46 protein-coding genes (2 of these 46 only partly in view) are annotated in these 57,671 nt (G+C 69.2%); 10 read left to right on the top strand and 36 right to left on the bottom strand.

Features of this window, described 5'->3' with window-relative positions; genetic code table 11:
* From OG709_RS27625 to OG709_RS27610, 4 genes are all read right to left on the bottom strand, one after another.
* Positions 1–484 carry the 5' portion of a carbohydrate ABC transporter permease gene (locus OG709_RS27625; RefSeq protein ID WP_250304798.1) on the bottom strand. It extends 392 nt beyond the left edge of the window, so only the first 484 of its 876 coding nucleotides appear in the window; the start codon lies at positions 482–484; the stop codon falls past the left edge of the window.
* A gap of 12 nt (positions 485–496) precedes the next feature.
* Positions 497–1,465, bottom strand: a complete 969-nt coding sequence (locus OG709_RS27620; RefSeq protein ID WP_250304799.1) for a carbohydrate ABC transporter permease — start codon at positions 1,463–1,465, stop codon at positions 497–499.
* A 73-nt stretch (positions 1,466–1,538) separates the two neighbouring features.
* Positions 1,539–2,954: an ABC transporter substrate-binding protein gene (locus OG709_RS27615; protein WP_266640417.1), complete on the bottom strand. Its 1,416-nt coding sequence runs from the start codon at positions 2,952–2,954 to the stop codon at positions 1,539–1,541.
* 125 nt (positions 2,955–3,079) lie between these two features.
* Entirely contained in the window at positions 3,080–4,099 is a 1,020-nt protein-coding gene (locus tag OG709_RS27610) for a LacI family DNA-binding transcriptional regulator (RefSeq protein WP_266640419.1), read from the bottom strand.
* An 88-nt stretch (positions 4,100–4,187) separates the two neighbouring features.
* Here OG709_RS27610 and OG709_RS27605 point away from each other — a divergent pair, with 88 nt between their 5' ends.
* Positions 4,188–5,822: a sensor histidine kinase gene (locus OG709_RS27605; protein WP_329167953.1), complete on the top strand. Its 1,635-nt coding sequence runs from the start codon at positions 4,188–4,190 to the stop codon at positions 5,820–5,822.
* A gap of 91 nt (positions 5,823–5,913) precedes the next feature.
* Here the strand turns inward: OG709_RS27605 and OG709_RS27600 are convergent, their stop codons facing one another.
* The 3 genes from OG709_RS27600 to OG709_RS27590 all read right to left on the bottom strand — a co-directional run bounded on the left by OG709_RS27600 (position 5,914) and on the right by OG709_RS27590 (position 8,744).
* A complete protein-coding gene (locus OG709_RS27600) occupies positions 5,914–6,945 on the bottom strand; it encodes an ABC transporter substrate-binding protein (RefSeq protein WP_266640422.1) in 1,032 nt (343 codons plus the stop codon).
* A gap of 70 nt (positions 6,946–7,015) precedes the next feature.
* Entirely contained in the window at positions 7,016–7,939 is a 924-nt protein-coding gene (locus OG709_RS27595; RefSeq protein ID WP_266640424.1) for an ABC transporter permease, read from the bottom strand.
* A complete protein-coding gene (locus tag OG709_RS27590; protein WP_250304805.1) occupies positions 7,929–8,744 on the bottom strand; it encodes an ABC transporter ATP-binding protein in 816 nt (271 codons plus the stop codon). Before OG709_RS27590 ends, OG709_RS27595 begins: the two co-directional genes overlap by 11 nt.
* Before the next feature lie 210 nt (positions 8,745–8,954).
* Between OG709_RS27590 and OG709_RS27585 the strand changes: the two genes are divergently transcribed.
* On the top strand, positions 8,955–9,677 hold the full coding sequence (locus OG709_RS27585) for a response regulator (RefSeq protein WP_329167951.1): 723 nt from the start codon (positions 8,955–8,957) through the stop codon (positions 9,675–9,677).
* Here the strand turns inward: OG709_RS27585 and OG709_RS27580 are convergent.
* From OG709_RS27580 to OG709_RS27555, 6 genes are all read right to left on the bottom strand, one after another.
* Positions 9,651–11,243: a solute symporter family protein gene (locus OG709_RS27580; protein ID WP_250304850.1), complete on the bottom strand. Its 1,593-nt coding sequence runs from the start codon at positions 11,241–11,243 to the stop codon at positions 9,651–9,653. The two genes, OG709_RS27585 and OG709_RS27580, sit on opposite strands and share 27 nt — an antisense overlap.
* 11 nt (positions 11,244–11,254) lie before the next feature.
* Positions 11,255–11,725, bottom strand: a complete 471-nt coding sequence (locus OG709_RS27575; RefSeq protein ID WP_329167949.1) for a DUF485 domain-containing protein — start codon at positions 11,723–11,725, stop codon at positions 11,255–11,257.
* Positions 11,726–11,822: 97 nt separating this feature from the next.
* Complete coding sequence (locus tag OG709_RS27570; protein ID WP_250304808.1) at positions 11,823–12,491, bottom strand: response regulator; 669 nt, start codon at positions 12,489–12,491, stop codon at positions 11,823–11,825.
* Positions 12,488–13,636 (bottom strand): sensor histidine kinase, encoded by a 1,149-nt coding sequence (locus tag OG709_RS27565; RefSeq protein ID WP_266640426.1) that lies wholly within the window; start codon positions 13,634–13,636, stop codon positions 12,488–12,490. Before OG709_RS27565 ends, OG709_RS27570 begins: the two co-directional genes overlap by 4 nt.
* Positions 13,633–14,154: a DUF1453 domain-containing protein gene (locus OG709_RS27560; RefSeq protein WP_250304810.1), complete on the bottom strand. Its 522-nt coding sequence runs from the start codon at positions 14,152–14,154 to the stop codon at positions 13,633–13,635. Before OG709_RS27560 ends, OG709_RS27565 begins: the two co-directional genes overlap by 4 nt.
* A 148-nt stretch (positions 14,155–14,302) precedes the next feature.
* Complete coding sequence (locus OG709_RS27555; protein ID WP_250304811.1) at positions 14,303–16,423, bottom strand: DNA gyrase/topoisomerase IV subunit B; 2,121 nt, start codon at positions 16,421–16,423, stop codon at positions 14,303–14,305.
* A gap of 434 nt (positions 16,424–16,857) precedes the next feature.
* On the opposite strand from OG709_RS27555, the gene OG709_RS27550 reads away from it, so the two are divergent.
* The gene (locus OG709_RS27550) at positions 16,858–17,088 is read left to right on the top strand and encodes a DUF7455 domain-containing protein (RefSeq protein ID WP_250304812.1); all 231 of its coding nucleotides are present in this window, start codon (positions 16,858–16,860) and stop codon (positions 17,086–17,088) included.
* A gap of 126 nt (positions 17,089–17,214) precedes the next feature.
* Here OG709_RS27550 and OG709_RS27545 read toward each other — a convergent pair whose 3' ends face one another.
* The 6 genes from OG709_RS27545 to OG709_RS27520 all read right to left on the bottom strand — a co-directional run bounded on the left by OG709_RS27545 (position 17,215) and on the right by OG709_RS27520 (position 25,217).
* Positions 17,215–18,033, bottom strand: a complete 819-nt coding sequence (locus tag OG709_RS27545) for a S1 family peptidase (RefSeq protein ID WP_329167946.1) — start codon at positions 18,031–18,033, stop codon at positions 17,215–17,217.
* A gap of 144 nt (positions 18,034–18,177) precedes the next feature.
* Positions 18,178–19,722: an RNA polymerase sigma factor gene (locus tag OG709_RS27540; protein WP_250304814.1), complete on the bottom strand. Its 1,545-nt coding sequence runs from the start codon at positions 19,720–19,722 to the stop codon at positions 18,178–18,180.
* A gap of 333 nt (positions 19,723–20,055) precedes the next feature.
* The gene (locus tag OG709_RS27535) at positions 20,056–20,943 is read right to left on the bottom strand and encodes a FadR/GntR family transcriptional regulator (protein WP_250304815.1); all 888 of its coding nucleotides are present in this window, start codon (positions 20,941–20,943) and stop codon (positions 20,056–20,058) included.
* Positions 20,944–21,103: 160 nt separating this feature from the next.
* On the bottom strand, positions 21,104–22,912 hold the full coding sequence (locus OG709_RS27530) for an ATP-binding cassette domain-containing protein (RefSeq protein ID WP_329167944.1): 1,809 nt from the start codon (positions 22,910–22,912) through the stop codon (positions 21,104–21,106).
* A 100-nt stretch (positions 22,913–23,012) separates the two neighbouring features.
* Complete coding sequence (locus tag OG709_RS27525; RefSeq protein ID WP_250304817.1) at positions 23,013–23,783, bottom strand: NUDIX hydrolase; 771 nt, start codon at positions 23,781–23,783, stop codon at positions 23,013–23,015.
* Between the two features lie 135 nt (positions 23,784–23,918).
* The gene (locus OG709_RS27520) at positions 23,919–25,217 is read right to left on the bottom strand and encodes a DUF4192 domain-containing protein (protein ID WP_266640435.1); all 1,299 of its coding nucleotides are present in this window, start codon (positions 25,215–25,217) and stop codon (positions 23,919–23,921) included.
* Between the two features lie 361 nt (positions 25,218–25,578).
* On the opposite strand from OG709_RS27520, the gene OG709_RS27515 reads away from it, so the two are divergent.
* Complete coding sequence (locus OG709_RS27515) at positions 25,579–26,295, top strand: 4'-phosphopantetheinyl transferase family protein (protein WP_250304818.1); 717 nt, start codon at positions 25,579–25,581, stop codon at positions 26,293–26,295.
* Positions 26,296–26,371: 76 nt separating this feature from the next.
* Here the strand turns inward: OG709_RS27515 and OG709_RS27510 are convergent, their stop codons facing one another.
* Complete coding sequence (locus tag OG709_RS27510; protein WP_250304819.1) at positions 26,372–28,531, bottom strand: RecQ family ATP-dependent DNA helicase; 2,160 nt, start codon at positions 28,529–28,531, stop codon at positions 26,372–26,374.
* Between the two features lie 137 nt (positions 28,532–28,668).
* On the opposite strand from OG709_RS27510, the gene OG709_RS27505 reads away from it, so the two are divergent.
* Together OG709_RS27505 and OG709_RS27500 are read left to right on the top strand one after the other, a co-directional pair.
* Complete coding sequence (locus OG709_RS27505) at positions 28,669–29,238, top strand: MepB family protein (protein WP_250304820.1); 570 nt, start codon at positions 28,669–28,671, stop codon at positions 29,236–29,238.
* Positions 29,239–29,470: 232 nt separating this feature from the next.
* Entirely contained in the window at positions 29,471–30,103 is a 633-nt protein-coding gene (locus OG709_RS27500) for a hypothetical protein (RefSeq protein WP_250304821.1), read from the top strand.
* A gap of 84 nt (positions 30,104–30,187) precedes the next feature.
* Here OG709_RS27500 and OG709_RS27495 read toward each other — a convergent pair whose 3' ends face one another.
* The 3 genes from OG709_RS27495 to OG709_RS27485 form a co-directional block, all read right to left on the bottom strand.
* A complete protein-coding gene (locus OG709_RS27495) occupies positions 30,188–30,859 on the bottom strand; it encodes a hypothetical protein (protein ID WP_250304851.1) in 672 nt (223 codons plus the stop codon).
* An 89-nt stretch (positions 30,860–30,948) separates the two neighbouring features.
* Entirely contained in the window at positions 30,949–31,659 is a 711-nt protein-coding gene (locus OG709_RS27490) for a ribonuclease HII (RefSeq protein WP_250304822.1), read from the bottom strand.
* Positions 31,660–31,719: 60 nt separating this feature from the next.
* Complete coding sequence (locus OG709_RS27485) at positions 31,720–32,355, bottom strand: TetR/AcrR family transcriptional regulator (RefSeq protein WP_250304823.1); 636 nt, start codon at positions 32,353–32,355, stop codon at positions 31,720–31,722.
* Between the two features lie 207 nt (positions 32,356–32,562).
* Between OG709_RS27485 and OG709_RS27480 the strand changes: the two genes are divergently transcribed.
* Positions 32,563–34,122, top strand: coding sequence for an MFS transporter (locus tag OG709_RS27480; RefSeq protein WP_250304824.1), 1,560 nt, complete (start codon positions 32,563–32,565; stop codon positions 34,120–34,122).
* Positions 34,123–34,227: 105 nt separating this feature from the next.
* On the opposite strand, the gene OG709_RS27475 is transcribed toward OG709_RS27480, so the two are convergent.
* The 5 genes from OG709_RS27475 to nrdR form a co-directional block, all read right to left on the bottom strand.
* A complete protein-coding gene (locus OG709_RS27475; RefSeq protein WP_250304825.1) occupies positions 34,228–35,157 on the bottom strand; it encodes an ADP-ribosylglycohydrolase family protein in 930 nt (309 codons plus the stop codon).
* Between the two features lie 12 nt (positions 35,158–35,169).
* A complete protein-coding gene (locus OG709_RS27470) occupies positions 35,170–35,829 on the bottom strand; it encodes a histidine phosphatase family protein (protein WP_250304826.1) in 660 nt (219 codons plus the stop codon).
* Between the two features lie 46 nt (positions 35,830–35,875).
* Positions 35,876–36,481, bottom strand: coding sequence for a YdbC family protein (locus OG709_RS27465; RefSeq protein ID WP_250304827.1), 606 nt, complete (start codon positions 36,479–36,481; stop codon positions 35,876–35,878).
* 116 nt (positions 36,482–36,597) lie between these two features.
* Positions 36,598–39,474: a vitamin B12-dependent ribonucleotide reductase gene (locus OG709_RS27460; protein ID WP_266640443.1), complete on the bottom strand. Its 2,877-nt coding sequence runs from the start codon at positions 39,472–39,474 to the stop codon at positions 36,598–36,600.
* Positions 39,475–39,601: 127 nt separating this feature from the next.
* Entirely contained in the window at positions 39,602–40,114 is a 513-nt protein-coding gene (gene nrdR, locus OG709_RS27455) for a transcriptional regulator NrdR (RefSeq protein ID WP_250304829.1), read from the bottom strand.
* Positions 40,115–40,616: 502 nt separating this feature from the next.
* Here nrdR and lexA point away from each other — a divergent pair.
* A complete protein-coding gene (lexA, locus tag OG709_RS27450; RefSeq protein WP_250304830.1) occupies positions 40,617–41,411 on the top strand; it encodes a transcriptional repressor LexA in 795 nt (264 codons plus the stop codon).
* A 187-nt stretch (positions 41,412–41,598) separates the two neighbouring features.
* Here lexA and OG709_RS27445 read toward each other — a convergent pair whose 3' ends face one another.
* The 5 genes from OG709_RS27445 to OG709_RS27425 all read right to left on the bottom strand — a co-directional run bounded on the left by OG709_RS27445 (position 41,599) and on the right by OG709_RS27425 (position 49,724).
* On the bottom strand, positions 41,599–43,569 hold the full coding sequence (locus OG709_RS27445; RefSeq protein WP_266640445.1) for an ATP-dependent DNA helicase: 1,971 nt from the start codon (positions 43,567–43,569) through the stop codon (positions 41,599–41,601).
* 38 nt (positions 43,570–43,607) lie between these two features.
* On the bottom strand, positions 43,608–45,410 hold the full coding sequence (locus tag OG709_RS27440; RefSeq protein ID WP_329167937.1) for an IucA/IucC family protein: 1,803 nt from the start codon (positions 45,408–45,410) through the stop codon (positions 43,608–43,610).
* Positions 45,411–45,586: 176 nt separating this feature from the next.
* The gene (locus OG709_RS27435) at positions 45,587–46,351 is read right to left on the bottom strand and encodes a GNAT family N-acetyltransferase (protein ID WP_374211354.1); all 765 of its coding nucleotides are present in this window, start codon (positions 46,349–46,351) and stop codon (positions 45,587–45,589) included.
* A gap of 30 nt (positions 46,352–46,381) precedes the next feature.
* Entirely contained in the window at positions 46,382–48,316 is a 1,935-nt protein-coding gene (locus OG709_RS27430; protein WP_329167936.1) for an IucA/IucC family protein, read from the bottom strand.
* Between the two features lie 28 nt (positions 48,317–48,344).
* Entirely contained in the window at positions 48,345–49,724 is a 1,380-nt protein-coding gene (locus OG709_RS27425; RefSeq protein WP_329167933.1) for a diaminobutyrate--2-oxoglutarate transaminase family protein, read from the bottom strand.
* Positions 49,725–50,027: 303 nt separating this feature from the next.
* Between OG709_RS27425 and OG709_RS27420 the strand changes: the two genes are divergently transcribed.
* Both OG709_RS27420 and OG709_RS27415 read left to right on the top strand, forming a co-directional pair.
* A complete protein-coding gene (locus OG709_RS27420) occupies positions 50,028–51,245 on the top strand; it encodes a trypsin-like serine peptidase (protein WP_329167932.1) in 1,218 nt (405 codons plus the stop codon).
* 55 nt (positions 51,246–51,300) lie between these two features.
* A complete protein-coding gene (locus OG709_RS27415; RefSeq protein ID WP_250304836.1) occupies positions 51,301–52,476 on the top strand; it encodes a trypsin-like serine peptidase in 1,176 nt (391 codons plus the stop codon).
* A gap of 102 nt (positions 52,477–52,578) precedes the next feature.
* Here the strand turns inward: OG709_RS27415 and hflX are convergent, their stop codons facing one another.
* From hflX to OG709_RS27400, 3 genes are all read right to left on the bottom strand, one after another.
* Complete coding sequence (gene hflX, locus OG709_RS27410) at positions 52,579–54,084, bottom strand: GTPase HflX (protein WP_250304837.1); 1,506 nt, start codon at positions 54,082–54,084, stop codon at positions 52,579–52,581.
* 147 nt (positions 54,085–54,231) lie between these two features.
* Positions 54,232–55,689: a M1 family metallopeptidase gene (locus OG709_RS27405; RefSeq protein ID WP_250304838.1), complete on the bottom strand. Its 1,458-nt coding sequence runs from the start codon at positions 55,687–55,689 to the stop codon at positions 54,232–54,234.
* Between the two features lie 67 nt (positions 55,690–55,756).
* Positions 55,757–57,671 carry the 3' portion of a RelA/SpoT family protein gene (locus tag OG709_RS27400; protein ID WP_250304839.1) on the bottom strand. 209 nt of this gene lie beyond the right edge of the window, so only the last 1,915 of its 2,124 coding nucleotides appear in the window; its start codon lies beyond the right edge, outside the window; it ends in the stop codon at positions 55,757–55,759.

The raw sequence follows: 57,671 nt of genomic DNA, 5'->3' as shown, positions 1-57,671 counted from the left end.
GCCAGATCACCCAGGGCGAGTTGAGCAGATTGCGCTGGAAGACCGGCACGTCCAGCACGGTCAGGTACTGCGGTACGACGAGGACGGTCGCCGGGATCATCAGCGTGGCCAGCATCATCCCGAGGATGACTTTGCCGAGTACGGGCCTGAGCTTGGAGAGCGAGTAGGCGGCGGCCACATCGAGGACCAGCTGGAAGGCGAGCGCCCCGAAGGCGTAGTAGAGCGTGTTGAGGAGCAGCTTGGACAGCTGCATCACGTTCCACGCCTTGGAGTAGTTCTCCGGGTGGAGGCTCCTGGGGAAAGGGGTGGGCGGCGACTGGGCGAATTCCTGGGCCGTCTTCAGACCGCCGGTGACCATCCAGTACAGCGGACCGAGGAAGACCAGGGTGAAGAGCAGGACGACCAGGGTGAGGACGCCCCAGTAGACGGTCTTCCCACGGGCACGGCCCAGTTGGGCGGGTGAGATCAGAGTGCGCTCTGCCATCGTCCCTCGCTCCTAGCTCTCGCTGTCGCTGTCGCTGTCGCGGCTGAGTCGGACGTACAGCGCCGAGAATCCGGCGAGGAGTACGAGCAGGACCAGGCCGAGCGCTGCCGCGCCGCCGTAGTTGTTGAAGTTGAACGCGTACTGGTAGATGAGGTAGACGACGGTGGTCGTCGACCCTTCCGGGCCTGCGCCGTTGGTCAGCAGGAACGGTTCGGTGAAGACCTGCATCGTCGAGATGATCTGCATCAGCAGAAGCAGCGAGAGGATCAGCCGGGTCTGCGGGATCGTCACGTGCCAGATCTTCCGGAAGAGCCCGGCCCCGTCGAGTTCGGCCGCCTCGTACAGCTCGCCCGGGATGCCCTGCAGGGCCGCGAGGTAGATCAGCGTCGCACCGCCCATGTTCATCCAGGTCGCGGCGACGACCACGGAGAGCATCGCCGTGCCGGTGGACTGGAGCCACTGCTGTTCCGGCAGGTGCAGGAAGTGCAGGATGCCGTTGAAGAGGCCGTACCCCGGGTCGTAGAAGTACTTGAAGAGCAGCACGGACGCGACCGGCGGCAGCATCACCGGGAGGTAGACCAGCAGCCTCAAGTACCCCTGGGCATGCCGGAATTCGTTGATCACGAGCGCGATGACGAAGGGCACGGCGAAGCCGAGGACCAGCGCCAGGGCGGAGAAGAGCAGGGTGTTCCGCCAGGCCTGCCAGAACGCCGGGTCGTGGAAGACGTACTCCAGGTTGTCCAGGCCGACCCAGGTGGTCCTGCCCGCCTCGGTCTTCTGGAAGGCCAGGAAGAATTCCCTGACCATCGGGTACCACGAGAAGAACGCGAAGCAGAGCACCGCGCCGATCAGGAAGCCGTGGGCGGAGAGGTTGCGCCGCAGACCGCGTACGAACACCGCACGGCGGGCCTGCGGTGGCGGGCCGTCGCCGTGCGGCGACCGCACCGGCTTGCCGCTCGTGGACAGGGTGGGGGCCGACATCGTCTGTCTCCTTGGCGCCGGGTCTCGGGCGGGGCGGGGGCTGGACCTCGGAGTCCGGCCCCCCGGAGTGCGGTTACCGGTTCGCCAGGACCTGGTTGACCTGCCGCTCGGCAGTGGAGAGCAACGCGTCGACATTCGCGTTCCTGTTGGTCAGGACACCCGACATCGCGTTGTCGAGCACCTTGTAGATCTCCTGCGCCTTGGCCGGCTCCGCCTTGCCCTTGACCGGGTCGACCATGAAGGGCTTGAAGTTCTCCACCGGCATGGTCGCGTTGTCCGTCCGGGACCGCAGGTCCGTCGCCTTGACGTCACCCGTCCAGAAGTTCGGCTGCGGCAGCCCGACGGGCAGTGCGTCGGACTTCGAACGCGCCCAGTCGAACTGGCCCTTGCCCGGAGTGAGCGTCTTGAAGTTCACCCAGGCGATGGCGGCCTTGATCTTGTCCGGGGAACTTCCCCGCTTGATCATGTAGTCGTTGCCGCCGAAGAGCGTGGCCCGGCCGCCGGGGATCGGCCCCATTCCGTAGTCCGCGTAGGTGGCACCGAGCTGCTGGACCATGTACGTGAGATCGTCCGGCGCCGCGAGGAACATCCCGAGCTTGTCGGTGGAGATCTGCTTCTGCAGGTCGCCCCACTTGAGCAACTGGGTCCTGCCCATGCTGTCGTCGTCCCAGCGCATGGCCTTGAGGTTGGTCAGGACCTCCTTGCCGGTGGCGTCGTTGAAGGCTGCCTTCTTGCCGTCCGGGGTGACGACGTCACCGCCCAGGCCGTACATCTCCGCCGTGAAGTGCCAGCCGCCCTGGTTGGTCGCGCTGTAGTCGCCGTAACCCGCGATGCCGTTGCCCAGGGCCGCGATGGCCTTCGCGTCCGTACGGACCTCGGCCCAGGTCTTCGGCGGCTTGTCCGGGTCCAGCCCCGCCCGCTTGAAGAGCTTGCGGTTGATCATCAGGCCCATGGTGTAGTTGCTGGTGGGCAACCCGTAGAGCTTGCCGTCCTTCTTGAGGACGTTCATCACGCCGGGGTCGACGCTGCCGATCGCCGGAACCGTCTTCTCGTTCACATACGCCGAGATGTCCGCGGCGCCGCCGTTGTCCAGCACCTGCTGGAGGTCGGTGAAGTACGTGTAGAAGACGTCGGGCTGTGACCTGCCCTTGAGCGCGGCGGTGAAGCGGGTGGGTTCCTCGCACTGGCCCGGGGTGGACTTCCCTTCGATCGTGACGTTCGGGTACTTCTGGTTGAACGTCCTGATGTCCTCCTTCCACTCGCGCAGCTCCGCCGCCTTCGCAGCCGGCGGCATGCAGTCCATGGTCAGCGTGACCCTGGTCTTCGGATCGAGCGGAGCGGACGGGTCTGAACCGCCGCTGCCGGAAGCGTTGTTGCCGTCACCGCTGCTGCTCGTGCCGCATGCGGCGAGTGCGGTCAGGGCGAGCGCGGAGACAAGGGCAGCCGCCGTCGTGCGGCGGTGGGTCGGGCGGAACCAGGTGCTTCTCATCGGTGGTCCCCTTGGGGGCAGGAGCGCGGGAGGCCCACAGCCGCGTCGCTGTGTGGCGGCGCTCACTCAACCACCGCCCCTACCGCTCCGCAAGATGTCGCGCATATTCCGCAAATTCTCGACAGCTAGCGGGTCCTGTCGCGCGAGACCTGTGCGGTCGAGCCCCGCACCACCAGTTCGGGCTCGAAGAGCAGCTCGTCCGAGGGCACCGCACGGCCTCCGATCTGCACGGACAGCAGCTCCACGGCGGCCCGCCCCATCGCCTCGATGGGCTGGCGGACGGTGGTCAGCGGGGGGTCCGTGCAGTTCATGAAGGCGGAGTCGTCATAGCCGACGATCGAGATGTCACCGGGCACCGACAGGCCGCGACGACGGGCGGCGCGCACCGCTCCGAGCGCGAGCGGGTCACTCGCGCAGATGACTCCGGTGACCCCCCGGTCCAGCAGCCGGGTGGCCGCGGCCTGGCCGCCCTCCAGCGAGAACATCGCCCGTACGACCCGCTCGTCGGGCAGTTCCGCGCCGAGTCCGGCCGCGATCACGCGCGCGGCGTCCAGCTTCCGCATCGAGGGGACGTGATCCGTGGGCCCGAGCACCAGACCGATCCGCTCGTGACCGAGCGAGGCGAGGTGGCGCCAGGCCTGGTCGAGCGCGACCGCGTCGTCGCAGGAGACGCTGGGGAAACCGAGGTGCTCGATCGCCGCATTGATCAGCACGACCGGGATCCTGCGGTCCGCGAGCACCTTGTAGTGATCGTGCGGAGCGTCGAGCTGATGGTAGAGACCACCGGCGAACACCACCCCGGAGACCTGCTGCTCCAGGAGCAGCTCCACGTAGTCGGACTCGGAGACTCCGCCCTTGGTCTGGGTGCAGAGCACGGGTGTCAGCCCCTGCTGGGCGAGGGCGCCGCCGACCACTTCGGCGAAGGCCGGGAAGATCGGGTTCTGGAGTTCGGGGAGGACGAGACCGACCAGCCGGGCCCGCTCGCCGCGCAGCTGGGTCGGGCGCTCGTACCCGAGTACGTCGAGGGCCGAGAGGACGGCCTGCCGAGTGGCCTCGGAAACACCCGGGCGGCCGTTGAGCACACGGCTGACCGTGGCCTCACTGACCCCGACCTTCTGTGCCACTTGTGCAAGTCGTCGCGTCATGCGCGCAAGATTAGCGCAGGCACCGCAAACGGCTTGCGTGATCCTGGAACTTCCGGTTGGGCCCTCCAGCCCTCTACCGTTCGTGCCCATGACCACCGGACAGCCCTGGAGACTCCGCATCGGGCTGCCCCGACGTGTCTTCTCGCAAGTACTGCTGATGCAACTGGCCGTCGCGGGCGGGGTGCTCGTCCTGGCCATCGGCCTCTTCCTGCGCCCCCTCAGTGCACAGCTCGACGCCCAGGCCATGCGTCGCGCTCTCGCGATCGCCGAGACCACCGCCTCCCCCCGGCTGGCCGAGGAACTTCTCCACACCCCACCGACGGTCGGCGGACCGGTGCAGGCCGACGCCGAACGGATCCGGAGAGCGACCCACGCCGAGTACATCGTGGTCGTGGACCGGCACTCGATCCGCTGGTCGCACACCAACCGCGCCGAGATCGGCAAACCGGTCTCCACCAGCGCCAAGGAGCCGCTCTCCGGTCACGAGGTCATGGAGATCGACAGCGGCACACTCGGCCGCTCCGCCCGGGGCAAGGTCCCGCTGCGCGACACGCACGGCACGATCGTCGGCGCGGTGTCGGTCGGTATCAGGTACGACAGCGTGCGCGCCTCGCTGCTCGCGTTGATCCCCGGCCTTCTCGCCTACGCGGGCGGGGCGCTGGCCACCGGGGCGCTGGCCGCGTACCTGATCTCCCGGCGGCTCCAGCGCCGGACGCACGATCTCGCGTTCTCCGACATCGCCGCCCTGCTCGCCGAGCGCGAGGCGATGCTCCACGGCATCCGCGAAGGCGTCGTCGCCCTGGACCGCGGGGGCAGGATACGGCTGATGAACGACGAGGCGCAGCGACTGCTGAGCCTCGGCCCGGAAGTCATCGGCCTTCCGCTCGGCGAGGCGCTGGGTGAGGGCCGAACCACCGATGTACTGGCGGGCCGCGTCACGGGCGAGGACCTGCTGGCGGTACGCGGTCAGCGCGTCCTGATCGCCAACCGTATGCCCACGGACGACGGGGGCGCCGTCGCCACCCTCCGCGACCGGACGGAGCTGGAGCAACTGGGACGTGAACTCGACTCCACCCGCGGGCTGATAGACGCCCTGCGCGCGCAGGACCACGAGCACGCCAACCGGATGCACACCCTGCTCGGTCTCCTCGAACTGGACATGCACGACGCGGCCACCGAGTTCATCACCGAGGTGGTCGGCGTGCACCGCACCACCGCCGAGAAGGTCACCGAGAAGATCCACGACCCGCTGCTGGCCGCCCTGCTCGTCGGCAAGGCGACGGTCGCCGCGGAGCGCGGGGTCTCGCTGACGCTCACACCCGGCACGCTGCTGCCCGGCCGGCTGGTGGACCCGCAGGGTCTGGTGACGATCACGGGCAATCTGGTGGACAACGCCTTGGACGCGGCGTCCGGTTCGCCCGGTGCGCAGGTGGAACTCGAACTGCGCGCCGAGGGGCACACAGCGGTCCTGCGGGTCCAGGACAACGGTCCGGGAATCCCCGATGAGCAGCGCGAGCTGATCTTCACGGAGGGCTGGTCGACCAAGAAGCCGCCCGCGCACGGCAAACGCGGCCTGGGGCTGCCGATGGTGCGCAGGCTCGCCGAGCGGCAGGGCGGGACCGCACGGGTCGGCGGGGGTGCGGACGGCGGGGCGGAGTTCACCGTCGTACTCCCGGAAGCGCTGTCCGAGCGGGATCCCGAGGAGCTGGAAGGGGCCCGCTGACCGGGCCGTCCGGGGACGGAACGACGGGGACCGGCCTCCCCGCGCGTCCGCACGCGCGGGGAGGCCGCTCCCCGTTCCGGGTGGGGTACTGCTACTGCGCCTTCTTCGCGAACTCCGTGGTGTACGTCTTGGACAGGTCCACCGTGGCGTTCTTGAGGTTGGGGTTGAAGGCCTTGAGGACCTTCTCGACCGTCTCCGGCCCGTTGGCGGGCATCACGCCGTCCGTCGTGAACATCGGCAGGGTCGACTTGATGGACCGGGCGTAGAGCTCCTTGCCGCCCTGCGCGTAGTCGGCCGGCATCTTCGCCGCGATCTCCTCGGGCGAGTGCGACGACATCCACTTCAGCGTCTTCACGAAGGCGTTGGCCAGCTTCTGGACCGTCGCCTTGTGTCCGTCGACCCAGTCGGCGTTCATGTACAGGCTGGACGAGGGGTAGGGGCCGCCGAGTGCGGCCTGTGAACCCTCCGGCGTACGCATGTCGATCAGGACCTTGCCGAGCTTCTGGTCCAGGATGTTCGTCACCGTCGGGTCGGTCGTCATACCGCCCTGGACCGAGCCCTGCTTCAGCGCGGCGATGAACGTCTGGCCCGCACCCACGGCGACCGGCGTGAACTCGCTGGTCTTCACACCGTTCTTGACCGCCAGGTACTTCGTGAGGAAGTCGGTGGACGAACCGAGACCGGTGACGCCCAGCTTCTTGCCCTTGAAGTCCGCGGGCCCGTTGACGTCCCCTGCGGCCCTGTTGGAGACCAGCTCGACCTCGCCGGGTGCGTGCGAGAACTGCACCACGGATTCGACGTGCTTGCCCTTGACCTGAAGATCGAGGGTGTGGTCGTAGAAACCGACCGCGCCCTGGACGTCTCCGGAGACCAGCGCGGTCTCGGCCTGTACGCCCGCGGGCTCGCTCAGCAGCGAGACGTCGAGGCCCTCGTCCTTGAAGTAGCCGAGTCGCTGGGTGAGCATGGCCGGCATGTAGATGACCTTGTCCAGGCCACCCACCATGATCTTGACCTTGCCGGCGTTCTTGCCCTCGCCGGCCGGATCACCGCCGCAGCCGGTGAGCGCGGTCAGCGCGAGCGCGCCCGCCACTGCGACTGCCGACACCCTGCTGATGCTGCGCATGTTCATCACGTCCCTGTGATTTGTGCCGAATTGCCAAGAAATTACGGAGAGAAAGCCGGAAGCGCAGCCGTCAGCGCTCGGCGCCGGCCTCGACGGGCCGCCACTTGAACAACCGCCGTTCGGCGAAGGTGAGCAGCCCTTCGGTGATCAGCGCCACGACCGCGAGGATCGCCATCGCCGCGTACACACCGGCCGCGTTGAAGGTGTTCTGGGAGACGGAGACCAGGAGCCCGAGGCCCTTGGTGGCGCCGATGTACTCGCCGACGATCGCGCCGATGAGGGCGAAGCCGAAGCTGACATGGAGGCTCGTGAAGATCCAGGAGGTGGCCGAGGGGATGACGACCTGGAAGGTGACACGCCGGTTGCTGGCGCCCAGGATCCGGGCGTTGGCGACCAGGTTCCGGTTGACTTCCTTGGATCCCTGGAAGGCGTTGAAGAAGACCGGGAAGAAGACCAGCACGACCGCCGAGGCGACCTTCGACGCCGGGCCGAGCCCGAACCAGATGAGGAAGATCGGCGCGAGCACGATGCGCGGAATGGCGTTGAGAACCTTGATGTACGGGCCGAGCACATCGGAGAGGAAACGGATCCGGCCGAGGGTGATACCGAGGACCACACCGGCGATCACACCGATGACCCAGCCCAGCAGCGCCTCGTACATCGTGTACCAGATCTGCTCCCAGAGGGATCCCTGGGCGGTGCCGTGCAGCGACCACTGGCGGATCTGGTCCCAGATCTTCGACGGCATCGAGAAGTTGAACGGGTCGATGATCTTGGCGCGGGCCAGGACCTCCCACAGTCCGACGATCGCGACGAGCAACAGCATCCGGCTCGCGTACACGAGGACCCGACGGTTGCGCGCGGCGCGCTGACGCTCCTGGGTCCGTCCCGTCCGCTTGTCGAGCGCGACGGCGGTTCCGGTGGCGTCGGCAGGCGTGTCCGGGGTGGTGGTACGGGCGGCGGCGTCCGTCGCCGGCTCTGTCTCAGGCGGCATCGACGGCACCTCGCTCACGGGTGATGCGGACTTCCTCGCCGAGCGAGGACCAGATCTCCCGGTAGATCTCGACGAACCGGGGCTCCAGCCGGACCGCTTCGACCTTGCGCGGCCGGGGCAGGTCGATCTCGAAGACCTGCTTGACGGTCGCCGGGCCGGCCGTCATCACGACCACCCGGTCGGCGAGCGCGATGGACTCCTCCAGGTCGTGGGTGACGAAGACGACCGAGGCGCCGGTGCCCGCCCACAGTTCGAGCAGTTCGTCGGACATCAGCGCCCGGGTCTGCACGTCGAGCGCCGAGAACGGCTCGTCCATCAGCAGGATCTCGGGGTCGTTGACGAAGGTCGCGGCCAGCGCGACCCGCTTGCGCTGGCCGCCGGAGAGCTGGTCCGGGTAACGGTCCTCGAAGGAGGCCAGCCCCACCCGGGCCAGCCACTCCCGGGCCTTCTCCTTCGCCTCGGCCTTCGGTACGCCGCGGAAGCGCGGGCCCGCCATGACGTTGGACAGGACGGTCCGCCAGGGGAAGACCGCGTCCTGCTGGAAGACGAATCCGACCTTGTCACCGATGCCGCGGACCGGCTCGCCGCCGACCAGCACCTCGCCCTCGGTGGGCTCCTCCAGACCGCTGACCAGGGTCAGCGTGGTGGACTTGCCGCAGCCCGTGGGGCCGACGACGGCGACGAACTCGCCCCGGCCGACGGTGAGATCCAGCTCCCGCACGGCGGTGTGCGGCACCCCCGACGGGGTGCGGAACACCTTGCTGGCGCCCCGCAGCTCAATGGCGGGGCTCTTGTCTGTGCTCATGAAGCGGGACCGTAGATGTGGCACACACCACAGCGGCAGTCTTGTGCGCACAAGGCAGTCTTCTGCCTGCAAGAGACTGTTGTGCTCGTTTTGCGCGCGCTACAACTACGTGGTTGCAACAACGCCTTGGACCGACCGCCCTATTGCCGGTCGGTCTTGCACCGACCGGCACACGTGGGGTGCCGACCGGTTTCAACAGAGAGCGGCCCGATGATTGATGTACTGGTGGTCGATGACGACTTCCGTGTCGCTGAGATCAACGCGGCGTACGTGGGGAAGGTTCCCGGATTCCACGTCGCCGCCCGTGCGCACAGCGCCGCCCAGGCGATGGCCACGCTGGAGCGCGAGCGGATCGACCTGGTGCTGCTCGACCACTACCTGCCGGACGAGACAGGGCTCTCGCTGGTCCGCCGTATGCGGCAGCTCGGCCACCACACCGACGTGATCATGGTGACCGCGGCCGGCGACGTGACGACCGTGCAGGCCGCCATGCGGCACGGTGCCCTGCACTACCTGGTCAAGCCGTTCACTTTTTCCGTGCTGCGCTCCCGGCTGGACAGCTACGCGGCGCTGCGCCGCACGGTGAGCCGGGTCGGCGGCAGCGGCCGGTCCGCGGGCCAGGAGCAGGTCGACCGGATCTTCAGCGCGCTGCGCACCACCGGCCCCGCCGCCTCCTCCGGGCTGCCCAGCGGGCACTCCGTGCCGACGTCCGATCTGATCCGCGAGGTCCTGACGGGCGCGCACGAACCGCTGTCGGCCCATCAGGTGGCCGCCAGAACCGGACTGAGCCGCTCCACCGCGCAGCGCTATCTGCGCCAGCTGGAACGGACCGGCCGGCTCCGGCTGACGCTCAAGTACGGCGACACGGGGCGGCCCGAGCACCGCTATGCCTGGGCCGTACCCGGATCAGACGGCCCCGGCGCCGGTCAGTGACCGCACCTCCGTCTCCGCGTGCCGGGCCGCGTCCGGCGGTTCGGACGAGGTGACCGTACCGATCCAGCCCGCGAGGAAGCCGAGCGGGATGGACACCAGACCCGGGTTCTCCAGCGGGAAGAACTGGAAGTCCGCATCCGGGAAGAGCGATGTGGGGCTGCCGGAGACAACGGGCGACAGCAGCACCAGGATCACCGCGGGGATCAGCCCGCCGTACACCGACCAGACCGCGCCGCGCGTGGTGAAGTTCCGCCAGAACAGCGAGTAGAGCAGGACGGGAAGATTGGCCGATGCGGCGACGGCGAAGGCCAGACCGACCAGGAAGGCGACGTTCAGGTCCTTCGCCAGCAGACTGAGGCCGATCGCGACGGCGCCGATACCCGCCGCCGCCACGCGTGCGACAGCGACCTCACTGCGCTGGCGGGTGCTCCGGCGCTTGAGCGTCGCGTAGAGGTCGTGGGCGACGGAGGCCGACGAGGCGAGCGTGATCCCGGCGACGACGGCGAGGATGGTGGCGAAGGCGACGGCCGCGACCACGGCGAAGAGCACGGCCCCGCCGGTGGAGCCGGATCCACCGCCGACCTCCAGCGCGAGCAGGGGTACGGCGGTGTTCCCTGCCGGATTCGACGCCCGCACCTCGTCGGAACCGACCAGTGCCGCGGCGCCGAAGCCGAGCACGATCGTCATCAGGTAGAAGCTGCCGATGAGTCCGATGGACCAGACGACCGAGCGGCGGGCGGCGCGTGCGGTGGGCACGGTGTAGAAGCGCGACAGGATGTGCGGCAGGCCGGCCGTGCCGAGGACGAGCGCGAGCCCGAGGCTGATGAAGTCGATGCGCGAGGTCCAGTCCCCGCCGTATTTCAGGCCCGGCCCCAGGAACCGCATACCGTGACCGCTGCGGTGGGCGGCGGAGTTGAGCAGCGAATTGACGTCGCCGTGGAAGCGCACCAGGACCAGCACCGTGAGCAGGATCGAACCCGCCATCAGCAGAACGGCCTTCACGATCTGGATCCAGGTGGTCGCCCGCATGCCGCCGAGGGTCACATAGACGACCATCAGCGCCCCGACGCCGATCACCGTCCAGGCCTGGGCCGCTCCGCTGTTCCCGCCGAGCAGGAGCGAGACCAGGCTTCCGGCGCCGACCATCTGCGCGACCAGATAGAGCACGGACACGGTGACGGACGAGGATCCCACCGCGATGCGGACGGGATGCTCACTCATCCGGGCCGCGACGACATCGGCAAGGGTGAATCTCCCGCAGTTCCGGACCAGTTCGGCCACCAGGAGCAGAACGACCAGCCAGGCGACCAGGAAGCCGACGGAGTAGAGCATGCCGTCGTAGCCGAAGAGCGCGATCAGTCCGGAGATGCCGAGGAAGGAGGCCGCCGACATGTAGTCACCCGCGATGGCGAAGCCGTTCTCCATGGGGGAGAACAGCCGTCCGCCGACATAGAACTCCTCGGCGGAACCGTGCCGGTTGCGGCTCACCCAGGTGGTGATCGCGAGCGTGACGGCGATGAAGGCGCTGAACAGCAGCAGCGCCAGAGTCTGGTGCTGTGTGGTGATCGAATGGCTGCTCAACGGTTGATCCCTCGCGTCAATTCCTGTGTGTCCCAACGGAGATGGAGCGCCGCCCGGTCTCTGCGAAGCCGAGCGTGACGGGCGTAGGCCCAGGTCAGTACGAACGTGGAGAGGAACTGTCCGAGTCCCGCCACCATCGCCACGTTCACCGCTCCGGCGACCGGACGCGCCATGAACCCGGGTGCGGTCGTGGCCAGGACGACATACGCCACGTACCAGACGAAGAAGCCGCACACCGCGGGAACGACGAACCTCCGGTAGCGGCTGCGTACTTCCTGGAAGGCGGCGCTGCTCTGCACGTCCAGATAGATGTCGGCCGCACTGCGGCTGCATCCGGGGGCTGCCTGCGCGGGTACGGGCGCAGGAGCGCCCGTACCGTCCAACTCGCCCCAGCCTGCGGCCAACGCGTCCTGCCAGGGGTCGTCCAACCGCACCTCAGCGGCGTCGAGCCCGTCGTCCTTCTCCACCGAACACCCTCTCCCTGTGCGCGACCGCTGCAGCCGCGTGCCCAAGGATGGGTACGTGAAGGAGTCTCCGAACCCTTATCGCCCCCTCTTCACCCCATTAGGTGATGGATGTGCCCGGTGGCAGTGCGAGTCCCTGCTGATAGGCGTACCGCATCGCCTGCGCACGGTCGCGCACCCCGGTCTTGGCGAAGAGGTTGTTGATGTGCGTCTTCACCGTGGCCGTGGAGATGTGCAGTGCACGGGAGATCTCCGGGTTGGAGAGTCCCTCCGCGATGAGCGCCAGGATCTCGGCCTCGCGCCGGGTGAGCCCGTCGGGCAGATCCACCACGGCCGGTGCGGGGGCCTGGGAGGTGACCCTCTCGACGAGCAGCCGCTGCACGCTGGGCGAGAGCCCGGCCTGGCCCGCCATCACGTCCTCGATGGCCCGCACGATCTCGTCCCCGCCGGCGTCCTTGGTCAGGAATCCACGGGCTCCGGCCTGCAGCGCGAGGAAGAGCGAGTCGTCGTCCGCGAACGTCGTGAGCACCACGACCTGGGTGGACGGGTGTTCCGCACGGATACGACGGGTCGCCTCCACTCCGTCGCAACGAGGCATCCGCAGGTCCATCAGCACCACGTCGGGGGCGAGTTCGGCCACCAGCGCGACCGCTTCCACACCGTCCTTCGCCGCACCGATCACCTCGATCCCCGGCAACAGCCCCAGCAGCATCACGATGCCCTCGCGCACAACGGACTGGTCGTCGGCGACCACCACCCGAGCCGTCATGCCGGCACCTTCAGCCGTACCAAGAAGCCCTCCTCGTCGGGTCCGGCCTCAAGAGTCCCGCCGAGCAGTTCGGCGCGCTCCCGCATTCCCACCAGACCGTAACCCGAGCCACTGACAGCGAGCTCGCCACCCAGCCCCCGGGCCCCCGAGTCCCTTATTTCCAGGGTGATTTCGTCGGCCAGATACTCCAGCCGTACGGAAACCTCGGCGCCCGGCGCATGCTTGCGCACATTCGTCATCGCCTCCTGCGCCACCCGCCGAACGGCCTGGGACGCTTCAGCGGGCAGAGGCCTGCGTCTCCCCGCAACCGCCAGCCGGGCGCCGCCTACCACCTCCTGCAGAAACTCCTCCACCGGCGTCATCTCCCCACGCAGCGCCGAGAGCGCCTGCCGGGTCTCGGCCAGCCCCTCACGCGCCATTCCGCGCGCGGCGACCACGCGCTCCAGGATCTGCTCCCGTCCGGCGTCCCGTTCGATCAGCAGTCGGGCGGCCTCCAGGTGCACCATCTGCGCGGAGAGGCTGTGGGCGAGCACGTCATGGATCTCGCGGGCGATCCGGGACCGCTCGGCCAGCGCGGCGGTCTCCGCCTCGGCGGCCAGGGCCGCCCGTTCCTGCGTGAGCAGCCGCTGGGCACTGCCCCGGGCCTCGGCGTCGAGCCGCAGGACGTATCCGGCGAGCGCCAGGCCCACCGTGGTGATCGTGATCGTCAGCCGCTGGTCGTCGCTCACCAGCGCGTAGGCGGCCAGCGCGGTCGCGGTGCAGGGCAGCGCCGCCGCGAGCGGCAGCCGCTCCAGAGCGGTGACGGCGCACCCGCACCAGAGCACCGCGGCCGGGATCGGGAACCCGGCCGCATGCCCCAGGACGGCCGCGCCCATCAGCACCACGAGGAGCCCCACAGAGGGCCACAGCCGGTGTTCCAGACTGGTCCGGAAGAAACCCCGGGCGACGACGGCGCAGCCCGCGATGGAGGCCACAGCGGCAGCCAGGACCCACCCATGGGTGCCGATCCGCGCGAAGGGGCTCCACATCAGTGCCCCCAGAACGACGAGCCGCACACCCCAGCCGAACGCACGGCGTGCGCGGGTCCGGTCGGCCCGGGTGAGCGCCTCCCGGGAGGGCCAGGTCGTCCAGACAGCGAGCGTCATACGCGGTCCTTCCATCCCTGTCCGGGCGATCCTGCGGCAGAAACACGGTACGTCGGGTGTATCTGCCCGGCCCGCCACGCCAGCACTCCGGACCGTACGAGCAGGGAGGACGCCAGCGCGAGAAGCATCGCTCCGGTGCCCAGTCGCACCCCGGCCATCGCACCGATACCCGCGACCCCGAACCGCACCAGCAGTCCCACCACCCAGACGGCGGCCGTGGCCTTGGTGCCCCTGGCCCAGACGGTGCCGTCGGCCTCGCTCCAGACCTTGGTGGTCCAGGCCCAGCCGGCCCCCATCACCAGACCTGCCAGCAGCTCTCCGGCTATCAGCGCGACGGACGCGGTGCGGTGATGCACGTCGAGCAGCCCGTGCTGGCGCAGAGAGACAAAAACCAGTACCGCGGGCAGAAGCCACCACCGCCTGTCGCGGCCGATCCTCTGCGGCCGGAACTGTCGCGCGAGCACCAGTGCGACGACCGCGACGATCACCACGACGTCGGTGAGCGTGGACGCTGACATGAATGCCTCCGGTGAGCGGGGAAGGAGTAGGCCTTCGACGCTACGGAGAAGCACGGGTCAGCAGATCGGAGCAGGGGTGGAGCGAGGGTGGATCTTGCGGCTCCACCCGTGGGTGGAGCCGCAGGAATGGAGCCGCGAGATCCCCGGCTCAGGCGTCGATGCGCGAGCGGTCCAGCGTCGCCGCGGAGCTGGTGATGAACTCCTTGCGGGGGGCCACCTCGTTGCCCATCAGCAGATCGAAGACCTGCTCCGACGAGTCGAGGTCACCGATGTTGATCCTCCGCAGCGTCCGGAACCGGGGATCCATCGTGGTCTCCGCCAGCTGGTCGGCGTCCATCTCGCCCAGCCCCTTGTACCGCTGGATGGAGTCCTTGATCCGGACGTTCTTGCGCTGGAACTCCAGGAGCTTCTGCCGGAGCTCGTTGTCCGAGTACGTGTAGACGTACTTGTCCTGCCCCTTCTTGGGCTGGACCAGCTCGATGCGGTGCAGGGGCGGCACGGCCGCGAAGACCCGTCCCGCCTCCACCATCGGCCGCATGTAGCGCTGGAAGAGCGTGAGGAGCAGACATCGGATGTGCGCGCCGTCCACGTCCGCGTCGACGAGCAGGACGATCTTTCCGTAGCGCGCCGCATCGATGTCGAAGGTCCGTCCCGACCCGGCTCCTATGACCTGGATGATGGCCCCGCACTCGGCGTTCTTCAGCATGTCCGAGACGGACGACTTCTGAACGTTGAGGATCTTGCCCCGAATCGGCAGCAGCGCCTGGAATTCGGAGTTCCGGGCGAGCTTGGCCGTACCGAGCGCGGAGTCCCCCTCCACGATGAAGAGCTCGCTCCGCCCGACGTCGTCGCTGCGGCAGTCGGCGAGCTTGGCCGGCAGCGAGGAGGACTCCAACGCGGTCTTGCGGCGCTGCGCATCCTTGTGCTGACGGGCCGCGATCCGCGTACGGGCGGCTGCGACGGCCTTCTCCAGCACCGCACGGGCCTGGGCCTTGGCGTCACGCTTGGTGGAGGTCAGGAACGCCTTGAGCTCCTTGGCCACCACGTTCGCGACGATCCGGTTGGCCGCGGAGGTGCCGAGTACCTCCTTGGTCTGCCCCTCGAACTGGGGCTCCGCGAGCCGCACGGTCACCACCGCGGTCAGCCCTTCCAGCGCGTCGTCCTTGACGACATCGTCCTCGGCGACGCGCAGGAGCTTGGCCGAGCGCAGCACCTCGTTGACGGTCTTGGTGAGGGAGCGCTCGAAGCCGGACACATGGGTGCCGCCCTTGGGCGTCGCGATGATGTTGACGAACGACTTGACGGTCGTTTCGTAGCCGGTGCCCCAGCGCAGCGCGATGTCCACGCCGAGATCGCGGGTGACCTCGGTGGGCGTCATGTGGCCCCGGTCGTCGAGGACCGGGACGGTCTCCTTGAACGTGCCATGGCCGGTCAGCCGCTGGACGTCGCAGACGGCCTTGTCCTGTGCGAGGTACTCACAGAATTCGCTGATCCCGCCGTCGAAGCGGAAGGTTTCCTCCGTCTTCCCCGCACCGTCCAGACCGCGCTCGTCCCGCACCACGAGGGTCAGCCCCGGAACGAGGAAGGCCGTCTGGCGGGCCCGCTGGTACAGGTGGTCCAGAGAGAGCTTGGCGTCCTTGAGGAAGATCTGGCGGTCGGCCCAGTAGCGGACGCGGGTGCCGGTCCTCGTCTTGGGTACCCGCTTGGCCTTGCGCAGGCCGTTGGCCGGGTCGAAGGGGCTGTCGGGGCCCGCCTCGGTGAACATGCCGGGGACGCCCCGGCGGAAGCTGATGGAGTGCGTGGCACTGTTCCGGTCGACCTCGACGTCCAGCCGGGCCGAGAGCGCGTTGACGACGGAGGCGCCGACACCGTGCAGGCCTCCGGAGGCGGCGTACGAGCCACCCCCGAACTTGCCGCCCGCATGCAGCTTGGTCATCACGACCTCGACGCCGGACAGTCCGGTCTTGGGCTCGACGTCGACCGGAATGCCGCGCCCGTTGTCCCGGACCTCGACGGAGCCGTCCTCGTGGAGAATCACATCGATGTGGTCGCAGTAGCCGCCGAGAGCTTCGTCGACCGAGTTGTCGATGATCTCCCAGAGGCAGTGCATCAGGCCGCGGCTGTCGGTGGACCCGATGTACATACCGGGCCGCTTACGGACCGCTTCGAGCCCTTCGAGTACGAGCAGGTGCCGCGCGGTGTAGTTGGAGCCATCACGGTCTGCTCCACTCAGCAGCGCAGTGGACGGCACGGACGTATCGGCGGTCACGCGGTTCGCTCCTCGCTGAATTTATTTTGGGGCCCAGTGGGTACAGGCCAGGCGTCGGTCGCCCGTCAGAGGGTACCGAGCCCTGGTAGAGGCGTTGTTACGCCACCCTAGAAGACGTCCGGACTCAAACCGGCACCGTACACCTGTTCGATCGCTCGTTGGAGTGAAGCACACATCACGTTCCCTTCCACGCATGAACCATTTAGGCTCCGGGCACGTCCTCATCAACAACCGGCAGCCAGCCGGGAGGATCAAAACGAAGACAAGCAACGCGAAACCGTAAAGCCACCGCAATACGGCCTATTCGCCGCCAACCGGCGACAGACAGCCACCTTGACAAAAATTTTCAAGGAAAAGCCACGAGCGGGAACGTTTTCGGCCTGGTTGGATGTTGACCCTGGTACGACAGCTCGTCGAGCTAGAGAAGAGGCGACGTGACTACTGTTCTGACCCCCGCGAGCCCGCTGACGGCCGCTGACCGCTGCGACCGATGCGGCGCCCAGGCATACCTGCGCGTTGTCCTCACCAGCGGCGGCGAACTGCTCTTCTGCGCCCACCACGGTCGCAAGTTCGAGCCAGAACTCAAGAAGATCGCCGCGGACATACAGGATGAGACGGACCGCCTCACGGCTGTGCCGGCACATTCCGAAGAAGAGGACCGCTGACACCTCGCAACCACGACGAGCCAGGGACCGGTCGCAGTCCGGTCGACGGGCGGCCCGGCCTGTATCCACAGGAGAGGCCGCCCGTTCTCATGCCCCGAACCGGGCTCGTTCCGGGACTTTCCCGGGTCAGCCGTGGTCGGCGACAGCTGCAGCCATGGCCGACAGCCGGGTGTAGACCCCGGGGCTCTTCGCGCGGCCACAGCCCGCCCCCCACGAGACCAGGCCGATGAGTCGCCCGCGGGCAACCAGCGGACCCCCGCTGTCGCCCTGGCAGGCGTCGTGCCCACCCCGAGTCTCCCCGGCGCACAGCATGGTCGCCGCCTGAAACGTCCCGCTCGACGACCCGGGGTACGCCGATGCGCACCGCGCGTCAGGCAGAACCGAGACCTGGGTCGCACGCAGCACCGCGGGGTAGCTCCCCGTGCCCGCCACGTCACCCCATCCGTAAACGGTGGCGTCGGTGCCCGGCCGCTCCGCGGGATCGCCCGGGTCGGCCATCCTGATCGCATCCGATCCGGGCAGCGCCCTCGACAGGGTCAGCACCGCCAGGTCACCGGCATTGCTGACCGGGTCGTGGCGGGGGTCGATCCATGTGGAGCTCACCCCGATCTCACGGCCGGCAGATGTCCGCAGATCGCTGCGGCCTGCAATGACCTTCAGATCATGCACCTGGCTCAACCGAGTGCCGAGCACTTCGCTGCTCAGACAGTGGGCGGCCGTGACCACCTCGCGCGGGGCCACCACCACTCCCCCGCAGAACTGGCCCGCCCTGTCTCCCCCGAACCGTTGACGGCTGGACACAGCCACCGCCCAGGGGCTCTCGACGACGGACACGGCGTGACCGCCGATCACAGCAGTGGCGGCAGACGCCGGCGCGGCCGACGGCACCGCTGCCGCGGCCAGCGTCACCACCCCGACCAGCGCTCGGACGATAGGACGACGCATACAGCTTCCTGACTCTCCGGTGAATTCTCCTCACCCGGAGTCAACCAGCCTGTCGCCGCCCGCATCCACTCGTGCATACACAACGGGCCCGGATCTCTCGTACCGGAGAGATCCGGGCCCGCTGCAGAACTCAGCCGTGACGGCTCAGTCGAGGTAGTCGCGCAGGACCTGCGAACGCGACGGGTGACGCAGCTTCGACATGGTCTTCGACTCGATCTGGCGGATGCGCTCACGCGTCACGCCGTAGACCTTGCCGATCTCGTCGAGCGTCTTCGGCTGACCGTCGGTGAGGCCGAACCGCATGGAGACCACGCCGGCCTCCCGCTCGGACAGCGTGTCCAGGACCGAGTGCAGCTGCTCCTGGAGGAGCGTGAAGCTGACCGCGTCGGCCGGAACGACCGCCTCGGAGTCCTCGATGAGGTCACCGAACTCGCTGTCGCCGTCCTCACCCAGAGGAGTGTGGAGCGAGATCGGCTCACGGCCGTACTTCTGGACCTCGATGACCTTCTCGGGGGTCATGTCGAGCTCCTTGGCCAGCTCCTCCGGGGTGGGCTCACGGCCCAGGTCCTGGAGCATCTGGCGCTGGACGCGCGCGAGCTTGTTGATGACCTCGACCATGTGCACCGGGATACGGATGGTGCGGGCCTGGTCAGCCATGGCGCGGGTGATCGCCTGACGGATCCACCAGGTGGCGTACGTGGAGAACTTGTAGCCCTTGGTGTAGTCGAACTTCTCGACTGCGCGGATGAGACCGAGGTTGCCCTCCTGGATCAGGTCCAGGAAGAGCATGCCGCGGCCCGTGTAGCGCTTGGCGAGCGAGACGACCAGGCGGAGGTTGGCCTCCAGGAGGTGGTTCTTGGCCCGGCGGCCGTCCTCGGCGATGATCTCCAGCTCGCGCTTCAGCTTCGGCGCGAGCTTGTCGGAGTTGGCCAGCTTGTCCTCGGCGAAGAGCCCCGCCTCGATGCGCTTGGCGAGCTCCACCTCCTGCTCCGCGTTGAGGAGCGGGACCTTGCCGATCTGCTTCAGATAGTCCTTGACCGGGTCTGCGGTGGCACCGGCGACGGCGACCTGCTGCGCGGGCGCGTCGTCCTCGTCGTCGTCGGAGAGGACGAAGCCCTTGGCCTCGCCGCCCTCTTCCTCCTCTTCGCCGGCCTTGGCCGCCGGGGTCTCCTCGGCGGCCTCGTCACCGTCGTGGAGGTCGTCGGCATCCTTCTTGGAGGCGGTCTTCTTGGCCGTCTTCTTGGCCGCCGTCTTCTTCGTGGCGGTCTTCTTGGCCGCTACCTTCTTGGCGGCAGCCTTCTTCGCGGGCTCGGCGTCGTCAGCCACGGCGTCCACGCTGTCGGCCGAAGGGGCCGCAGTGGCCGCCACGGTCTTCGCCGCGGTCGTCTTGACCGCGACGGTCCTGGTCGCGGTGCGCTTCACCGGGCTCTTCGCTGCGACGCTCTTGCGGGGGCGCTTGGGCGACTCCGCGGCACTGACCATCAGAGTCACACCCTCTTCCTCGAGGATCTGGTTGAGGCTGCGCAGAACGTTCTTCCACTGGGTGGCCGGAATCTGGTCAGCCTCGAAGGCCCGGCGCACGTCGTCGCCGGCGATCTGCCCATCAGCCTTTCCCCGCTCGATGAGCGCCATGACAGACTCGGACTCGGCGATCTCCGGCGGGAGAGTACGGGATGTGCTGGCCGACACGAACAACCTCTCGAAACGATGGAAACGGCTTCCGACTCCGCCCTTGACGGGCCTGGAGCCGACGACCGCCGGCTGGGGATGTACCGACGGCGCGGGCTGAGCCTCGGAGCTGTACAGCGCCGTCAACGACGCTCGCATTCCCTCTTCGGCTACCACCTCTTAGGTCATCGCGTGGCTTCGAGGAGTGTTACGCCCAATTCGCGTGGCCCGAGTCACACCCCATTTGCGATGCGATCCGCCATAAGGGACGTTTACCCACAATCACGTCGCCGGACTCCCCGGGATTCCGGCGGCCCGAAGCGGCGGACGCGTACCCCGGCCGACACCGCGCGGTCAGTGCACGCGCGGCGCGGGAACGACGCGCTCCACCTCCGGGTGGACGGTGAGCAGTTGACGCATGGCCGCCTCGGCGGCCTGGGGGTCGTCCGCGGCGAGCGCGTCCACGATGCGCGCGTGATGCACGAGGGAGATCTCGGTGGGACGGTCACAGCCGGTGACCGGTCCGCCGGAGACCTGAAGCGCCCCCGAGACGATGCCGGAGAGGTGCTCCAGCATGCGGTTGCCCGCGAGCTGGATGAGCAGGGCGTGAAACTCGGCGTCGGCGCGGGAGAAGGTGATCGAGTCCCCCTGGGCGAGAGCATGGCTCATGATCTCGACCATGTCCGCGAGACGCTGCTGCACGTCCTCACGTCCGTGCCCGGCGGCAAGACGGGCGGCCAGCGGCTCGATCGTCCAGCGCAGCTCACTCAGCTCACGGCGCTGGTCCTCGCGCTGCGGGCCGAAGGCCCGCCACTCGATGATGTCCGGGTCCAGCAGGTTCCAGTCACTGACCGGACGGACCCGAGTACCGACATTGGGACGGGCACTGACCAGCCCCTTGGCCTCAAGGACGCGCAGGGACTCCCGCACGACCGTGCGTGAGACCTCGAAGCGCTGCCCGATCTCCTCGGGAACCAGCGGGCGGTCGGCGCCGAGATCGCCGGAGACAATCATCTGACCGAGCTGCTGAACGAGTTGCCCGTGCAGGCCGCGGCCACGGCTGCCCGTCGTGCGCCGCCCCACCCGGCCCAGCTCGGCGTCACCGCCGCCCCAGGCCGGGGCTCCGGCACGGCCTGCGCCGGGCGTCTCTGCGTACGGAAAGCGGTCGAGTTCACCAGGGCCCGCGAGGCCGGACTCGGGGGTGCGGGAGGTGGTCATCATGGAGTGCGCAAGGGTAGTCACGCATCCTTTGTCGGCGTGCCCCAGGTCCCCCTTGAGGTCTTTGGTGAAAAGCACACGAAAGGGTGATCACCGACCTCCTCGTAATTGACGCCTTATCGGAAAGAAGCGGGCATTCTGCGAGGAGTTGCGCGCAGGTCGGCCAAGACAGGGTCCGAGATGCTCACCAACGGGCCCTGCCACGAAGGCCGGTGAACAGATACGCGCAGAGCAGGGCCGAGAGCGACAGCGTGAGGGCAGCCCCGACGGGCTGCGCCAGCAGTCGCAGAATCGCCATCAGCCAGCGGTCGACCTCGTGCGGCCACTCCAGCCATGCCAGTTCGCGCAGCCTGGCGGGGAATCCGGCGACCGAACGTGCGGCCGGTCCCGACACCGCCGCCCGCAGCAACGGCACGACGGCGACCGGGACCGACAGCACGGCGGCAAGGCCTGCGGTCGTGCTCCTGAAGACGCCGGCGCCGAGCAGCCCCGCCCAGGCGCATCCCGCGGTCAATCCGGCCCAACTCGCAGCCAGGTGAGGCCAGCCGGACGGAACATGGCTCAATTCCCCGCCGTAGACGAGGCGGAGTACTCCGGCATCGGCCACGACCGTGAGCAGAGCGAGCAGCAGAGCGGTCACCGCCGACACGGTGAGTTTGGCGACGAGCAGGCCGATACGGCGGGGCACTCCGCCCCGGCCTGCGGCGAGCGCGGGGTAGCGGTATTCGTCGCCGAAGGCGAGCGCGCCGAGCAGTCCGGCGCCGAAGGCGGTGGGGGGAAGGGGCAACTGATCGGGCCAGGCCACCAGCAGATGAGGAAGCGAGGTCTCGGTGGCGCGGGCGAGCAGCACCGCCACAGCCACCGACAGGGCAAGGGCCGCGCCCGTCACCAGCAGAGCGGTCCGCACGCCGAAGAGCCGGCGCAGTTCGTAGCGCAGGGGTCTCGACGGGCCCCGGGCGGGCCGGGGAGCGATCAGCGGCTGCGGTTCCGGTTCCACGAGCGGAGGGAGCGCTGCGAGCAGAGAGACCTCAGGGGCGGGCGTTTCGGGCAAGGAGGTCTCTGGCAGCGCTGGTTCAGGGGCAGTTGTCGCGGAACTCGGAGGCTCGGGCCGCGGCGCCGGCCCCATGTCGCCGGTCTCGTCGGCGAGCTGGTGGATCAGGACGCCGTGCCGGAATGCGGTCTCGCCGATTTCCGCACAGCTGCTGCCGTAGACGGAGAGCCGACTGCCGCTCTCGGCGACGACCTCCACGGAACGCTGCCTCTCGCGGGCTTCACGGCCCAGCAGCCCGGCCAGGCGGGCCGTGTGGGGCGTACGCACGGCGACGCGTGGGCGGAGCCGGGTACGGGCGAACTCCGCGCCGTCCTGATCCGCCACGAGTCGCCCGTCCTCGATGGTGACGACGTGATCAGCCGTCCGGGCCGCCGTTCTGGGGTCGCTGGTGGTGTACAGGACAGTTCCGCCCTGGGCGGCGTGGGCGCGGAGCAGCCCGTACATCCAGGTGCTGTCACCCGGCGAGAGCCCTTCGGCGGGTTCGTCGAGGAGAAGGGTGTGCGGATCGGCCAGCAGGGCCGCGGCGAGACCGAGCCTGCGGTCCATCCCCAGGGAGAGCGCGCCGATCCGCTGTTTGCCCAGATCGCCGAGGTCCACGATCTCCAGCAGTTCGTCGGCACGGGACGCGGGCACCCCGGCGACGGCGCAGAGCATTCGGAGCTGGCCACGGACGGTACGGGCGGGATGGCCCGGCACATCACCGAGGAGCGCCCCCACCTCGCGCGCGGGGTGGGCGATGCAGTGCAGAGGCAGACCGCGGAAGTACGTGATGCCACGCCCCTGGTCCAGTTCGAGCATGAGCCGCAGGGCCGTGGTCTTGCCGGAACCCGGGGCACCAAGGAGTGCTGTGACGTGTCCGGATCCGGCTTCGAAGGTCAGATCATCCACGGCGGGAGGCAGATCCCGACGGGGGGTGCTGGTGAGTCCGGTGGCCTGGAGCATCGCTTCTCTCGCGGGTAGCGGGACCGCCTGGCGGCAGAGGCGGCTACCGCAGCAAGATAACGCGACATTTACGACTTTTCGTGCAGGATCGCAGAGGTTCTCAGACCTCCGGACGAAGCATCGGAGGGTTGAGCAGCGTTGCGGCCCCGGCCCGGAACAGCTGCGCGGGGCGCCCGCCCTGTCGGGTCGTGGTGCCGCCGGAAGGCACCAGGAAACCGGGAGTTCCGGTCACTTTGCGATGAAAATTGCGGGGGTCGAGGACTACACCCCACACCGCCTCGTACACCCGGCGCAGCTCACCGACCGTGAATTCCTGCGGGCAGAAGGCCGTGGCCAGCGAGGAGTACTCGATCTTGGAGCGGGCCCGCTCCACCCCGTCCGCCAGGATCCGCGCATGGTCGAACGCGAGCGGGGCCGGCGGTTCGCCTGCCCCCACGATGCCGCTCTCCTGACCGAGGAGCACCTCGACCGGTGCCCACCGTGCGCTATGAGCGTCACCGCCGGCCCTGGGCGCGGGCAGATCGGGGGCGAGCGCCAGGTGAGCCACGCTGACGACCCGCATCCGGGGGTCACGGTCGGGGTCGCCGTAGGTGCCGAGCTGTTCGAGGTGGGCGCCGCTGCCAGGAACCGGGGCCGGAGTCGACGGACCAAGGGCGGACAGCCCCGTCTCCTCCGCCAGTTCACGCGCCGCCGCGGCGCCGAGATCCTCGTCCGTCTTGACGAAGCCACCGGGCAGTGCCCACCGGCCCTGGAAGGGTGCTTCTCCACGGCGTACGGCCAGCGCGCACAGCGCATGACGGCGCACCGTGAGCACGACCAGATCGACGGTGACAGCGAAGGGCGGAAAGGCCGACGGGTCGTAGGGCGACATGGCGTGATCATAGTCGTCTCCCTGACGATAAACACGCCCTTCGGTATCCGAAGTGTTCTTCGATTCCTGCCTCGTCCGCCCTGCCCGACGACCCCGACGGGAGGCGTCGGGCAGCCTTCTTCACCGTCCCCGCCGTCATTGCCTGTTCCTCGTGCCGCCGCGCTGCCCGCTACGACGCCGTGCGTCCGTGCGCGCCACGGCGGCCCCGGGGCGGTCCGTTCCGCACGGTGTGTCCTGGCGGCTGCCGGGCGGCTTCGGAGGTTTGCGCCTGCTGCCCGCAGCGGAGGGCTTCCGGGGCGCCACCCGGCTGCTCCGTTCCTGACGCAGGCAGTGCCGCAGCGCCTCCGGGTCGAGGCCTTCGTTGCACGCCTGGTGAAGCAGCCGGGCAAAGGTGTAATCCGGGTCGAGCCGCAGGGCGTGCCCGAGGGCCACCCGCGCACCGGGCTCGTCCCCTGTCGACCAGGCCACCCATCCCGCGAGGGTGAGTGGCGCCGCACCGTACTCGGCGTACGGGCCGACACAGCGCCGCGACAGAGCACGCCACAGCCGCAGCACAGATCCGGCCGCAGGTCCCTCCATCCACTCGGCGGCCCGGTCCCGGGTCGTGCGGTCCTGCAGCCCCAGAAGGATCACGGCGGCCTCCTCGTCCGTGATGAGCGCGTCGTCCGCCGCGTCGGCCTGTGGCCAGTCCGGGGCCTGTGGCGTCTGTTCGATGCGCCGGACGAGCCGCCGGGCCGCATCCAGCGTCTCGTCGCCGACCTGTTCACGATCGGCTCCGGCGAGAATCCGCGGCACGAGAGCGCCGGCCGCTTCGTCCAGGGCCTTCTCCTGCGCCCCGGTGCGCGGCGGCTGCCACGGGGACAGCCTGGCTTCCATTTCGCGCAGTGAGCCGCGCACCTGGATGCCCGCGTACGCGGCAGCCGCGGCCATCACCGAGGTCCCGGGCAGGACCAGCGGTGTCCCGTCCGGTGGGCAGCAGCGCGCGTCCGGGCAGCAGTACGAGAAGAACCTGCCGCCGGAGATGCACAGCGCTTCCGGAACGGGAACGTCCCGGGAACCGCAGGCCGTACGCAGGTGCTGGGCGAAGGGGCGCAGCCGCTCCATGACGTCCGCGGGCGTCTCCCCGGGCTCCGGGTCCTGGCACAGGAAGACGATGATGCCCTCGGGCCGGGGCCCTCGCTGCTCGCTGCCGGTGACGAGGCCGTCGGCGAGCTGCTCGGCAACGGGCTGCCACTCCTGCGGCGCGTGCGGAATACCGAGCCTGAGCCGTCCTCCGAAGCGGCCCCGGCGCCCCTGCAGCGCGACCATCACGACCGAGTCGGTCGGATGGAAACCCAGCAAGTAGGGGAGGGCGTCGGCGAGTTCGGCGGGACCACGCAGGGTGATCTGTTCCTGGGCGGCAGAGGGACCTGTGGGTTCGTGGTGCTTGTTCATGGCTCGAAGATCCCGCGATCTCCAAGGATCCGCGAGCCCTGTGGATAACTTTGTCCACAGGCTCGCGAACCTCGTGCGCGCACTGCCGGTACGGCCGTTCCCTGTGCACAGGACATAGCCCTGACGCGAGTCGGACGACATGTCACCAACCGCGAAGCCAGGCCGCCACGCCCAGGATTTTCAGATCAACACCCGTAAATCGACGGGCAGTTAGGATCCGGCACAGGTAGTGCGGCGGAGGCTGCGGAGACCCGGCCGAGGACCACGCGCCCCGTGCGGACACCCGGTACCGTCTGCTCTCCGGTGCGCCCGCAGAACACGCGGGCGACCCGACGGACCATCCGGACGGAGAACAACCGCGGTGACAACTCCTCGCCTTCTGCTGCTCGAAGCTTCCTCTGCTCACCGGGCCGCGCCAGGACGCGCCGGGGCCGCCGCGGTCTGGCTGGTGGACGCGGTCCGGCAGGGCCCGGTCGCGTTCCGGCTGGCGCCGGATGTGCTGGACGCGGAGGAGAAGGAGCGCGCGGCGGCGTTCCGCCGGGAGCAGGACCGGCGGTGCTACGTGGCGGCGCACGTGGCGCTGCGCGTGGTGCTCGGCGAGCACCTGGGAACGGAGCCGGGCGGGATTCCGCTCGTCCGGGAACCCTGCGCCGGGTGCGGGGGCCCGCACGGACGGCCCGTGATCGCGGACGTGCCCGTGCATTTCTCCCTCTCGCACAGCGGTGACCTCGCCCTGCTGGCCGTCGCCGCCGTCCCGGTCGGTGTCGACGTCGAGGCCGTGCCGTCCCCGGTGGTCGTGCGGGAGGTCGGTGAGCGTCTGCATCCCCGCGAGAGGGCGGAGCTGGCGCGGCTGCCGGAGGAACGGCGCCCGGAAGCCTTCGCCCGGGTCTGGGCGCGCAAGGAGGCCTATCTGAAGGGGCTGGGGGTCGGCCTCGTCCGCGGTATCGGGCTCGACTACGTGGGAACGGACGCGTCCGCTGTGAACCCCCGGCCGGGCTGGTCGGTGGGTGATGTGGAGGTGCCCGAGGGGTTCGCCGGAGCGGTGGCCGTGGCGAGCTCGGAGTACGCCGGTCTCTGACCTCACCGGGGTACTGCGGGCAGGGGCGCAAGCCTGCCCGTCACGTCGACGGGCAGGTGTCACGCACAGGACATACTCAGGCCGCCGTGGCGAGGACCAGCGGAAGGACCCCGTCGGCGCCCGCGCGACGCAGCAGGCGGGCGACGACCGCGAGGGTCCAGCCGGAGTCCGTGCTGTCGTCCACGAGCAGCACCGGACCGGAAGCACCGGCCAGCGTGCCGGCGAGATCCTCGGGGACGGCGAAGGCGGCGGACAGGGCCTGGAGGCGCTGGGCGGAGTTGCTGCGGTGCGCCGAGTGCGCGCCGTCGGGCCCGGTGTACGCGAGGGTGCCGAGGAAGGGGAGGCGCCCGATGGTGGCGACCTGCTCGGCGAGGGAGGCGACGAGCCGGGGACGGGTCAGGGAGGGTACGGCGACGACGCCCACCGGCCGGGCGGACGCTTCCGGGCCGTCGGACGCCCAGCCGCCGGGAGAGCGGGCCCAGTCCGCGAGGACGGTCACCGCGGCCCGCAGGACGTCATCCGGGACCGGCCCGTCGGACGCCTGCGCGGCCAGCAGCGGGCGCAGCCGGTTGCCCCAGCCGATGTCCGAGAGCCGCCCCAGGGCCCGCCCGGGGGCACACTGTTCCCTGGCCGGGATTCGACCCTTGAGATCGATGCCCAGGGCGGGCATCCCCGTCGGCCACATCCGGCGCGGCTCGACCTCCACCCCCGGACGGTCCAGTTCGCTCGTCGCGCCTGCCAGCGCCTCGGTCGACACCGCGGGGTCGAGCCACACTCCCGCGCAGTTGTCGCAGCGTCCGCAGGCGGTCGCCTTCTCGTCGTCGAGCTGGCGGCGCAGGAACTCCATCCGGCAGTCGGACATGCTGACGTAGTCGCGCATGGCCTGCTGCTCGGCCGCACGCTGCCGCGCCACCCAGGCGTAACGCTCCGAGTCGTGCGTCCAGTCGGCACCGGTGGTCGTCCAGCCGCCCTTCACCCGCCGGACCGCGCCGTCCACGTCCAGCACCTTGAGCATCATCTCCAGCCGGCTGCGCCGCAGGTCCACCAGGGCTTCCAGAGCGGGCACGGACAGCGGCCGGCCGGCGTCGGCGAGGGCCGCGAGGGTCTGGCGGACCTGCCCCTCGGGCGGGAAGGCGACCTCGGCGAAGTAACGCCAGATCGCTTCGTCCTCCTTGCCCGGCAGCAGCAGCACATCGGCGTGGGCCACCCCGCGACCGGCGCGGCCCACCTGCTGGTAGTAGGAGATGGGCGAGGACGGCGATCCGAGATGGACGACGAAGCCGAGGTCCGGCTTGTCGAATCCCATGCCCAGCGCGGAGGTCGCGACCAGCGCCTTGACCCGGTTCGCGAGCAGATCGGCCTCGGCCTGCTGGCGGTCGGCGTTCTCGGTGCGCCCGGTGTAGGAGGCCACGGCGAAGCCACGGCTCCGCAGAAAAGCGGTGACCTCCTCGGCGGCCGACACGGTCAGGGTGTAGATGATCCCGGAGCCCGGCAACTCGTCCAGGTGCTCGGCGAGCCAGGCCAGCCGGTGCGCGGCGTCCGGCAGCCGGACCACGCCCAGCCGCAGGCTCTCCCTCTCCAGGGTGCCGCGCAGCACCAGCGCCTCTCCCGCGCCCGTGCCCAGCTGATCGGCCACATCCGCGGTGACCCGGGCGTTCGCGGTCGCGGTGGTCGCCAGCACGGGCACACCCGGGGACAACTCGGCCAGCATCGTGCGCAGCCTGCGGTAGTCGGGCCGGAAGTCGTGGCCCCAGTCGGAGATGCAGTGCGCCTCGTCGACCACCAGCAGGCCGGTCGTGGCCGCCAGTTCGGGGAGCATCCGCTCGCGGAAATCAACCGAATTGAGGCGTTCCGGGCTCACCAGGAGAACATCGACCTCGCCCTGCTCGACCTCCCGGTGGATGGCATCCCACTCCTCCGGATTGGCCGAGTTGATCGTGCGTGCCTGGATACCGGCCCGCGCGGCCGACTCGACCTGGTTCCGCATCAGCGCGAGCAGCGGCGAAATGATCACGGTAGGACCCGAGCCGCGCCGCCGGAGCAGAGCGGTGGCCACGAAGTACACCGCCGACTTGCCCCAGCCGGTGCGCTGCACCACCAGAGCGCGGCGCCGGTCCACCACCAGGGCGGCCACCGCCTGCCACTGGTCCTCCCGCAGCCGCGCCGATCCGCCCGGGTCGCCGACCAGCTCAGCGAGGATGGCGTCGGCTTCGGCACGCAGCTCCTGGTTACTCATGCCCCCATGCAACCTCACGGCACTGACAAGGACCCAATCCGCCGCCGTGACAAAGAGCACGCGCCCGCTCCGTCCCGGCTGCCGGTGCGTGAGCCCCGGCCGTCGGCGACCATCGGCGTGCATGACAGGGTGGACGAATGGCGACGAATCATACACACCCACCCGATCTCCACCCCACCGGACGCGCACCGTGGTCGGACACCACCCCGGCCCACGACGATCTCCTCGCGGCGAAGGCGCGCGTCTACGACCCGTGCGGGTTCACCTGCTCGCAGCCGGTCCCCGAAGCCGAGAGCGCCGCGTACGCCGCCCACACGTTCACCCTCGACGGCCTCTCCGTCCGGTTCCGCGCGGCCAGAACGACCCCCACCAAGGCCGGTCAGTTCGTCACCGTGTGGAAGAGGTCCCCCGGCGGGCCCATCCAGCCCTTCGACGCGGCGGACGCCGTCGACCTCTTCGTCATCAGTACCCGCGACCGCCATCACTTCGGCCAGTTCGTCCTTCCCCTGGACACGCTCCGCCGGCACGGGGTCGTATCGGCGAACGGTTCGGGCGGGAAGCGGGCCTTCCGCGTCTACCCGCCCTGGGTGACCACCGCCAACCGCCAGGCCGGCAAGGCGCAGGAGTGGCAGCTGGGCCACTTCCTGCACCTGCCGCAGGACGGACCCGTCGGCTCCGCCCGCGCCCGGGAGCTGTACCACCCGTAGGACGGTGCCGCAGTGCTGGAAGGAGTCACGCCCGCTCTTCCTGGGCAGGGATAGGCGCACCGCCCCCGGAGATTTCCGACAGTCGTGCGAACCGGCCGTTGCCGCCCGTTCGTACGACGGGAAGAATTGGAGACGCTCCCCGCACGGCCCGCCCGCGGTTCGGAAGGGCCGTGATCCGGTGTGCCTCATCCGCCCGTGCCCGCATCGTGGGCGCGTATGCGAAGGGAGGACCGTGACCTTCGGATTCGCTCCGTCCGCCGCCCTGACCGCCTCGTCGACATCCAGGTCCACCGACTCCGGCAACCGGCTCGGCAGACTCCTCGAACCTGCCGAATGGGCCGCCGCGGAAATACCGCTGCTCCGCAGTCCGCGTGACGTGGTCACCGGCCTGTACTCCCGGCACCGTCCCGTTCCCTCGACCGCTGTGGTCGCGGTGCTCGAACACGACGAACGCCTCGCCGCGAGCGCCTCGTTCGCCCGGCGCACCGGCCCCGCGGACGGCTGGGACTTCCGTAACGCCCTGCTCGCGCACCTGCGCCGCGTCATCCCGCACGATCTGCGCCGCCGCACACCGGTGCGTACCGCCGTCCTGCTCTACTGCCGCGAGGGTGACGAGCGCTGGACGGAGGAGGACGGGGCCTGGATGTGGGGACTGCGCGACGCCTGCACACTGCACGGGCTGCGCTGCGGCTCGTACATCACACTCACCCGCGGCGGGTGGCAGGTCCTGGGCGAAGGCCGCGGCGGCCGTCGACCCAACTCCCTTGCCCGTCCTGCCGACAGCTCCGGGACCGGGACGGATCCGGCCCCCGTACCGCTGCGTTCGGGCACGACCGCCGCACTGCGCCGCGCCGCCGCTCGCTGAACGCAGCGGCTGCCCGACGGCCCCGGTACGCCACCGCCCGGCGCACCCCTGTCGAGGGGCGGCCGGGCGGTGGGGACGTACGGTTCAGACACCTGCTCCCAGCACGGCATTGACCCGCTGCGGGTCACCGCAGACGATCAGCAGCGCTTCGGCACGCTCCCTGGCCACGGGCAGCACCCGGGCGACGGACTCGTCGGAACCGCCGTTGAGCGCGACGACCACCACGGGCCTGGCCTTCGCACGGCCCACCGCGGCGGCGTCCGCGTAGAAGACGTCCTCACGGGCGTCGTGCTGGGCCCAGTAGGCCGCTTCACCGAAGGACAGCTCGTGCGCCGCCCACGGGTGCTGCTCGCCGGTGGTGAGCAGCAGCACGTCACCCGGCAGCCGCCCGGCGTCGAGCAGCAGGTCGACGGCCTCCTCCGCGGCATCGAGCGAACCGTCCGCCGTAGCGGGGATCAGCTGGAGCTGCGGAGTGGAGGAGTCTCCCGAAGGGGTCTCCGGGCGGGCCGCCGGACGGTTGTCCGAACGGGCCTGCGTCGGCAGGGAAGAGGATGTCCGCTGGACGGGAGGCGCGGAGGGCGCAGGCCGGGCAGCAGGACGGGGCCCCGGACGAGCGGGGCGTGGCACGGCCGCGGGACGCGGGCCGGGTACAGGACGAGGGGTCGACGCGGTGCGGCCGGCGGCCGGAGCGCTGCGGGGACCCTGGGCACTCTCGTGAATCTGAGACTCCTCGGGGATGAGAGGCGAGAAATGGATGTCTATCAAACGGCGGTGCGCCACCCACCATCGGGTTGGCACGTCAGTGCGACTCGAACGGAGAGGATCTCCGCCGGTCCACTGAAAGTTCAGAAGTCGAAGCCGAGTTGGCCCCCGCTTTCCAGTGCGACAGCCTCCGCGGAGGAACGGGTCTTCTTCAGATGCCGCCACTGGGGCAGTCCGTCCAGATAGGACCAGGAGAGCCGGTGGTACGGGGTGGGCCCCCGCTCCTCCAGCGCGGCTTTGTGCACAGGCGAGGGGTAGCCCGCGTTGGCATCGAAGGCGAAGCCCGCACACACATCGGAGTGCGTGGCCAGCTCCGCCATCATCGCGTCCCTGCGCACCTTGGCGATCACCGAGGCGGCTGCTACGGCGATACAGGACTGGTCGCCCTTGATCACCGTACGGACCCGCCAGGGCAGTCCCAGGTAGTCGTGCTTGCCGTCGAGAATCACCGCGTCCGGGCGGACCGGAAGCGCGTCGAGCGCGCGCACGGCGGCGAGCCGCAGCGCGGCTGTCATCCCGAGAGCGTCGATCTCTTCCGGGGAGGCGTCTCCGAGTCCGTAGGCGGTGACCCACGACTCCAGCAGCCCGGCCAGCGCGGTGCGGCGCTTGGGGCTGATCAACTTGGAGTCGGTGAGACCCGTCGGCGGTCGACGCAGTCCGGTGACGGCGGCGCAGACGGTGACGGGACCGGCCCAGGCCCCGCGTCCGACCTCATCGACACCGGCGACGATCTTGGCACCCGTGGTGGCGCGCAGTGAGCGCTCGACGGTGTGCGTGGGTGGTTCGTACGGCATGGCGCCAGCCAGGTTACGCCGCCGGACACCCGGTGCGACACCCCGGTGCCGCACCGGGCTTCAGCGACCGTACGGACGCAGTAGCGGCACCATCACTTCGTCGATCATCCGGGCGAGGTCACCATCCGGAAATTCACTTCCGCACACTTTTGATCGGTACATCATCAACCCCGGAATAACGTCACGAACCAGATCGCTCACCGCATCCGGACGGACGTCGCCACGCTCGATTCCGCGAGACACCACGTCATCGAAGAGCCGCGCCGAAGGTTCGATCACCTTCTGAAAGATCAGCCCGTGGAACCGCTCGGCCGCGGCGCTGTCACATTCGTGAAGCACCGAGCGCAATGCAAATCCCGGCTTGGAGAACATCGCGTCCCGGATCCTGCGGCAGAGCTGGTAGAGATCCTCGCGCACACTGCCGTGATCGACGGCCGCCCGCAGGTCGGGCAGCGCGGCCTGCAGGGCGTCGACGACCAGATCCTCCTTGGACGGCCAGCGGCGGTAGACGGCCGCCTTCCCCGTCTGCGCCCCGGCAGCGACCCGCTCCATGGTGAGGCCGTTCCAGCCGACCGTACTCAACTGCTCCAGTGCGGATCCGAGGATCGCCCGCTCCAGCACCGCCCCCCGGCGGCGTGGAGAAACGGACGGCTCCCCCGACTCCTCCGACTCCCCGGCCCAGCGCGAAGCATCCATCTGTCCCACTCCGTCGAGACCGACCCCGGCGCGGTCGGTTGATCAAGGGTTCCAGTGTCACCGACGGACGGACCCTGGTCGACTCCCCTGCCGCCGCCCGTTCTTCCACACAGCTCTTAGTGAACGCTTGCGTTCCCTAAGCCGACCTCGCTACTGTCACCGACGGGGGACGACTCGGTACACCAACTCGTCGCAGGGGGAAGCTTCATGACTGCTGATCAGATAGGCGCGCCGCCGCGCGAGGCGTCCGCGCCACCCGGTGCCGGGCGCCCGGCACACGCAGGTCTCGCGCTCATAGTGATCGCCGCCTGCCAGCTCATGGTGGTGCTCGACGCGACCATCGTGAACATCGCTCTGCCGCACATCCAGACCGCGCTCGGCTTCTCCACCAGCAACCTCACCTGGGTGATCAACGCCTATGCGCTCACCTTCGGCGGACTGCTCCTGCTCGGCGGCCGGGCCGGTGATCTGCTGGGCCGACGCCGGATGTTCATCACCGGCATCCTGCTCTTCACGCTCGCCTCGCTGCTCGGCGGATTCGCCCAGGAACCCTGGCAACTGCTCGCGGCGCGCGCTCTGCAGGGCGTCGGCGGCGCCATCGCCTCACCCACCGCCCTGGCACTGGTCGCCACCACATTCCCCGAGGGTCCCGAACGCAATCGGGCCTTCGGGGTCTTCGCCGGTGTCTCCGCGGGCGGCGGCGCGCTCGGCCTGCTGGCCGGCGGCATGCTCACCGACTGGCTCGACTGGCGCTGGGTGCTCTTCGTGAACGTGCCGATCGGCCTGTTCATCGCCTTCCTCGCCCCGCGCTACATCAACGAATCCGCACGCCACCCGGGCCGCTTCGACATCACCGGCGCCGTCACCTCCACGGCGGGCATGGCCACGCTCGTCTACGGATTCATCCGGGCCGCCAACAACGGCTGGAGCGACGCCCTCACCCTGACCTCCTTCGCCGCCGCAGTCGTGCTCCTCCTCGCGTTCGTCGCGGTGGAGCGCGGTTCGGCGCAGCCCATCACCCCGCTGCGGATGTTCGCGGACCGCAATCGCGCGGGCACGTACCTGATCATGCTCAGTCTGGCCGCCGCGATGATGGGGATGTTCTTCTTCATCGTGCTGTTCGTGCAGGACGTACTGCGCTACAGCGCCGTCAGGGCCGGCCTGGCCTTCCTGCCGGTGACCGTCGCCATCGTCACCGCCGCCGGGCTCTCCAGCCGGCTTCTGCCGAAGGTCGGCCCCAAACCCTTCATGGTGACCGGAAGCATCCTCGCCACGATCGGCACCGGCTGGCTGACGCAGATCGACCCCGGCAGCTCGTACGCGGGCGGCATCCTCGGCCCCATGGTGCTCTTCGGTCTCGGGATGGGACTGAACTTCGTCACGCTGACCCTGACAGCGGTCTCCGGCGTCGCCGACAGCGAGTCCGGCGCCGCATCCGGACTGCTCAACACCACCCAGCAGGTCGGCGGCGCTCTCGGCCTCTCCATCCTGACGACCGTCTTCGGCACGGCCAGCCGGCACGAAGGCACCGAGCAGGTCGCGAAGTTCCTCGCCGACGGAACCGCTCAGCAGAAGATGGCATTCGCGAAGTCACACACCCTGCCCGCCCCCTGGAGCGACGCGATCCTCGCGCACGGCATCGGCACGGCCTTCATCGCAGCGGGCGGTCTCGCCGCCCTGGCGGCGCTCACCGCGCTGTTCGTCATCCAGGTGCGCAAGAGCGACCTGGAGGCGCTCAGCGGCACGGCGGGCCCCGGCGCCGTCTGATTCAGGGCCTCACACGTCCGGACAGCCGCAGAGCCGCTCCAGCGGCGAGGCACACGCTCGCCGGCGATCCCGGGACTCCGCAGCGCCCGTCGTCACCTCACCGCGTCACGACGGGCGCGACGGAGTCCACGCCGGAAGATCCTCGGTCCGCGCCAGCCACTCGGCAGGAGGCGCCCCGCCCTGTCCCGCCGCGACCACTCCCCCGGCAATGGCGCAGGTCGTGTCGATGTCGCCGCCCACCTGGGCCGTCGTCCAGAACGTCCGCTCGAAGTCGCCGAGCCCGCGCGCCGCGGACCAGAGCGCGAACGGCACGGTGTCGTGCGCACTCGTACGCCGGCCGCACCCCAGGACCGCGGCGACGGTACCGGTGTCGTCGTAGTCCAGCATGTCCCTGGCCCTGCGCAGCCCGGCGCCCACGGCGCTGCGAGGGACGAGCGCGATCACGCCGTCCAGCAGCCCGGCGGGGGACGGCGGCCCCGCGGGATTCGCCGCGAGAGCGGCGGCAGCCGCGACGGCCATGCTCCCGACCACCGCTTCACGGTGCTGATGTGTGGTGTACGCGGAGATCTCCGCCTGGTGCGTGGCCTGTTCCGGGTCGTGCGCGTACCACGCGCCGAGCGGCGCGATCCGCATCGCGGCGCCGTTGCCCCACGAGCCCTGGCCGTCGAAGAGGCCGCTGGCCAGCTCACGCCAGTCGCCGCCCTCCCTGATCAGCCGCAGCATCCGGTTGACCGCGGGGCCGTAGCCGCGGTCGAAGTCGTGGTGCTCGGCGAAGGAGGCGGCGAGCACGTCCTGGTCGATCCGGCCGTGGGAGGCCAGCACGGCCAGTACCGAACAGGCCATCTCGGTGTCGTCGGTCCACTGCCAGGGAGCGGACGGCAGCTCACGGCGGGCGAGGAGCGGGTAATTGTCGGGAACGAAGAACTGGGAACCCAGGGCATCTCCCACGGAGAGCCCACGCAGGCTGGCCCAGGCACGTCCGAAAGCATCGGGAAGAGACCCGGAAACGGAGTCAGAAGCGGATTCGGCGGTCATCTCGACCCCACTCTAACCGGTGACGCCGTACGGCTCAGGAACGCGCCAGTGCTCGAACGGCTGGTCAAGCGTGTACCTGCCGTCCGCCCCCAGCAGAAGTGTCCGCGTCTCGGCGTTCCCAGGATTCGCCAGCGCCTCGAACTCTGCGACCGACCAGTGGAACCAGCGCATGCAGAAGAGCCGCATGGTCAGACCGTGCGTGACCAGCAGGACGTTCGGCGGATGATCCGGCGCCTCGAAACTGCGGTGCAGACTCTCCAGGAAGGACCCGACCCGGTCGTAGACATCGGCGCCGGACTCCCCCTGCGCGAACCGGTAGAAGAAATGGCCGTACGCGTCCCGGTACGCCTTCTGGAGGCGCACGTCGTCGCGGTCCTGCCAGTTCCCCCAGTCCTGCTCACGCAGCCGGGGCTCCTCCCTGACCCGCACCCGTTCCGGATCGAGGCCGAAGGCGCGGAATGTCTCGTGGGTGCGGCGGTACGGCGAGACATAGGTACTGACCCGTTCCTGCCCGAACAGCTCGCGCAGCCGGACGCCCGTCTCCTCCGCCTGGCTCACACCGGACGGGGTCAGCCTCAGGGCGTGGTCGGGTTCGCGTTCGTACACCGTGTCATCGGCGTTGCCCTCCGACTCGCCGTGCCGGACAAGGACGATGCGTTGTGGTCGTGCCATGCCAAGACCCTAGATCGAATCCCTGTCCGATGCGTCGGCCGCCCGTTCAGACCGTCCAGGACGGTTCCAGCTGCACGACATCGCCCGCCAGCGCCGTCACATCGGCGTCGAGCTGGGCACGCAGGGAGAGCCGCTCGATCCGCTCCGGCCGGTACTTCCCGCGCTCGGCCGCCGACTGCCACATGGACAGCACCAGGAACTCGTCCCCCGGCGCCTCCCCGAACAGCCCTCTCAGCATTCCCGGCGAGCCCGCCATCGCGGGGTTCCAGACCTTCTCCTGCATCAGCGCGAAGTGCTCGACCCGGTCCGTACGCACCCGGCTGTGAGCGACCCGGACGACGTCCGCGTCCTCGAAGCGGGGTTCGAATCCCGTCTTCACGTCGAAGCGGTGGTCGAACAGCTTGGCCTGCATGTCCTGGTACGTGCCCGCCTGAGCGGCAGCGATCCGGTCGTGCGAGCGCGCCATGAACGAGTCGTAGAAGGGACGGCTCTCCCAGAAGGCGAACACATGGGCCACACCCTGCCGACCGCGGCTCCAGCCACCCCCCTGTCCCCGGAATCCCGGCTCACCCAGCAGCCCCGCCCACCTCCGCTGCCCCTGCTCGAACCCACGAGGATCTGTCACCGTGCAGCGAATCCACTTGACCAGCACGGCGCCATCGTACGGCCAGGAGAGTGACACCGGTCATGGTCCGGCAGAGTGCGTCAGGGCGGTGACCGAATTCCGGTCACCGCCCTGTCTCACTTCACCGGCCGCTCAGCCGGAAATCAGCTGCATCCGCTGGTCGAGCCGCAGCCCTCGCACAGGTAGCAGCTGCCCGCACGGCGCATCTTCGTACCGCAGGAGAAGCACAGGGGCGCGTCGGCGTTCAGGCCGAGCGTGATCTCCATCAGCTCCGTCGAGTTGTGCGCCTGCTTGGGAGCGGGCGCCTCCGCGACGGCCTCCGGCTTCGCGGGGACAGCCTTCGGGGGCTCCACCTGGCGGGGCGCCGACTGGGACAGTCCCTCGACATCCACGTCGTCGTCACCCGGCTCGTAGGAACCGGTGTCCAGGTGCCGCTGACGCTCCGCAGCCGAGTGGATACCCAGCGCCGAACGCGTTTCGAACGGCAGGAAGTCCAGGGCCAGGCGACGGAAGATGTAGTCGACGATCGACTGCGCCATCCGTACGTCCGGGTCGTCGGTCATCCCGGCCGGCTCGAAGCGCATGTTCGTGAACTTGGAGACGTAGGTCTCCAGCGGGACGCCGTACTGCATGCCGACCGAGACGGCGATCGAGAAGGCGTCCATCATGCCCGCGAGGGTCGAGCCCTGCTTGGACATCTTCAGGAAGACCTCACCGAGACCGTCGTCCGGGTAGGAGTTGGCGGTCATGTACCCCTCGGCGCCGCCCACCGTGAACGAGGTGGTGATGCCGGGACGGCCCTTGGGCAGGCGCTTGCGGACCGGACGGTACTCGATGACCTTCTCGGTCTTCGGCTCCTCCTTGGCCTCGACATCCTTCGTCTTGGCGGAGAGGGGCTGGCCGACCTTGGAGTTCTCGACGTACACGGCGAGTGCCTTGGTGCCGAGCTTCCAGCCCTGGAGGTAGATCTCCTCGACGTCCTCGACCGTGCTGGACGCGGGCATGTTGACCGTCTTGGAGATGGCACCGGAGAGGAACGGCTGGGCCGCCGCCATCATCCGTACGTGACCCATGGGCGCGATCGAACGCTCACCCATGGCGCAGTCGAAGACCTCGTAGTGCTCCTGCTTGAGGCCCGGGGCATCGACGACATTGCCGTGGTCGGCGATGTGGGCGACGATCGCCTCGACCTGCTCGGGCTGGTAGCCGAGACGCTTGAGGGCCTTGGGGACCGTGTTGTTCACGATCTGCATCGAGCCGCCGCCGACGAGCTTCTTGAACTTGACCAGGGCCAGGTCCGGCTCGACGCCCGTGGTGTCGCAGTCCATCATCAGGCCGATGGTGCCGGTCGGCGCGAGCACGGAGGCCTGCGCGTTGCGGAATCCGTTCTGCTCACCGAGCCGCAGGACGTCCTGCCATGCCTCGGTCGCCGCGGCCCAGACCGGGTTGTCCAGGTCGTCGGTGCGGGTGGCAGCCGTGTTGGCGTCGGCGTGCTGCTTCATGACGCGCTTGTGGGCGTCCGCGTTACGGGCGTAGCCGTCGTACGGGCCGACGACCGCGGCCAGCTCGGCGGAGCGCTTGTACGAGGTGCCGGTCATCAGCGAGGTGATGGCGCCGGCGAGCGCCCGCCCGCCGTCGCTGTCGTACGCGTGGCCGGTCGCCATGAGCAGCGCGCCGAGGTTGGCGTAGCCGATGCCCAGCTGACGGAAGGCGCGAGTGGTCTCGCCGATCTTCTGGGTGGGGAAGTCCGCGAAGCAGATCGAGATGTCCATCGCGGTGATGACCAGCTCGACGACCTTCGCGAAGCGCTCGGCGTCGAACGACTGGTTGCCCTGGTCGTCGTCGCGCAGGAACTTCATGAGGTTCAGCGAGGCGAGATTGCACGACGAGTTGTCCAGGTGCATGTACTCGCTGCACGGGTTCGACGCGGTGATCCGGCCGGACTCGGGCGAGGTGTGCCACCGGTTGATGATGTCGTCGTACTGGATCCCCGGGTCGGCACAGACGTGCGCCGCCTCGGCCATCTTGCGGAAGAGCGCCTTGGCGTCGACCTCTTCGATGACCTCGCCGGTCATGCGCGAACGCAGACCGAACGTGGTCCCGGCCTCGACGGCGTTCATGAACTCGTCGTTCACCCGGACCGAGTTGTTGGCGTTCTGGTACTGGACCGACGTGATGTCGTCGCCGCCCAGGTCCATGTCGAAGCCCGCGTCACGCAGCGCGCGGATCTTCTCCTCCTCCTTCACCTTGGTCTCGATGAAGGCCTCGACGTCCGGGTGGTCGACGTCCAGGACGACCATCTTGGCCGCGCGGCGCGTCGCGCCACCGGACTTGATGGTGCCCGCGGAGGCGTCGGCGCCCCGCATGAAGGAGACCGGGCCGGAGGCGTTGCCACCGGAGGAGAGGAGCTCCTTCGAGGAGCGGATACGGGAGAGGTTCAGGCCGGCGCCGGAGCCGCCCTTGAAGATCATCCCCTCTTCCTTGTACCAGTCGAGGATGGACTCCATGGAGTCGTCGACGGAGAGGATGAAACAGGCGCTGACCTGCTGCGGCTGCGCCGTGCCCACGTTGAACCAGACCGGCGAGTTGAAGCTGAAGACCTGGTGCAGCAGCGCGTAGGTGAGCTCGTGGTCGAAGAGCTCGGCGTCCTCCGGGGAGGCGAAGTACCCGTTCTCCTCGCCGGCCTTGCGGTACGTCTTGACCACACGGTCGATGAGCTGCTTGAGGCTGTTCTCACGGTTGTCCGCGCCGACCGCACCGCGGAAGTACTTGCTGGTGACGATGTTGACCGCGTTCACCGACCAGAAGTCGGGGAACTCGACGCCACGCTGCTCGAAGTTGACCGAGCCGTCGCGCCAGTTGGTCATGACGACGTCACGGCGTTCCCAGGCAACCTCGTCGTACGGATGCACGCCGGGGGTGGTGTGGATGCGCTCGCTGCGCAGCCCCTGCCGAGTAGCAGCCGCCTTGGATCCCTTTGCGCGGGATCCACGTGCCGGGCCGCTCGCCGTCTCTGTCATGCCGCCTCCCATATGCGGGCTAAAACGCCCAAAAGTGCCCAGTTCTTCCCACGGCACTGTGTCTGTCTGACACCTGCGGCACAGGAAGCGCCGCAGGCAGGTATGTGTGGCCGCCGACCCTGACGGGTCAGTCAGCGGCAGTGGTGGGCACGGGGACCACAGGGGTCCCACCGCACTCGCATTCCACTGCGGGGGGCTGCGCGTCGCGGAGTTCCGCGATGGCCGCCTCGAAGTCTTCGAGTGAATTGAACGCCCGGTAGACGGACGCGAAGCGCAGGTACGCGACAAGGTCGAGTTCCTGCAACGGGCCGAGTATGGCCAGACCCACGTCGTGGGTGGTCAGTTCGGCACTCCCGGTGGCACGCACCGCCTCCTCGACCTGCTGGCCGAGCTTGGCGAGGGCGTCCTCAGTGACCGGCCGCCCCTGGCACGCCTTGCGCACACCCGAGATGACCTTGGTACGGCTGAAGGGTTCGGTGACCCCGCTGCGCTTGACCACCATGAGCGAGGCGCTCTCCACCGTGGTGAAACGGCGGGAGCAGTCGGGGCACTGGCGGCGCCTGCGGATCGACGTGCCGTCGTCCGTGGTGCGGCTGTCGACCACGCGACTGTCAGGGTGCCTGCAGAAGGGGCAGTGCATGATTCCGAGCCTCCTTCGCAGCGTGACTGAATGGCCTCGCCAGGCCCGGAACGAGCCCCTCGAAGCAGCCCCAAGCATAGGCGATGGCCGAGGCCGCGAGGACCACGAACCACAACCTCTGGGTGGCTGCCGCAATCCAACCACTAGATCTGGGGGTTTGGTGCCACTTCCGCCCCGGCGCGTTTCGCGCTTCCACCGACAGCGCGCGGCTCGCCCGAGGGTACGTGAACCGCGTCGGGACCCGGATTCCGGGCCCCTCGATGACAGACTGAGAATGCACTGCGACGCTCCGCAGGGAACACCCCCGCAGCGTGCGGCACCAGCAGCGAACGGTACCGTAATCGACCGAATTGCCTTTCAGCCCCCAGGTCCGCTCATACACCCGAGTGCACGCTCAGGTGAAGGATTTTTCATTTTTTCACTCGAACGTGTGTTTGGCGCAACCTTTCGAAAGCCACTACCGTTGTCCAACTAGGGAGAGAACTTCTCGAGAGGGGCCGACGTGACCACGACCGCAGACAGTGCCACCATCACTGCCCAGGACCGCTCCCAGAACCGACTACAGCCGGTGCATGCCATGAATGACGCAGCTACGGATCCCGAGGGCACGGTGCCTCCGCGACCCGCGCGCTCGCTGCCCGGTCGACCTCCCGGAATCCGGGCGGACAGTTCCGGGCTGACCGACCGGCAGCGACGGGTCATCGAGGTGATCAGGGACTCCGTGCAACGACGTGGCTATCCGCCCTCGATGCGGGAGATCGGTCAGGCGGTCGGGCTGTCGAGCACCTCGTCCGTCGCCCACCAGCTGATGGCGCTGGAGCGCAAGGGTTTCCTGCGCCGTGACCCGCACCGCCCCCGGGCGTACGAGGTCCGCGGCTCCGACCAGCCGAGCACACAGACGACCGACACCACGGGCAAGCCCGCCGCGTCGTACGTCCCCCTGGTCGGCCGGATCGCCGCCGGTGGACCGATCCTGGCCGAGGAGTCGGTGGAGGACGTCTTCCCGCTCCCCCGCCAGCTGGTCGGTGACGGCGAACTCTTCGTACTGAAGGTCGTCGGCGACTCGATGATCGAAGCCGCGATCTGCGACGGCGACTGGGTCACCGTGCGCCGCCAGCCCGTCGCGGAGAACGGCGACATCGTGGCGGCCATGCTGGAGGGCGAGGCCACGGTCAAGCGCTTCAAGCGCGAGGACGGGCATGTCTGGCTTCTCCCGCACAACGCCGCCTATCAGCCGATCGCCGGTGACGAAGCCACGATCCTCGGCAAGGTGGTGGCAGTACTCCGGCGGATGTGACTGCGCCGCCGGCCATGGACCGGGCCCCGGAACCTACTGCGCCGGTTCCGGGGCCCTGCTCTGTCCGCCTCTGTTCTGTCTGCGCTGTCTGCGCTGTCTGCGCAACATCCTGGCGCATCAGGGCACGCCGGAACCCGCTCGGCCGCGCCCGCCGCTCCGGCGCACCCGCCTCTTCCACTGACCGGCTCTACCGACCGGCTTCCTTGGCTGCGGCGTCGATGGCACTCAGTGACCTGCGGATCTGGTTACGGTCCGTCGTGAACCAGAAATCCGGCAGCGACGCCCGCAGATAGCTGCCGTAGCGCGCGGTCGCCAGCCGGGGGTCGAGCACCGCGACGACGCCCCGGTCCCCCATGGCCCGCACCAGCCGCCCGGCACCCTGCGCCATCAGGAGCGCGGCATGCGTCGCGGCGACAGCCATGAAGCCGTTTCCGCCACCCTCCTCCACAGCCTTCTGGCGTGCGCTCATCAGCGGATCGTCGGGCCGGGGGAACGGAATCCGGTCCATCACCACGAGCTGACAGCTCGGTCCTGGCACATCGACGCCCTGCCAGAGCGACAGCGTGCCGAAGAGGCAGGTCTCCGGGTCGGCGGCGAAATTCTTGATCAGCTCGCCCAGCGTCTCCTCGCCCTGGAGCAGAACCGGCTTGTCCTGCCTGCTCCGCAGCTCCTCGGCCGCGGCCTGCGCAGCGCGCATGGACGAGAAGAGCCCGAGCGTACGTCCGCCGGACGCCTCCACCAGCTCGGCGAGTTCGTCGAGCATGTCGGTGCGTGATCCCTCCCTGCCCGGAGCCGAGAGGTGCTTGGCGACATAGAGAATGCCTTGCCTGGCGTAATCGAAGGGCGAGCCGACGTCCAGGCCCTTCCACTGCGGCACGTCCTCCCCCTCGGTGCCTTCGGGCGACAGACCCAGCGAGGCACCGACGCCGTTGAAGTCGCCGCCGAACTTGAGGGTCGCGGAGGTGAGCACGACCGAGCGGTCCGTGAAGAGCTTCTCGCGGAGCAGGCCCGAAACGGAGAGCGGGGCAACTCGCAGCGACGCCCCGAACCGGTCATGGCGTTCGTACCAGACGACGTCGTACTCGGACCCCAGCGTGATCCGCTCGGCGACGTCATGGATGGACTCGACGGACGCCAGCGCCTGTTTCCGTACGACGTCCTCGTCCTGGACCGATTTGTCGCGGGTGGAGCCGAGGGCCGAGATGACGGTCCGGGCCGCGTCACGGAGCGACATCAGCGCGTACCCGAGGTCTTCGGGGATCTCTTCGAGCCGACCGGGGAGCGCCAGCTCCATGACCCGCTCGAAGGTCTCGGAGGCCGTCTGGAGGGCGTCGGCCGCCTTCTCGTTGACAAGCTTCGCGGCTCGGCGCACGGCCCGGCCGACCTGGCCGGGCGTGAGCTCACCGGTGGCCACACCGGTGACGCGGGACACCAGCTCATGTGCCTCGTCGACGATCAGCACCTCGTGCTGCGGGAGCACCGGGGCGCCTTCGATCGCGTCGATGGCGAGCAGCGCGTGGTTGGTCACCACCACGTCCGCGAGCTTGGCCCGCTCACGGGCGGCCTCGGCGAAGCACTCCGCCCCGTACGCGCACTTGCTCGCGCCCAGGCACTCCCGCGACGAGACGGAGATCTGGCCCCAGGCACGGTCGGAGACGCCAGGGGTGAGGTCGTCGCGGTCGCCGGTCTCCGTCTCGTCCGCCCAGTCCCGCATCCGGATCAGGTCCTGACCGAGTTTGCTGGTGGGAGCTGCCGCCTCGAACGGGTCGAACAGTCCGTCTTCCTCCTCCTGCGGTACCCCCTCGTGGAGGCGGTGCAGACAGAGGTAATTGGAGCGGCCCTTGAGCATGGCGAACTGGGGCTTCCGGCGCAGCAACGGGTGCAGCGCGTCGACCGTACGCGGAAGGTCGCGCTCCACCAGCTGCCGCTGGAGTGCGAGCGTCGCGGTGGCCACCACGACACGCTCCCCATGAGCAAGGGCGGGCACCAGGTAGCCCAGGGACTTTCCGGTGCCGGTGCCTGCCTGGACCAGCAGATGGGCGTTGTCGTCCACCGCGTCGGCGACAGCTTCGGCCATGGTGACCTGACCGGGGCGCTCCGTGCCGCCGACGGCGGAGACGGCAGCGTGCAGGAGCTCGGGGAGGGAGGGCTTCGTCATAGCGGGACCAGCCTACGGGGCAGCACTGACAATCGGGATCACACCTCGTGCAGAGGGTTGGGGACAGTGCCGTGCACGGCCGCGTGCGGGCGGTTCGGGCGGTCGCGGTAGCCGTCGAGGTGGAGACGGTTGCGGTTCAGACAGAGCCGCTCGATCCGAGGAGTGAGCAGGTCGAAGATCTCGTACCGCTCCTTCAGCTCCGGGAACCGGGCCTGGTGGCGCAGGATCTCGGCCCGCACCAGGAGCCAGAAATCGGCTTCGGGGACACCCAGTTGATCTTCGCAGAGCGGCGCCAGATACCGGAAGACGCCGACGAAGAGCCCGGAGTGGATGAATTGTGTGAGGAAGGCAGGCTCCTCGGTCAACAGCACCTGCCGCACGTCGTCGGGCATCGAGTCGTGCTCGGGCAGCGGCTCGGCGCTGATGTTGACGTCGTCGACGAAGTCCTTGATCGCAAGACGTACCGGCACGTCGTGGTCGTCGAAGACAACGATGGCGTTCTCCCCGTGCGGGGAGAAGACGGTTCCGTAGCAGTAGAGGAAGCGCAGCAGCGGCGGAATGAGCGCGGCGAACAACCGGCGCAGCCAGGTGGTGGGAGCCAGCCCCGACCGGGCGACGAGCTCTGCCGTGAAGGAGCGTCCCTGGAGGTCGGTGTGGAGAAGTGAGGCAAGGGTGCGGGCACCCTCCCCGGGGGCCAGCTGCGCGTCGAGCGGCTCGCGCCAGATCGCGCCGAGGAGTTCCCGGTACTGGTACGGAACTTCGGGGAGTTGGTCGTACAGGGGATGCTCGACGGAGACCGAGGCGACTTCGCCCAGCAGGATGACACCGCACTCGTCGCGCAGGAAGGCGTCACCGTCACGCAGTCCCTGGATCCAGGCGGTGACGGCGGGGGCCGCAAGAGTGCGTTCCGTGGGGAGCCCCCGCCAGACCAGTGTGTTGAGGATTGACAGCGGTAGCTTCACCGTGTGCCGGTCGGTACGGTCCAGGTTGAGGAAGGTGCGGATGGACTGCTGCGGCAGCCGTGGATCGGCGTCCGTGTGGAGCGGGACGATCTCCTGGTGGGCGATGGCCGGCGCGAAGAGCGGCAGGATCGCTTCGTCCCACTGCCAGGGATGCACGGGGAGATAGAGGTAGGCGTCCGGGTCCAGACCCCGGGCCCGTAACTCAGCGGCGAAGGACTCCCGGGTGGGGGCGTCGAGTTCACGGCGGTAGAGCCGGTCGGGGGTGGCGAGCCCGGTGACGCCGCGGTAGCGGGCGAGCTTCGTACTGACCGCGATCCAGGGCAGCCGGACCGGCCTGCGGGACTCCGGGGTCCAGCGGGCGGCGTCGGTCGCGGAGAAGCCGATGCGGCCCTTGTTGAGTACGAGCCAGGGATGGCCGGTCTGGTGGCCTTCGAGCTGCGCGTAGTCGAGGTCGGCGAGATCGGCCGCGGGGAGCGCCGTGTGGTCGAGCCGGGCGTCGGCGGCGAGCGTGGTGGTGAGTTCCCGGACCAGATGGCCGAGCGTGGCACCGTCCAGGGCGAGAAGACGGCGGGCGAGGACGAGGAAGCGGAGCGGGTCGCTGAACGGTTCGCCCTGGAGCTCGATGGTCTCCGGGTCCACGTGCCAGTTCCCGTAGGCACCGCGCCGGGCCCGGAAGGTGAGAGGCAGGTCGTCGTCGAGGGCGAGGAGGTGGCTGTCGCCGTGAACGACGGGTTCGATGATCTCTTCGTAGGCGAAGGCGCTGAGCATCTTGGCGAGGAGACGGCGCGCCGCACGGTCCCAGTCCTTCGGATTCAGCTCGGGAGGAGCGAGCAGCGTCGGTTCTGCTTCGGAGTCAGGGGTGGCAAGTGGCTTCAGCACAGGGACTCCTCGGGGTGGAACCGATACGGCACAAGCGGTGTATCAAAGGCAGCAAGTGATTCACAGCCGGTCGTTCACAAGAGATCACAACAGGTCGTTCTCGGTAGTTCTTTCGCGGAAATGGACTGGCCGAAGGCCATTCACAGGAGGTCATTGACCATGCGTGTGTGCAGGGGCTACTCAGAGGTGTCGGGGCACAGCAGCTCGCGGAGGGACCGGTCACGGACCATGAGGGCTGCCCGCTTGTCCGGAAGGTCGATCTCCGCGGAGAAGCGGAAGCCCGCGCCGAGAAACGCCGCCACGGACGGGGTGTTGCGCAGATCGGGTTCGGCGACGACCCGGGCGCACCGGGGCCGGTTGTCCAGCACGAGATCGGAGACCGTTCGTAACAGCGTGGTGCCGATACCGCGTCCGCGGTCGCGGACTCCGCCGACGAGAAGGTGAATGCCGGTGTCGTGAGGGCGAGCCGGATAGTGCCGGGCAAGGGGGTCGAGATCGGCGCGGTAGATCTCCCAGTAGCTCATCGGGGTGCCTTCGAGCACGCCCAGGCAGGGGGCGCTCCTTCCGTCACCGGCGAGCTGGGCCCGAAGATGAACGGCGGTGACGGACTCGGGTCCCTGCAGCTCCCAGAAAGCGGCGACGGCAGGGTCGTTCATCCAGCTGCTGACGACCGCCAGGTCACGCCCGACGTCCACAGGAACGAGCTGGAACTGCCCGGCAGGGGTCGGGACCGGGCCCCATGCGCCCGGGTCGTCGAGCAGATCGTCACCGGTGCAGGGGCGGGTGAGGGGCAGAGGCCCGGTCGCCGGGCCCGCATCGTGGAGGAGCGACATCAGTTCATCGGGCAGCCGCAGATCAAGGGTGTCCTCGGCTCCCCGGTCGGCCCGACAGGCAGGGCCGGTCCCGGTCACGGTGTCGGTACTCGCATCGATGGAGGGCACGACGACGCTCCTCTTCTCATGTGGGTCGGGTCATGTACCGCTGGAATAGAGCGGGTTGGTGAAGCTGACGTAGACGGACTGGGTTTCGACCGGTCCGACGAGTTCGTCGAGGCCGTGCAGTCGGGTCAGCAGATTTGCCTTGGTGCGCAGGACAGGGGTGTCCAGAAGTTTGGCGGTCAATGGGGAGCCGAGGGGGACGGTGGTGGTGAGGAATTTCCGGAGGGCAGCGATCAGCAGGCGTTCATCGCCGAGTTGCTCGGCACCGAAGGCGCCGATGAGTCCGAAGATGTTGTTGATACCGAGGTAATAGGCGAAGCGTTCATCGGTGACAGCGTCGGCGACAAAGGTGTCGCTGGTCGCTCCGATACCGGGGAGGCGCCGCTCCAGTGCGTCGCGATGGGATTCGCGGAAGTAGTAGCCCTGGTTGTCGCGGTAGTGCCCGCCGACAGGCCACCCTGCGGGGTCGAGGATGACGAGGGTGTTCTGCTGATGGGCTTCGAGGGCGATACCGGCGGTGCCGTCCAGCCAGAGCACCGGGCGTACGACATGGTCCAGATAGCGCAGGAACCACTCGGCCGCGACGGCTCCGGTGGTCCGGCCGGTGCGGTGGGCGAGCCCGGTCACGATGTCGGCGAGGCGCGAGCGCGCACCTCGCCCGTCGGCGCGGGGATGAACGGAGGTGAGACCGGCGATGCATACGGCGTCGTCACCGGGGCCGAAGGGGTTGTGGCGCAGGACGACGTCGAGCCCGGTGAGTGGTTCGCCGTCCGTCGTGTTCACCGCGAGCCAGGCCGGATCGCGCACGATGTCGAAGCCGGGGTGGACGGCCCGCCACTGCTCACCGAGCCCGCCTCTCAGTACGCGGTGGACCTCGACGCCCCGGTGGAGTTCCTTACGGAGGTTCTCCCGGCGGGAGTTGGTGATGCGAACGCCCAGGGAGAGCTTGAGCATCGCCTCTGCGCCGGGCCGGTGAACGGTGCGGACGGACGAGGTGGGATGCCAGGGGGCGCCGTACGGGCCGAGGTCACGCAGGAGCCCGGCGTCGAGGAGGGAGGCCACAGCCGGGCGATGCGCGAGGTCGCGGGCCTGCCAGGGGTGCAGCGGGAGGAGGGCGGTGTCATCGGGACGCTGGAGAACTCCGGCCAGGCGGGCGGTGAGCTGGTCCGCGGCGACAGTGCGCCCACGCTCGGTCCACGCCGAGTCCTGTGCCAGGACCGAACGGTCGACAGCCAACCAGTGCAACGGGAAGGAGCCTCGCAACTCAGGCGAGTACAGGCCGACTTCTGCGTCGGAGAGGCCTTCGCGGCTCTTCGGGGTGGGATGAAGCGGGTGCCCCAGAAGAAGGGACTGCTCCGCGGTGAGGAAGAGGTCCGCCTCGGGCGACGGCCCCGGATTGATGCGACGGTCAGCGATGAAGGAGGCGGTGCGACGTACCGAGTCGGCCACCCTGCCGACCAGTTCGGCGCCTCCGTGCCCCCCTGCTTCCCGACCGAGCAGCGCAGCGACGGTGACCGCGTCGGCGAGCGGTGCGCGCAGGGACCCGCCTTCGAGCGACGGCCTGCCGAACCGGTGCCAGCCCGTGGCGGACCAGTAGTGCACGGGGACGAGCAGTGCGGTACCGCTGGCGTACAGAGGGATACGCAGGAGAGGCCCGGCCGGCCGGGCCAGGTTGTTCTCCCGGACCCAGCAGCGGAGCAGGTTCTCGACGGTGGCACCGTCAGCCGCGGTGTTCGCGTCCGGATCGTCGAGGAAGCCGGGTGTCAGATGTCGCTCGGGGACAGTGCTCCCCGTACTCGTGCCCCCGGTCTTCTGGCGCGGAACGGTCTCCGAACCGACCGACCCGGAATCGACCGGCAGAACGCCGGACGCTCCCGAACAAACCATGAGCGGGTCGACCGCGAAAAGGCCGGGGACCGCGGGTGGGGCTGGGGCCTCGGACACATCAGATTCGGGGGTGGTGTTCACGGAGTGCTTCCTTGTGGGGGGGCCGGGATCAGAGGGGAGGGCGGGTCTCATGACGGCGGTACACGGTGCGCTCAGCGGCGGCCAGGGCATCGGCCAGCCGGTCGAGCACCGCTTCCGCCTGCTCATCGGTGAGAGTGAGTGGGGGCAGCAGGCGGACGACGCTGGAGTGGCGGCCACCGAGTTCGACGATGAGTCCTCGGGCCAGGCATTCACGCTGTACGGCGGAGGCGAGCACGGGTGCGGCGGGCGCCGGGCCCGGGACGCCGGCATCCCCGGCCTCCGGGTCGACGATCTCCACGCCGATCATGAGGCCCCGGCCACGTACGTCCCCGATGCCGGGGTGTTGACCGGCCAGTTGCCGCAGTCGGCCGATGATGCGCGTACCCAGGTCGGCCGCGCGCTCGGCGAGCCGGTTCTCGCGGACGTACGCGAGGGTCGCCGCACCTGCCGCCATGGCGAGCTGATTGCCCCGGAAGGTACCGGCGTGCGCACCGGGCTCCCAGACGTCCAGTTCCGGCCGGTAGACGATGACCGCCAGGGGGAGGGAGCCGCCGATGGCTTTGGACAGCACCATCACATCGGGCACGATCCCGCTGTGCTCGACCGCCCAGAAGGCGCCGGTGCGCCCGACGCCGGTCTGAACCTCGTCGGCGATCAACGGAATGGAGCGGTCCGCGGTGATCTCGCGCATGCGGCGGACCCAGTCGTCAGGGCCCGGGATCACACCACCCTCGCCCTGCACCGGTTCCAGGATCATCCCGGCCGGTGGGACCACGCCCCCCTTGGGATCGTCGAGCAGGTTCTCGGTCCAGCGGGCGGCGAGTTCACCGCCGCGTTCCCCTCCCACGCCGAACGGGCAGCGGTAGTCCTGGGGATACGGCAGCCGGGTCACCCGGACGTCGGTGGCGCCGCCCGACACGGCCAGGGCTCCGGCCGTCATGCCGTGGTACGCGCCCGTGAACGCGAGGATCCCGCTGCGCCCCGTAGCGGTGCGCACAAGTTTCAGGGCTGCCTCGACCGCGTCCGTACCGGCGGGTCCGCAGAACTGGATGCGGGCCTGATCGCCGAACTGGCGCGGCAGGGTCTCGAAGAGTTCCGTGGTGAAGGCGTCCTTGACCGGTGTGGCGAGATCCAGCACATGCAGGGGGGCGCCCGAATCGATGACCTTCTTGATCGCTTCGAGCACCACCGGGTGGTTGTGGCCGAGAGCCAGCGTCCCCGCTCCCGACAGACAGTCGAGATACCGCCGCCCGTCCGCGCCCTCGATGGTCAGGCCCCGCGCCCTGACCGGCACGATCGGCAGCGACCGCGCGTAGGTACGGGCGGCGGACTCACGCATCGACTGCCGGCGCAGGATCCCTTCGTGCGCCGTGGTCGGCGCCGCCGGAGCAGATTTGGTCACAGCCACAGCTGTTGGTCCTCCCGCTGTAACGGTTCGGTCGTCGCGCGTTCTTGTCGCGCCTTCTCGTGCACGTCGCGTCGTACGCCCGTCGACGCCGGGGCCGGGCGCAGCGTAAAACCCCCATACGTAACAACGACGGCAGCGGCCCGGGATCACGGGTGAGTCGCAAGATCATTGAGGCTGCGGAACCGCAGCCCTGCCGGATACCGTCCCCATCGGCACCGGCATAGTGGGGCCCGCACTTCAGTTCCACCGTGCCGAAATCACGTGCCGAATTCAGTTGTTCCGGAGTCCCAGGGGGATCACCACATGCGACCGCTCCGCCCAACCCGCACACCACGTCGCGGGAACGCCCGCCGCCGAACCCTCCCTGTCATAGCCGCAGTTGGCCTCTCAGGGATACTCGCTCTCTCCGCCACCGCCTGTGGGCCCGGCGACGACAACGCCAGTGACAAGCCGGACACCAGCGCCTCCACGCCGTCGGACGGCAAGATCACCATCCCGGACGACCTCAAGGACAAGCTGAAGAAGCACGGCGTCGATCTGAGCAAGTGGAAGAGCGGCGAATGGAAGAACTGGGACAAGGACAAGTGGCTGCGTGAGGCCCAGGACTTCTTCAACCCGATCATCTCCGGGCTCTGGGACCCGGACCGGATGCGCGGCGCGGCCAAGCCCCCGGAGAACCCTGTCGACAACGACATCTCCGGCGACAAGGGAGTCACCGACCCGACCCCGGCGCCGGTGACCGCGCAGAACGTGAAGTCGCCGTACCACGCGACTCTCCCCGAAGCAGGCAAGATCTTCTTCGACGGCCCCGAAGGATCGATGGTCTGCTCGGCGACGGTCGTGCAGGATCCGGCGCATCCCGGAAAGTCCAACATGGTCTGGACCGCGGGCCACTGCGTGCACGCGGGGAAGAAGGGCGGCTGGTACCGCAACATCGCCTTCGTCCCCTCGTACAACAACAGCGCCAAGTCCGCGGCACAGTTGCAGAACGCCAATAAGGAAGAGGTCGCACCGTACGGCGTCTTCTGGGCCGACTGGGCGCAGACCTCGGACCAGTGGATCAGCGGCGGCGGGCCCACCGGCGGTCAGGGAGCTCCGTACGACTTCGCGGTGCTGCACGTCGTGCCCGAGAAGGGCAGCACCAAGTCCCTTGAGGAGACGGTCGGCGGCGCGCTCCCGGTGAACTTCAACGCACCGGCCGTGCCGAAGATCGCGAGCCTGACGGCCACCGGTTACCCGGCTGCCCCGCCCTACGACGGCCAGAAGCTGTTCCAGTGCGCAGACCAGCCGGGCCGCCTCTCGATCGCCGCGGCCGATCCGACGATGTACCGCATCGGCTGCACGATGACCGGGGGCTCCTCCGGCGGCGGCTGGATCGCCAACGGTGCGGACGGCAAGCCCGCCCTGGTGTCCAACACCTCCATCGGCCCGGTGACAGCCGGCTGGCTGGCCGGCCCGCGCCTGGGCAAGGAAGCCAAGGGCGTCTACGACTCGGTCAGCAAGAAGTACGCGGACCGGTAAGCAGGGCGGCCGGCGCCGGCAGCAACGACCAGACACCCCCAGGGGGAACAACTCCATGCGATCCATCCGTCCGATCCTCACTGCCACCGGTATCGCCGCGGCCCTGGCGCTGACGGCGACCGCCTGTGGCGGGGGCGACGACAAGGCATCCGGCTCGGCGGCCGACAAACCCGTCGCTTCCGCGCCCGCCGGTGCCAAGGCCGGTACCGCAGCAGATCTGGCCGACACCCTGAAGAAGCACGGCCTCGACCCGGAAAAATGGCAGAACGGCGAGTGGAAGAACTGGGACAAGGACAAGTGGCTGCGTAGTGCCAAGGACTTCGTCAATCCTGTGGTCAAAGACCTGTGGAAGCCCGACCGCATGAAGCAGGCCAAGGATCCGCAGAAGACGATGGACGCTCGCGACATCTCCGGCGACCAGAACGTCACCGACCCGGAACCCGCGCCGGTGAAAGCGCAGGAGGAGAAGCACCCGTACCACCGGTACGCGGCGCCCGTGGGCAAGGTCTTCTTCGACTCCCCCGAAGGTTCCATGGTCTGCTCGGGAACCGTCGTCAAGGACCCGAAGAACCCGGGCAGGTCCAACCTCGTGTGGACCGCCGGTCACTGTGTCCACGCGGGCGGCAAGGGCGGCTGGTACCGGAACATCATGTTCGTTCCGTCGTACAACGACCAGGGCAGGTCGGTCGCCCAGCTGCGCACCGCACGACAGCAGGAGATAGCCCCGTACGGCACCTACTGGGCCGACTGGGCCATGACCTCCAATGCGTGGATCAACGACGGCGGCCCGACCGGCGGCCGGGGGGCGCCGTACGACTACGCGCTTCTGCACGTGAAGCCGGAGAACGGCGGCAAGTCGCTCGAAGAGACCGTCGGCAATGCGCTGGCAGTCGACTTCAACGCCCCGGAGGCCAAGGACATCTCGGCGATGGGCGCCTGGGGCTACCCGGCGGCTCCGCCGTTCGACGGGCAGCTGATGAACAAGTGCGTCGACCGGCCGGGACGACTGTCCATCAGCCCCGGCACACCGACGATGTGGCGCATCGGATGCACCATGACCGGCGGCTCGTCCGGCGGCGGCTGGTTCATCACCGGGAAGAACGGGAAGTCGGAGCTGGTCTCCAACACCTCGATCGGACCGGTCACTTCGGGCTGGCTCGCGGGGCCGCGTCTCGGCCAGGGCGCGGAACAGCTCTACAAGGCCATGAGCACCAGGTTCGCCGGCCGGTAGAGCGCAGCAGAGGACCACTGAACGGCTGCTGAACGGACCGAAGGCCCGCCCCCGGGAAATCGCCGGGGACGGGCCTTCGGTCCGGTGCGGTGAACCGCGATGTCAGTGCGCGACCGGAAGGTACGGCGCCAGATCGGCGGCCAGCTCCTCGTGCACCCGCGCCTTCAGCAACGTGCCCTCCGGGGTGTGCTCCTCGGAGATCACCTCGCCGTCGGTGTGCGCACGGGCGACGAGCTGTCCCTGCGTGTACGGCACGAGCACCTCCACCTCGACCTGGGGCCGGGGCAGTTGCTCGTCGATCAACGCGAGCAGCTCCGCGATGCCCTGGCCCGAACGGGCCGAGACAGCAATGGCGTGCCGCTCGATACGCAGCAGCCGCTGCAGCACCAGCGGATCGGCCGCGTCCGCCTTGTTGACCACCACGATCTCCGGCACGTCGGTCGCGCCGACGTCCCTGATCACCTCACGCACGGCGGCGAGCTGCTCCTCCGGCGCCGGGTGCGAGCCGTCCACGACATGGAGGATCAGGTCGGATTCGCCGACCTCTTCCATGGTGGAGCGGAACGCCTCGACGAGGTGGTGCGGCAGGTGCCGGACGAATCCGACCGTGTCCGCCAGGGTGTAGAGCCTGCCGCTGGGCGTCTCGGCCTTGCGGACCGTCGGGTCCAGGGTGGCGAACAGGGAGTTCTCCACCAGTACGCCCGCACCCGTGAGGCGGTTGAGCAGCGAGGACTTCCCGGCGTTCGTGTACCCGGCGATGGCGACCGACGGCACCTTGTGGCGCTTGCGCTCCTGCCGCTTGATGTCGCGGCCGGTCTTCATCTCCGCGATCTCCCGGCGCATCTTCGCCATCTTCTCGCGGATCCGTCGCCGGTCCGTCTCGATCTTGGTCTCACCGGGACCACGGGTCGCCATTCCGCCGCCCGCCGACCCCGAACCGCCACCACCCATCTGCCGGGAGAGCGACTGACCCCAGCCACGCAGACGCGGCAGCATGTACTGCATCTGTGCGAGCGCGACCTGGGCCTTGCCCTCACGGGACTTGGCGTGCTGGGCGAAGATGTCGAGGATCAGTGCCGTACGGTCGACGACCTTGACCTTGACGACATCTTCCAGATGGATCAGCTGGCCAGGGCTGAGTTCACCGTCGCACACGACGGTGTCGGCACCTGTTTCGAGCACGATGTCCCGCAGCTCCTGGGCCTTGCCCGAGCCGATGTAGGTGGCCGGGTCGGGCTTGTCGCGGCGCTGGACGACTCCGTCGAGGACCAGCGCACCGGCCGTCTCGGCGAGAGCGGCGAGCTCCGCGAGGGAGTTGTCCGCGTCCTGGGCGGTCCCTGAGGTCCAGACGCCCACCAGCACCACACGCTCCAGGCGCAGCTGCCGGTACTCGACCTCGGTGACGTCCTCCAGCTCGGTGGAGAGACCGGCCACGCGCCGCAGGGCAGCACGCTCCGAGCGGTCGTACTGATCGCCGTCCCGCTCCCCGTCGATCTTGTGGCTCCAGGCGACGTCCTCTTCCATCAGGGCATCGGCCCGAAGGCTTTCGTTGAAGCTCTGCGCGTCCTGCTCGTGCGCGTCCTGGGAAGTGGAGGAAGAGGAGGTCATTGGATCCCTACGTCGAAGCCGATGGAAGTTTCGTTCAACAGTCACAACGCGTGACCGGCGCCGATGATTCCCGAAGGTCCCACCGGGCCCGGCAGCGCCGCCGACCCGTCGATAGTGGCACGGTCCGGCACCGCCGTCACCAGGATTTCATCGCTTGCCCACCGGCTTCGGCGGCGCGCTCCGCCAGTCCGGGTGGCCGGGCATCGGCGGGGTCTTCTTCGCGTACAGCCAGCTCCGGAAGAAGCCGGACAGGTCCCGTCCGGCGATCCGCGACGCCAGCGCGGCGAAGTCGGCGCTGGTGGCCGACCTGTCGCGGTACGTACTCGCCCAGGTGCGCTCCAGCGTCCCGAAGGCTGCGGTGCCGATCTCCTTGCGCAGTGCGTAGAGCACGAGAGCACTGCCGTCGTAGACGACGGGGCGGAAGATGCTGATCTTCTGCCCCGGTACGGGCGGCTCGGGTGCGGCGGGCGGGCCGTCGGAGGCACGCCAGCCGTCGGAATCGCGGTAGGCGTCGCGCATCCGTTCATCCAGCGACTTGCCGTCGTGCTCGTCCGCGTAGAGCGCCTCGTACCAGGTGGCATGGCCCTCGTTGAGCCACAGGTCGGACCAGCGGTGCGGCGAGACGCTGTCGCCGAACCACTGGTGGGCGAGCTCATGGACCATGACCGAGTCGACGTACCACTCCGGGTAGGAGGAGCGCGTGAACAGCGACCGCTCGAAGAGCGACAGTGTCTGGGTCTCCAGCTCGAAGCCGGTGTCCGTGTCTGCGATGAGGACGCCGTACGTCTCGAAGGGGTAGGGCCCTGCCTTCGACTCCAGCCACGCCAGTTGGCCCGGCGTCTTCTTCAGCCAGGGTTCCAGCTTCTGCCGGTCCGCCGCCGGTACGACGTCGCGCACCGGCAGCCCGTGCGGCCCCGCCCGGTGGATCACGGCCGAGTCGCCGATCGAGACCTGGGCCAGCTCGGTGGCCATGGGGTGGCGCGTCCGATAGGTCCAGGTGGTGTCGGCCCCGTGGGTGGTCCGGGGTCCGGGCAGGCCGTTGGCGACGACGGTCAGCTTCTTGGGCGCGGTCACCCGGAAGGTGAAGAACGCCTTGTCGGAGGGGTGGTCGTTGCAGGGGAAGACCCGGTGGGCCGCGTCCGCCTGGTTGGCCATGGCCAGTCCGTCGGCCGTCCGCACCCAGCCGCTGTCCGACGCACCGCGCGGATCGCTGGTGTGCCGCACGGTGATCCGCAGCCGCCCGCCCGCCGGTACCGCCTCGGCCGGTGTCACGACCAGGTCCTCGCCCGCCGTGGCGAACCGGGCACGCGCACCGTTCACCTCGACGGAGCGCACGGTGCCGCGGGCGAAGTCGAGGTTGACGCGGTCCAGCGGCGCGGTGGCCCGCGCGTCGATACGGGTGACCGCCTCCAGCGGTTTGTTGTTGCTGCCCGGGTAGGTGAGACCGATGTCGTACGAGAGGACGTCGTACCCGGGGTTGCCCAGATACGGAAAGAGCGGGTCGCCGATACCGAGGGGTACGGGCGCGGGCAGGGCGGCGGCGACGAGGGCTGCCGAGGCGGCCGCCAGCATGACGGCTCGCGGGCGCCGGGAGTTGAACAGCATGAATTACGGCTACCAGCGCAGGGACCACGCACCCCGTCAGACCGTGCCGGGCCACCCGAACGGGTGGTCAGGCGGTGGCCGGATGCTGGGCCCGGCTCACGTCGTACACGCCGGGCACGTCGCGCATGGAACGCATCAGGGCGGGAAGTCCGGCGGCGTCCGGAAGTTGCAGGGTGTAGGTGTGCCGCACGCGCTGCTCGGTGGGGGGCTCCACGGTGGCCGAGACCACCGCGACACCGGCGGTGGCGATGGCCTCGGTGAGATCGGCGAAGAGCCGGGGCCGTCCGAACGCCTCGGCGATCAGGGTGACCCTGCAGTCGCCGGTTGCACCCCAGTTCACCGCGACGGGGGACCGTCCCAGGGCCAGCATCCGGGTGACCGAGGGGCATCCGTCGCGGTGCACGGTGACGACGCCGCCACGCACCGTGAAGCCGGTGACGGCGTCCGGCGGCACCGGCGTGCAGCAACCGGCCAGCCGCACCGTCGTGTTCGGCACGTCCACGACGGCACCCGCTGCCGCCCGGCGCACCGCGCCGCCGGTCACGGAGGCGGTCGGCCTGGGCGCCGTCGCCGGTACGGCGGCGCCCTCCGGATGTTCGGCGAGCCAGCTGGTGATCGCGATACGCGCGCCGGGTGTACGCACATGGCCGAGCCAGTCCGGCGAGGGACCGGAAGCGGCGTCACCGGCGAGCAGCAACTGGACGGTGTCACCGTCGCCGAGCACCGTACTGAGCGTGGCAAGGCGCCCGTTGACCCGTGCGCCGATACAGGAGTGCGCCCCCTCGCCGTACCGGGCGTACGCCGCGTCCACGCAACTGGCGCCGGCCGGCAGCCCCAGCGTCCCGCCCTCGGCGTGGAACACGGTGATCTCCCGGTCCTGCGCCAGATCCGCCCGCAGTGTGGTCCAGAACGTGTCCGGATCGGGGGCGGACTCCTGCCATTCGAGGAGCCGGGAGAGCCAGCCGGGACGTGTGGGGTCGGCGCGTACGCCGTCCGCGGTGTCGTCGGCGGGCTGGGCGCCGTCGGCCGGCGCATAAGGATTGCCCAGGGCGACGACCCCGGCCTCCGCGACCTTGTGCATCTGGTGCGTACGGATGAGGACTTCGGCGACGGCCCCGTCGGAGCCGGCGACCGCCGTGTGCAACGACTGGTAGAGGTTGAACTTGGGGGCGGCGATGAAGTCCTTGAACTCCGAGATCACCGGGGTGAAACAGGTGTGCAGTTCCCCCAGTACCGCATAGCAGTCGGCATCCTCGCCGACGAGCACCAGGATCCTGCCGAAGTCGGTGGGGCGCAGCTCCCCGCGCTTGATCCTGATCCGGTGAACGGAGACGAAGTGCCGTGGTCTGATGAGGACTTCGGCCGCGATGCCGGCTTCCCGCAGGACCTGTCTGACCTCGTCCGCCATCGCACCGAGGGGATCCCCCGCGGTGGACTGCGCGGCGATGAGGGCGCGGGTGAGTTCGTACTCCTCGGGACGCAGGATCGCGAAGGCCAGGTCCTCCAGCTCGGTCTTGAGCGCCTGCACACCGAGCCGTTCCGCGAGCGGGATCAGCACGTCGCGGGTGACCTTGGCGATCCTCGCCTGTTTCTCGGGGCGCATCACACCCAGGGTGCGCATGTTGTGCAGCCGGTCGGCGAGCTTGATCGACATGACCCGGACGTCATCGCCGGTGGCGACGAGCATCTTCCGGAAGGTTTCGGGTTCGGCGGCGGCCCCGTAGTCGACCTTCTCCAGTTTGGTCACGCCGTCGACGAGATAGCAGACCTCGTCGCCGAATCCCGTACGTACCTGGTCGAGCGTCACCTCGGTGTCCTCGACGGTGTCGTGGAGCAGGGAAGCGGTCAAGGTCGTGGTCTCCGCGCCCAGTTCGGCGAGGATCAGGGTCACGGCGAGCGGGTGCGTGATGTACGGCTCGCCGCTCTTGCGCATCTGGCCGCGGTGCGACGACTCGGCGAGTACGTACGCCCGGCGCAGTACG

Origin of the sequence: Streptomyces sp. NBC_01267 (assembly GCF_036241575.1) — a bacterium.
Classification (GTDB): domain Bacteria; phylum Actinomycetota; class Actinomycetes; order Streptomycetales; family Streptomycetaceae; genus Streptomyces.
This window is presented reverse-complemented; position numbering and strand designations above follow the sequence as displayed.

Bases quoted from the DNA above. Each gene is read 5' to 3' on its own strand.
- OG709_RS27620 (WP_250304799.1), bottom strand. From the start codon at position 1,465: ATGTCGGCCCCCACCCTGTCCACGAGCGGCAAGCCGGTGCGGTCGCCG.
- OG709_RS27615 (WP_266640417.1), bottom strand. From the start codon at position 2,954: ATGAGAAGCACCTGGTTCCGCCCGACCCACCGCCGCACGACGGCGGCT.
- OG709_RS27610 (WP_266640419.1), bottom strand. From the start codon at position 4,099: ATGACGCGACGACTTGCACAAGTGGCACAGAAGGTCGGGGTCAGTGAG.
- OG709_RS27605 (WP_329167953.1), top strand. From the start codon at position 4,188: ATGACCACCGGACAGCCCTGGAGACTCCGCATCGGGCTGCCCCGACGT.
- OG709_RS27600 (WP_266640422.1), bottom strand. From the start codon at position 6,945: ATGCGCAGCATCAGCAGGGTGTCGGCAGTCGCAGTGGCGGGCGCGCTC.
- OG709_RS27595 (WP_266640424.1), bottom strand. From the start codon at position 7,939: ATGCCGCCTGAGACAGAGCCGGCGACGGACGCCGCCGCCCGTACCACC.
- OG709_RS27590 (WP_250304805.1), bottom strand. From the start codon at position 8,744: ATGAGCACAGACAAGAGCCCCGCCATTGAGCTGCGGGGCGCCAGCAAG.
- OG709_RS27585 (WP_329167951.1), top strand. From the start codon at position 8,955: ATGATTGATGTACTGGTGGTCGATGACGACTTCCGTGTCGCTGAGATC.
- OG709_RS27570 (WP_250304808.1), bottom strand. From the start codon at position 12,491: ATGACGGCTCGGGTGGTGGTCGCCGACGACCAGTCCGTTGTGCGCGAG.
- OG709_RS27565 (WP_266640426.1), bottom strand. From the start codon at position 13,636: ATGACGCTCGCTGTCTGGACGACCTGGCCCTCCCGGGAGGCGCTCACC.
- OG709_RS27560 (WP_250304810.1), bottom strand. From the start codon at position 14,154: ATGTCAGCGTCCACGCTCACCGACGTCGTGGTGATCGTCGCGGTCGTC.
- OG709_RS27545 (WP_329167946.1), bottom strand. From the start codon at position 18,033: ATGCGTCGTCCTATCGTCCGAGCGCTGGTCGGGGTGGTGACGCTGGCC.
- OG709_RS27530 (WP_329167944.1), bottom strand. From the start codon at position 22,912: ATGCTCCAGGCCACCGGACTCACCAGCACCCCCCGTCGGGATCTGCCT.
- OG709_RS27525 (WP_250304817.1), bottom strand. From the start codon at position 23,783: ATGTCGCCCTACGACCCGTCGGCCTTTCCGCCCTTCGCTGTCACCGTC.
- OG709_RS27520 (WP_266640435.1), bottom strand. From the start codon at position 25,217: ATGAACAAGCACCACGAACCCACAGGTCCCTCTGCCGCCCAGGAACAG.
- OG709_RS27510 (WP_250304819.1), bottom strand. From the start codon at position 28,531: ATGAGTAACCAGGAGCTGCGTGCCGAAGCCGACGCCATCCTCGCTGAG.
- OG709_RS27505 (WP_250304820.1), top strand. From the start codon at position 28,669: ATGGCGACGAATCATACACACCCACCCGATCTCCACCCCACCGGACGC.
- OG709_RS27490 (WP_250304822.1), bottom strand. From the start codon at position 31,659: ATGCCGTACGAACCACCCACGCACACCGTCGAGCGCTCACTGCGCGCC.
- OG709_RS27485 (WP_250304823.1), bottom strand. From the start codon at position 32,355: ATGGATGCTTCGCGCTGGGCCGGGGAGTCGGAGGAGTCGGGGGAGCCG.
- OG709_RS27480 (WP_250304824.1), top strand. From the start codon at position 32,563: ATGACTGCTGATCAGATAGGCGCGCCGCCGCGCGAGGCGTCCGCGCCA.
- OG709_RS27475 (WP_250304825.1), bottom strand. From the start codon at position 35,157: ATGACCGCCGAATCCGCTTCTGACTCCGTTTCCGGGTCTCTTCCCGAT.
- OG709_RS27470 (WP_250304826.1), bottom strand. From the start codon at position 35,829: ATGGCACGACCACAACGCATCGTCCTTGTCCGGCACGGCGAGTCGGAG.
- OG709_RS27460 (WP_266640443.1), bottom strand. From the start codon at position 39,474: ATGACAGAGACGGCGAGCGGCCCGGCACGTGGATCCCGCGCAAAGGGA.
- nrdR (WP_250304829.1), bottom strand. From the start codon at position 40,114: ATGCACTGCCCCTTCTGCAGGCACCCTGACAGTCGCGTGGTCGACAGC.
- OG709_RS27445 (WP_266640445.1), bottom strand. From the start codon at position 43,569: ATGACGAAGCCCTCCCTCCCCGAGCTCCTGCACGCTGCCGTCTCCGCC.
- OG709_RS27420 (WP_329167932.1), top strand. From the start codon at position 50,028: ATGCGACCGCTCCGCCCAACCCGCACACCACGTCGCGGGAACGCCCGC.
- OG709_RS27415 (WP_250304836.1), top strand. From the start codon at position 51,301: ATGCGATCCATCCGTCCGATCCTCACTGCCACCGGTATCGCCGCGGCC.
- hflX (WP_250304837.1), bottom strand. From the start codon at position 54,084: ATGACCTCCTCTTCCTCCACTTCCCAGGACGCGCACGAGCAGGACGCG.
- OG709_RS27405 (WP_250304838.1), bottom strand. From the start codon at position 55,689: ATGCTGTTCAACTCCCGGCGCCCGCGAGCCGTCATGCTGGCGGCCGCC.